52 protein-coding genes and 1 pseudogene are annotated in these 57671 nt (G+C 69.9%); 38 read left to right on the top strand and 15 right to left on the bottom strand.

Annotated elements, in window-relative coordinates:
* The first annotated feature begins 32 nt into the window (after positions 1-32).
* The 20 genes from QSJ59_RS00270 (at position 33) to QSJ59_RS00175 (ending at position 19307) form a co-directional block, all read left to right on the top strand.
* A complete protein-coding gene (locus tag QSJ59_RS00270) occupies positions 33-791 on the top strand; it encodes an IclR family transcriptional regulator (RefSeq protein WP_285756597.1) in 759 nt (252 codons plus the stop codon).
* 227 nt (positions 792-1018) lie between these two features.
* Positions 1019-2104: an LLM class flavin-dependent oxidoreductase gene (locus QSJ59_RS00265; RefSeq protein WP_285756596.1), complete on the top strand. Its 1086-nt coding sequence runs from the start codon at positions 1019-1021 to the stop codon at positions 2102-2104.
* 32 nt (positions 2105-2136) lie between these two features.
* Positions 2137-3153, top strand: coding sequence for an NrtA/SsuA/CpmA family ABC transporter substrate-binding protein (locus QSJ59_RS00260; protein ID WP_285756595.1), 1017 nt, complete (start codon positions 2137-2139; stop codon positions 3151-3153).
* A gap of 26 nt (positions 3154-3179) precedes the next feature.
* Positions 3180-4064, top strand: a complete 885-nt coding sequence (locus tag QSJ59_RS00255) for an ABC transporter permease (RefSeq protein WP_285756594.1) — start codon at positions 3180-3182, stop codon at positions 4062-4064.
* 35 nt (positions 4065-4099) lie between these two features.
* The gene (locus QSJ59_RS00250) at positions 4100-4822 is read left to right on the top strand and encodes an ABC transporter ATP-binding protein (protein WP_285756593.1); all 723 of its coding nucleotides are present in this window, start codon (positions 4100-4102) and stop codon (positions 4820-4822) included.
* 36 nt (positions 4823-4858) lie between these two features.
* Entirely contained in the window at positions 4859-5902 is a 1044-nt protein-coding gene (locus tag QSJ59_RS00245) for an ABC transporter substrate-binding protein (RefSeq protein ID WP_285756592.1), read from the top strand.
* A 34-nt stretch (positions 5903-5936) separates the two neighbouring features.
* Positions 5937-6881 (top strand): ABC transporter substrate-binding protein, encoded by a 945-nt coding sequence (locus tag QSJ59_RS00240; RefSeq protein ID WP_285756591.1) that lies wholly within the window; start codon positions 5937-5939, stop codon positions 6879-6881.
* Positions 6882-6945: 64 nt separating this feature from the next.
* Entirely contained in the window at positions 6946-7908 is a 963-nt protein-coding gene (locus tag QSJ59_RS00235) for an LLM class flavin-dependent oxidoreductase (RefSeq protein ID WP_285756590.1), read from the top strand.
* Positions 7898-9016 (top strand): LLM class flavin-dependent oxidoreductase, encoded by a 1119-nt coding sequence (locus QSJ59_RS00230; RefSeq protein WP_285756589.1) that lies wholly within the window; start codon positions 7898-7900, stop codon positions 9014-9016. The genes QSJ59_RS00235 and QSJ59_RS00230 overlap by 11 nt, the downstream gene beginning before the upstream one ends.
* 275 nt (positions 9017-9291) lie before the next feature.
* Positions 9292-10272 (top strand): LLM class flavin-dependent oxidoreductase, encoded by a 981-nt coding sequence (locus QSJ59_RS00225; RefSeq protein ID WP_432707390.1) that lies wholly within the window; start codon positions 9292-9294, stop codon positions 10270-10272.
* 110 nt (positions 10273-10382) lie between these two features.
* Entirely contained in the window at positions 10383-11222 is an 840-nt protein-coding gene (locus QSJ59_RS00220) for an ABC transporter permease (protein WP_285756588.1), read from the top strand.
* An 82-nt stretch (positions 11223-11304) separates the two neighbouring features.
* Positions 11305-12351 carry a taurine ABC transporter substrate-binding protein gene (locus QSJ59_RS00215; protein WP_285756587.1) on the top strand — a complete coding sequence of 349 codons (1047 nt, stop codon included), beginning with the start codon at positions 11305-11307 and terminating at the stop codon, positions 12349-12351.
* Positions 12335-13123, top strand: a complete 789-nt coding sequence (locus QSJ59_RS00210; RefSeq protein WP_285756586.1) for an ABC transporter ATP-binding protein — start codon at positions 12335-12337, stop codon at positions 13121-13123. Before QSJ59_RS00215 ends, QSJ59_RS00210 begins: the two co-directional genes overlap by 17 nt.
* 171 nt (positions 13124-13294) lie before the next feature.
* Positions 13295-13831: a GNAT family N-acetyltransferase gene (locus QSJ59_RS00205; RefSeq protein WP_285756585.1), complete on the top strand. Its 537-nt coding sequence runs from the start codon at positions 13295-13297 to the stop codon at positions 13829-13831.
* Positions 13828-14802 (top strand): amino acid ABC transporter permease, encoded by a 975-nt coding sequence (locus QSJ59_RS00200; RefSeq protein WP_285756584.1) that lies wholly within the window; start codon positions 13828-13830, stop codon positions 14800-14802. Before QSJ59_RS00205 ends, QSJ59_RS00200 begins: the two co-directional genes overlap by 4 nt.
* 11 nt (positions 14803-14813) lie before the next feature.
* A complete protein-coding gene (locus QSJ59_RS00195) occupies positions 14814-15566 on the top strand; it encodes an amino acid ABC transporter ATP-binding protein (RefSeq protein WP_285757816.1) in 753 nt (250 codons plus the stop codon).
* A 49-nt stretch (positions 15567-15615) separates the two neighbouring features.
* Complete coding sequence (locus QSJ59_RS00190) at positions 15616-16584, top strand: ABC transporter substrate-binding protein (protein ID WP_285756583.1); 969 nt, start codon at positions 15616-15618, stop codon at positions 16582-16584.
* 73 nt (positions 16585-16657) lie between these two features.
* A complete protein-coding gene (locus QSJ59_RS00185; protein WP_285756582.1) occupies positions 16658-17797 on the top strand; it encodes an LLM class flavin-dependent oxidoreductase in 1140 nt (379 codons plus the stop codon).
* Entirely contained in the window at positions 17794-17970 is a 177-nt protein-coding gene (locus QSJ59_RS00180; protein WP_285756581.1) for a hypothetical protein, read from the top strand. The genes QSJ59_RS00185 and QSJ59_RS00180 overlap by 4 nt, the downstream gene beginning before the upstream one ends.
* Positions 17967-19307, top strand: coding sequence for an NtaA/DmoA family FMN-dependent monooxygenase (locus QSJ59_RS00175; protein ID WP_285756580.1), 1341 nt, complete (start codon positions 17967-17969; stop codon positions 19305-19307). The genes QSJ59_RS00180 and QSJ59_RS00175 overlap by 4 nt, the downstream gene beginning before the upstream one ends.
* 49 nt (positions 19308-19356) lie before the next feature.
* Here QSJ59_RS00175 and QSJ59_RS00170 read toward each other — a convergent pair whose 3' ends face one another.
* Complete coding sequence (locus QSJ59_RS00170; protein ID WP_285756579.1) at positions 19357-21285, bottom strand: FAD/NAD(P)-binding protein; 1929 nt, start codon at positions 21283-21285, stop codon at positions 19357-19359.
* A 198-nt stretch (positions 21286-21483) separates the two neighbouring features.
* Here QSJ59_RS00170 and QSJ59_RS00165 point away from each other — a divergent pair, with 198 nt between their 5' ends.
* On the top strand, positions 21484-22779 hold the full coding sequence (locus QSJ59_RS00165) for a hemolysin family protein (RefSeq protein ID WP_285756578.1): 1296 nt from the start codon (positions 21484-21486) through the stop codon (positions 22777-22779).
* Positions 22780-23085: 306 nt separating this feature from the next.
* On the top strand, positions 23086-24375 hold the full coding sequence (locus QSJ59_RS00160) for a YeeE/YedE family protein (RefSeq protein ID WP_285756577.1): 1290 nt from the start codon (positions 23086-23088) through the stop codon (positions 24373-24375).
* Positions 24376-24426: 51 nt separating this feature from the next.
* Here QSJ59_RS00160 and QSJ59_RS00155 read toward each other — a convergent pair whose 3' ends face one another.
* Positions 24427-25263 (bottom strand): hypothetical protein, encoded by an 837-nt coding sequence (locus QSJ59_RS00155; protein ID WP_285756576.1) that lies wholly within the window; start codon positions 25261-25263, stop codon positions 24427-24429.
* Positions 25264-25533: 270 nt separating this feature from the next.
* Between QSJ59_RS00155 and lhgO the strand changes: the two genes are divergently transcribed.
* Positions 25534-26739 carry an L-2-hydroxyglutarate oxidase gene (gene lhgO, locus QSJ59_RS00150; protein ID WP_285756575.1) on the top strand — a complete coding sequence of 402 codons (1206 nt, stop codon included), beginning with the start codon at positions 25534-25536 and terminating at the stop codon, positions 26737-26739.
* 40 nt (positions 26740-26779) lie between these two features.
* Here lhgO and QSJ59_RS00145 read toward each other — a convergent pair whose 3' ends face one another.
* The 4 genes from QSJ59_RS00145 to QSJ59_RS00130 form a co-directional block, all read right to left on the bottom strand.
* Complete coding sequence (locus tag QSJ59_RS00145; RefSeq protein ID WP_285756574.1) at positions 26780-27787, bottom strand: 1-aminocyclopropane-1-carboxylate deaminase; 1008 nt, start codon at positions 27785-27787, stop codon at positions 26780-26782.
* Between the two features lie 73 nt (positions 27788-27860).
* Entirely contained in the window at positions 27861-28538 is a 678-nt protein-coding gene (locus QSJ59_RS00140; RefSeq protein WP_285756573.1) for a GntR family transcriptional regulator, read from the bottom strand.
* Between the two features lie 230 nt (positions 28539-28768).
* A complete protein-coding gene (locus tag QSJ59_RS00135) occupies positions 28769-29632 on the bottom strand; it encodes an LLM class F420-dependent oxidoreductase (protein WP_285756572.1) in 864 nt (287 codons plus the stop codon).
* A gap of 168 nt (positions 29633-29800) precedes the next feature.
* Positions 29801-30286, bottom strand: a complete 486-nt coding sequence (locus tag QSJ59_RS00130) for a hypothetical protein (RefSeq protein ID WP_285756571.1) — start codon at positions 30284-30286, stop codon at positions 29801-29803.
* A 722-nt stretch (positions 30287-31008) separates the two neighbouring features.
* Between QSJ59_RS00130 and QSJ59_RS00125 the strand changes: the two genes are divergently transcribed.
* Positions 31009-31992, top strand: a complete 984-nt coding sequence (locus QSJ59_RS00125) for an NAD-dependent epimerase/dehydratase family protein (RefSeq protein ID WP_285756570.1) — start codon at positions 31009-31011, stop codon at positions 31990-31992.
* Between the two features lie 53 nt (positions 31993-32045).
* On the opposite strand, the gene QSJ59_RS00120 is transcribed toward QSJ59_RS00125, so the two are convergent.
* Positions 32046-32693, bottom strand: a complete 648-nt coding sequence (locus tag QSJ59_RS00120) for a GntR family transcriptional regulator (protein ID WP_285756569.1) — start codon at positions 32691-32693, stop codon at positions 32046-32048.
* Positions 32694-32820: 127 nt separating this feature from the next.
* Here QSJ59_RS00120 and QSJ59_RS00115 point away from each other — a divergent pair, with 127 nt between their 5' ends.
* Genes QSJ59_RS00115 through QSJ59_RS00105 form a run of 3 tightly spaced genes read left to right on the top strand, consistent with a single transcriptional unit; the run spans position 32821 to position 37298 of the window.
* A complete protein-coding gene (locus tag QSJ59_RS00115; RefSeq protein ID WP_285756568.1) occupies positions 32821-34194 on the top strand; it encodes an FAD-dependent oxidoreductase in 1374 nt (457 codons plus the stop codon).
* Positions 34195-34239: 45 nt separating this feature from the next.
* Positions 34240-35958 carry a dihydroxy-acid dehydratase domain-containing protein gene (locus QSJ59_RS00110; RefSeq protein WP_285756567.1) on the top strand — a complete coding sequence of 573 codons (1719 nt, stop codon included), beginning with the start codon at positions 34240-34242 and terminating at the stop codon, positions 35956-35958.
* 14 nt (positions 35959-35972) lie between these two features.
* Positions 35973-37298 carry an MFS transporter gene (locus QSJ59_RS00105; protein WP_285756566.1) on the top strand — a complete coding sequence of 442 codons (1326 nt, stop codon included), beginning with the start codon at positions 35973-35975 and terminating at the stop codon, positions 37296-37298.
* A 102-nt stretch (positions 37299-37400) separates the two neighbouring features.
* Here QSJ59_RS00105 and QSJ59_RS00100 read toward each other — a convergent pair whose 3' ends face one another.
* Positions 37401-38078 carry a TetR/AcrR family transcriptional regulator gene (locus tag QSJ59_RS00100; protein ID WP_285756565.1) on the bottom strand — a complete coding sequence of 226 codons (678 nt, stop codon included), beginning with the start codon at positions 38076-38078 and terminating at the stop codon, positions 37401-37403.
* Between the two features lie 85 nt (positions 38079-38163).
* Here QSJ59_RS00100 and QSJ59_RS00095 point away from each other — a divergent pair, with 85 nt between their 5' ends.
* The 9 genes from QSJ59_RS00095 to QSJ59_RS00055 all read left to right on the top strand — a co-directional run bounded on the left by QSJ59_RS00095 (position 38164) and on the right by QSJ59_RS00055 (position 48664).
* On the top strand, positions 38164-39615 hold the full coding sequence (locus QSJ59_RS00095) for a carotenoid oxygenase family protein (protein WP_285756564.1): 1452 nt from the start codon (positions 38164-38166) through the stop codon (positions 39613-39615).
* Between the two features lie 671 nt (positions 39616-40286).
* Positions 40287-40814, top strand: coding sequence for a lytic polysaccharide monooxygenase auxiliary activity family 9 protein (locus QSJ59_RS00090; protein ID WP_285756563.1), 528 nt, complete (start codon positions 40287-40289; stop codon positions 40812-40814).
* Between the two features lie 534 nt (positions 40815-41348).
* Complete coding sequence (locus QSJ59_RS00085; RefSeq protein ID WP_285756562.1) at positions 41349-41951, top strand: hypothetical protein; 603 nt, start codon at positions 41349-41351, stop codon at positions 41949-41951.
* Between the two features lie 374 nt (positions 41952-42325).
* Entirely contained in the window at positions 42326-42889 is a 564-nt protein-coding gene (locus QSJ59_RS00080; protein WP_285756561.1) for a sigma-70 family RNA polymerase sigma factor, read from the top strand.
* Between the two features lie 363 nt (positions 42890-43252).
* A complete protein-coding gene (locus QSJ59_RS00075) occupies positions 43253-44263 on the top strand; it encodes an MsnO8 family LLM class oxidoreductase (RefSeq protein WP_285756560.1) in 1011 nt (336 codons plus the stop codon).
* Positions 44264-44729: 466 nt separating this feature from the next.
* Positions 44730-45197, top strand: a complete 468-nt coding sequence (locus tag QSJ59_RS00070; RefSeq protein ID WP_285756559.1) for a hypothetical protein — start codon at positions 44730-44732, stop codon at positions 45195-45197.
* Positions 45198-45759: 562 nt separating this feature from the next.
* Positions 45760-46866, top strand: coding sequence for a FecCD family ABC transporter permease (locus tag QSJ59_RS00065; RefSeq protein ID WP_432707426.1), 1107 nt, complete (start codon positions 45760-45762; stop codon positions 46864-46866).
* Positions 46866-47657, top strand: coding sequence for an ABC transporter ATP-binding protein (locus QSJ59_RS00060; RefSeq protein WP_285756558.1), 792 nt, complete (start codon positions 46866-46868; stop codon positions 47655-47657). Before QSJ59_RS00065 ends, QSJ59_RS00060 begins: the two co-directional genes overlap by 1 nt.
* A complete protein-coding gene (locus tag QSJ59_RS00055; RefSeq protein WP_285756557.1) occupies positions 47654-48664 on the top strand; it encodes an ABC transporter substrate-binding protein in 1011 nt (336 codons plus the stop codon). Before QSJ59_RS00060 ends, QSJ59_RS00055 begins: the two co-directional genes overlap by 4 nt.
* Positions 48665-48763: 99 nt before the next feature.
* Here QSJ59_RS00055 and QSJ59_RS00050 read toward each other — a convergent pair whose 3' ends face one another.
* Genes QSJ59_RS00050 through QSJ59_RS00035 form a run of 4 tightly spaced genes read right to left on the bottom strand, consistent with a single transcriptional unit; the run spans position 48764 to position 52219 of the window.
* Positions 48764-49786 carry a pyridoxal-phosphate dependent enzyme gene (locus QSJ59_RS00050; protein WP_285756556.1) on the bottom strand — a complete coding sequence of 341 codons (1023 nt, stop codon included), beginning with the start codon at positions 49784-49786 and terminating at the stop codon, positions 48764-48766.
* Positions 49744-50706 (bottom strand): GHMP family kinase ATP-binding protein, encoded by a 963-nt coding sequence (locus QSJ59_RS00045; RefSeq protein ID WP_285756555.1) that lies wholly within the window; start codon positions 50704-50706, stop codon positions 49744-49746. The genes QSJ59_RS00050 and QSJ59_RS00045 overlap by 43 nt, the downstream gene beginning before the upstream one ends.
* Positions 50703-51500, bottom strand: coding sequence for a Rossmann-like domain-containing protein (locus tag QSJ59_RS00040; RefSeq protein WP_285756554.1), 798 nt, complete (start codon positions 51498-51500; stop codon positions 50703-50705). The genes QSJ59_RS00045 and QSJ59_RS00040 overlap by 4 nt, the downstream gene beginning before the upstream one ends.
* On the bottom strand, positions 51497-52219 hold the full coding sequence (locus QSJ59_RS00035; RefSeq protein ID WP_285756553.1) for a class I SAM-dependent methyltransferase: 723 nt from the start codon (positions 52217-52219) through the stop codon (positions 51497-51499). Before QSJ59_RS00035 ends, QSJ59_RS00040 begins: the two co-directional genes overlap by 4 nt.
* A 384-nt stretch (positions 52220-52603) precedes the next feature.
* Here QSJ59_RS00035 and QSJ59_RS00030 point away from each other — a divergent pair, with 384 nt between their 5' ends.
* Together QSJ59_RS00030 and QSJ59_RS00020 are read left to right on the top strand one after the other, a co-directional pair.
* Entirely contained in the window at positions 52604-53845 is a 1242-nt protein-coding gene (locus QSJ59_RS00030) for an MFS transporter (RefSeq protein WP_432707389.1), read from the top strand.
* Between the two features lie 385 nt (positions 53846-54230).
* Positions 54231-54977 (top strand): annotated as a pseudogene (locus QSJ59_RS00020) (transposase).
* 701 nt (positions 54978-55678) lie between these two features.
* Here the strand turns inward: QSJ59_RS00020 and QSJ59_RS00015 are convergent.
* The 3 genes from QSJ59_RS00015 to QSJ59_RS00005 form a co-directional block, all read right to left on the bottom strand.
* Positions 55679-56440 (bottom strand): polymorphic toxin-type HINT domain-containing protein, encoded by a 762-nt coding sequence (locus tag QSJ59_RS00015; RefSeq protein WP_285756552.1) that lies wholly within the window; start codon positions 56438-56440, stop codon positions 55679-55681.
* A 282-nt stretch (positions 56441-56722) separates the two neighbouring features.
* Positions 56723-57211, bottom strand: a complete 489-nt coding sequence (locus QSJ59_RS00010) for a hypothetical protein (protein WP_285756551.1) — start codon at positions 57209-57211, stop codon at positions 56723-56725.
* Positions 57180-57671 (bottom strand): toxin C-terminal domain-containing protein (locus QSJ59_RS00005; RefSeq protein WP_285756550.1); only part of this gene is annotated, 492 nt, incomplete at its 5' end. The genes QSJ59_RS00010 and QSJ59_RS00005, both read right to left, overlap by 32 nt.

Here is a 57671-nt window from a genome sequence, read left to right as displayed (position 1 = left end):
CTCGGCCGGATCGTTTGGAGCGAAAGGAAACGATGGCAGTGGAGGATGCCCCGCCGTCGGGTGCCCAGGCGGTGGTCCGGGCGCTGCGGGTGCTGCACTGCTTCCGCGACCACGGCCCCGAACTGGGGGCCACCGATATCGCCCGCCTGCTCGACCTGCGCACCAGTACCGCCTACCGGTTGGCGCGCACGCTGGTGGGGGAGGGGTTCCTGGAACGCGACCCGGGTTCCTCGCGGTACCGGCTGGGCGCCTCGGTCGCCGAACTCGGGCAGGTGCTCTATCGCCATCGGGGCCTCTATCGGGCCGAGCCGCTGATCGAGAGTCTGGCGGCGGTCACGGGAACCTCGCCGGGCCTGGCGATCCGCAGCGGCCGCAGCGCCATCGTCGTGGTGGGCGAGGTGGCCGACCCCGAAGCCGGTGTCGGCGTGCATATCCCCTTGCACGCCTCGGCGATGGGCAAGGTCCTCCTGGCCTGGAACCCCGACTTCGAAGCCGCGGAGCTGGGCGAACTGGTCGCGCTGACCCGGCGCACGATCACCGACCCGCATCGGCTGGAGGCGGAACTGGTCCGGGTGCGCGACTGCGGCTATGCCGTCAACGACGAGGAGTTGATGGCGGGCAAGCGCACGGTCGCCGTGCCTCTGGCCGACGAGTTCGGTCAGGTCCAGATGGCCCTGGCGCTGCGCGCCGACGCCACCGCCCTGCCCCGGGAGCGGGTCGCGGAAGTCGCCGAGATCGGCCGCGAGTACGCCCCGGCCTTCCAGCGCGTCCTGCTGCGCCCCACTGTCTGAGGCGCGACCTTCGCGGCTCCGTTGCGCCGGGCGGTCGCCGGGTGTGGGCCGCCCTTCTCCTCGATGACCTGGGGCATCGGTGTCGCCTAATTACCCATAAAACCTACTGACTTGATTGACAATTCCATGATGTGGCAAATACGGTGTGGGCACTTGTCCGATATGGGCCGTATTCGAGTCGTGTGCCTGGTGCGTACGGTGCGGCCCCACGCCTCCGGGAGTCCTCCGTGGCCAAGGAAGTCCTCTGGTACATCGTCCCCCAGGACGGCGCCTACCCCTGGGAGCCCGAGGGGCGCCGCGAGGTCGACCTCGCCTATCTGCAGAACCTGGCCCGCGGAGTGGACCGGCTGGGCTACTCCGGAGCACTGCTGGCGACCGCCTTCCACGACGTGTGGGTACTGGGCACCGCACTCGCCGATGTCACCACCCGGCTGCGGCCACTGGTCGCGGTGCACCCGGGGCTCATCTCCCCGGTCCTGCTGGCCAAGATGGCGCTGACCTTCGACCACCTCTTCGGCGGCCGTCTCACCATCAACGTCATCAACGGCGACACCCGGACCCTGAGCACGTACGGGCTCACCCTCGCCCACGACGAGCGCTATGCCCTCGCCCGCGAGTACTGGTCGGTGTTCACCCGCCTCACCGCCGGCGAGACCGTGGACTTCCACGGCGACCACATCGACGTCACCGGAGCCGGAACCGGGTTCCAACAGCTGCGCCCGGTGCAGAAGCCGCACGTGCCCCTGTGGTTCGGCGGCTCCTCCGAACCCGGCCTGGACCTGGCAGCCGAACTGATCGACGTCTACCTCTCCTGGGGGGAACCGCCCGCCGACCTCAAGGAGAAGATCGACCGCCTGCGCGCCAAAGCCGCGCAACGCGGCCGAACCCTGAGGTTCGGGCTGCGCGTGCACCTCATCGTCAAGGACACCGACGCCGAAGCATGGTCCTACGCCGACCACCTGCTCAAGGTCACCCGGCCCGAGACCTTCGCCCGCCAGCTGGACCTCACCACCAACGCCGACTCCGTCGGCCAGAACCGGCAGCTGGCCGCCCACCGTGGGCGGGTTCCCGACCGCGCCAAGGACATCGAGTCCTCCCCCAACCTCTGGCCGGGGATGGGCCTGCTGCGCCCCGGCCCCGGGACCGCCCTGGTCGGCTCGCACGCCAACGTCATCGAACGCCTCCAGGAATTCGAGTCCTTGGGCGTCGACACCTTCATCCTCTCCGGCAACCCGCTGCTGGAGGAGGCGCACCACGTCGCCGAGACGATCCTGCCGCACCTCGGCATCCCCACCCCCGGCCACCCGGCCTGACCTCCACGGCCCGTCCCAGAAAGCGAACCCCCATGAGCACCCTCCGTCCGCGCGCCGCCGGCGCCGCCGTCCTGCTGGCCGCCTCCCTCGCCTTCACCGCCTGCGGCACCGCCGACGAGGTCGGCCCCGGCGGTGAAGGCGACGGCGGGGTCATCCGCGTCATCGACCCCGGCAACGCCGGCCCCCTCGCCTACGCCAAACGCGAAGGCATCTTCGAGGACCGCCTGGCCGAGGTCGGGGCCACCATCGAATGGGGCGGCTCCTACGCCTCCTTCACCGCAGCCGCCGAAGCGTTGAAATCCGGGGACGTCAACCTTCAACAAGGCGCGATCTCACCGGCCGCGGGTGCATTGGCCAGCACCGACGAACTGCGCATCTTCAGCGTCTCCGACCCCCTCACCGATCCCGCCCCGGTGCGCGACGGACTCGTCGTGCCGGCCGGCAGCGACGTGACGGGCCTGGCCGATCTCGAAGGCCGCCGGGTGGCCGTCAACCAGGCAGGAAAGGGCGAGTACCTCCTGCTGCGGGCATTGGAGGCCGAAGGCGTCGATCCAGAGGAAGTCGACCGCGTCTACCTCAACCCCCAGGAGGGCGCAGCGGCCTTCGGCTCCGGCAAGGTCGACGCATGGTGGGCGATCGTCAACGCCTATCCCGAGGCCGTGGCCAGCGGCGCGGACACCATCGTCACCAGCCGCGACGTCGACGACGCGGACCTCGGCATCTTCGCGGCCCGCACCGACCTGCTGGAGGAGCACCCCGAGGCGGTCAAGGTCTTCTTCGACGTCCTCAACGAACTGATCGAAGAGGGGCAGAGCGAGCCGGAGAAGTTCCAGAACGTCTTCCTCGACCAGGGCCCGACCGCGGTCGACGGCGACCGGTTGGCCGAGGAGATCGAGCTGACCCGCGCCACTACCGTCTACCGCTACCCCACCGAGGACGATCTCGCCAAGGTCGAGACGGTGGGCCGCACCTTCGCCGACCACGGGGTGCTGCCCGACCCCATCACCGCCTCCGACGTCGTCTTCGACCTTCCCGCCGCCCTGAGCTGATCCCGCGCACGACCAGGAGCACTCCCATGACCGTTTCATCCGGGCCGTCGCCTGCGGCACCCCCGTTCGCCGAGGCCGCGCCCACCGGCCCCCGCCCCGCGCCGCCCGGCCTGGAACGCCCCGTCCACCTGGGGAGCCGCCCCCGCAACCCGCTGCTGTCCCTGGCTGTGCGCGTCAGCATCCCTCTCTTGCTGGTGGGGCTGTGGTGGTGGGGGTCGATCGCCGGCTTCGTCGACCCCCGGATCCTGTCCAGCCCTCCGGCCGTCCTGACGGCGCTGCGCGAGTTGATCGCGACCGGTCAGCTCGCCGAGTTCCTGGCGGCCTCGTTCGGCCGCGCGGCCCTGGGCGTGACAGTGGGGGTGGGAGCGGGCCTGCTCCTGGGGATCATGTCCGGACTCACGGCGCTCGGCGAGGAACTCGTGGACCCCTCCATGCAGATCGTGCGCGCCGTTCCCTTCCTGGCCCTCGTACCGCTGTTCATCTCCTGGTTCGGCGTGGACGAGACCTTCAAGGTCGTGCTCATCGCGGTTGCGGCCGTCGCCCCCATGTACGCCTACACCTACGTGGGCGTACGCGGGGTGGACCGCAAGGTCCTGGAGGCCGCCCGCGGGTTCGGCCTGAGAGGGGCCCGGCTGGCGCTGGGCGTCATCATCCCCAGCGCCCTGCCCAGCATCCTGATGGCCCTGCGGATCTGCATGACTATCAGCCTCACCGGTCTCATCGCCGCCGAGCAGATCGGTACCACGGCGGGGATCGGCTACCTGGTGACCCTCGCCCAGCAGTACTTCCGTACCGACTACATGGTGCTGTGCATCGTGCTGTACGCCGTCATCGGCCTCCTCATCGACGCGGCGATCCGCCTGTTGGAACGGGTGCTGATGCCCTGGCGTGCCCACGTGGCGGCCCGATGACCGCCCACCGTCCCGCCACCCGTCAGGAGCAACCCGTGGCTACCCGACCCGGTACCGACCTCGCCGTGCGCGTACGCGGACTGCGCAAGTCCTACGGCGCCGCCACCGTCCTGGACGGCGTCGACCTCGACATCCGGCGCGGTGAGTTCTTCGTCCTGCTCGGCCCCAGCGGCACGGGCAAGACCACCCTCTTGCGCACCCTGGCCGGGCTGGAGGCGCCCGACGGCGGCGAGGTGCTTGTCCCCGCCAGGCGCACCACCGTCTACCAGGAACCGCGCCTGGTCCAGGCCCGCCGGGTGCTGTCCAACGTCACCATCGGCCAGCCCCGGGGAGCCGCTACCCGCGCTGCCGGAGCGCGTGCCCTCGCCGAAGTCGGCCTGGCCGACAAGGTACGTGCCTGGCCGGCCACCCTCTCCGGCGGGGAGGCCCAGCGCGCGGCCCTCGCCCGGGCCCTGGTGCGCGACCCCGAACTGCTGCTGCTGGACGAGCCGTTCGCCGCCCTGGACGCCCTGACCCGGCTGCACATGCAGGATCTGGTCGCCGACCTGTGCGCTCGGCACCGGCCGGCCGTCCTCCTGGTCACCCACGACGTGGACGAGGCCGTCCGGCTCGCCGACCGGGTGGCGGTCCTGCGACGGGGCCGTTTCTCCGTCGACCGCCGGATCGTCCTCGACCACCCCCGCGACCGCAACAACCCGGCTGTACTGGACTACCGCCGCGACTTCCTCGGTGAACTCGGGGTCAGCTCCACCCGTTGACCCCGAGTCCACCGCCGCCCAACGGGAGGAACCCCTGTGACCACCGCCCCTCCGTCGTCCGCCGCCACCGGCGTGGACAAGATCTGGTACACCCGCTGCCCCGTTCCCACCGCCAGCGGCCTGGCCCACAACCTCGGCTGGCTCGCCGTGTCCTTCGCCGAACAGGGGCTGGACGTGGGCATCCTCCAGGACGCGCCCCCCGAGATCGCCCGCCACCACTTCGACCACCGCCTCCTCGGCCTTTTCCGCGAGGGCGGCAACGTACCGGCCCTGGCCGCCCGATCGGAGGGGGCACCCACCCGACTCATCGGTCTGACCTGGATCGACGAGGCGCAGTCGGTGCTCGCTCTCCCCGGCGCGGGGATCGCCTCGCCCGCCGACCTCAAGGGCCGACGCGTCGCGGTCCCCGCCCACGCGGACAGTCCCGCCCGCAGCTTTCCACGCGCCATGGCGCTGCACGGCTTCACCGGCGCACTCGCCCTGGCCGGGCACACCCTGGACGACGTCGAACAGGTCGAGGTCGCCGCGGACCTGGCTCCCACCGTGGGCGCCGATGCCCGTGCCGCCTCCTGGCCGGGCCTCGCCGAACTCGCGGCGGGTGCCGTCGACGCCGTCTACGTCAAGGGCGCCCGGGCCGTGGAGGAGGCAGCCGCCCTCGGCGCGGTCGTCGCCATCGACCTCGACGCAGCCCCCGAACGGCGCTTCCGCGTCAACAACGGCACCCCGCGCCCCATCACCGTGCACGAGCGCATCCTCACCGAACGCCCCGAACTGGTCACCGCCTTCCTGGTGCAGACCCTGCGCGCCGCCGACTGGGCGGCCGACAACCCCGCGCGCGTCCGCCGGATCCTGGCGGCCGAGACCCGATCGGGTGCCCAAGGGGTGGCAGCCGCCTACGCGGAGGGCTTCCACACCGGTCTGCACCCCGACCTCTCCGCCGAACGCCTGGGCCTGCTCGCCGTCCAGCAGGACTTCCTGCACCGCAACGGCTTCCTCGCCGCTCCCGTGGACGTGCACGCCTGGGCCGCCCACGAACCACTGGCCGCCGCACACGCGATCCTCGCCCGCACCACCTCCTGACCCGCGTCCCCACCCCCAACCAGCCGGAGACACCATGAGCACCAAGGTCGGTTACTTCCCGCACAACAACTCGCTGTTCGTCCTACGCCACCGGGGCATCCTGGAGCGCAGGCTGCCCGACGTCGAGTGGGTGGACCTGCGCGACCTCCCGCAGGGACAGCGTCCCGCCCCCACCGAAGGGCTGCCCACCGTGCACGCGGACCGCCTCTTCGACGGCGGTTACGACTTCATCGGCACCGGTTTCACCCCGCCCATCACCGCCCAGGGCCAGGGGCACGACGTGGTCTACGTCGCGATCTCGGGTCCCCGCCACGAGAATGGCAGGTTGCTGGTCAAGGCCGACTCCGACATCAAGGAAATCGCCGATCTGCGGGGTCGCACCGTCGGTATCGCGCACGGCTCCTGGCAGACCACCCTGCTGCTGTTCGCACTGGAGCGCGCAGGGCTGGGCTGGGGCGACATCATCCCCGTGGACACCGGAGTCAACGCAGCCGAGGAGTTCCTGAGCGGTGCCGTCGACGCGTGGGTGGGGGCCTACCCCGGCCTGAGCGCGGTGGAAGCGCAGGTCTCCACCCGTGATCTCGTCGCCACCGACGGCCTGTTCAGCCACCGTTCGCTGTGGTTCACCCGTCGCGACTTCGCCGAGAACCGCTCCGAGGAGCTGGCCGCGATCATCGCCGCCCTGCAGGAGTCCGACGCCTGGATTCGCGACAACCCGCGCGAGGCCGCTGCCCTCTTCGTCGCGGACGCCCGGCAACGCGGAGGGCTCGACACCGACCTGGACGCCTGGGAGCACGCCCTGCGTACCAGGCCCTTCGGCCTTCTTCCCGTGACCGGGGAGTTCGTCGCCGAGCAGCAGCGCGCGGCCGACCTGCTCTTCGCCAGCGGCCTGCTGTCGCGCGAGGCCGACGTCGCCTCGGCCGTGCTGGCGGACGTCAACGCCCTCGTCCCGCCGCTTCCGGACCCCGACGCGCGCTGACCCGCCGGGGACGGGTGCTGACGGCGCCCGTCCCCGACCCCCACTTTCGACCGAGGATCCCCGTATGACCGAACTGCTCCTGAGACTGCCCACCCGTCACGGGCCCCCGACCGGCCTCGGGCCGGTGCCCCGTGACGTGCGTGCCGACCACTACGGTCCGCTGGAACGCCTGTTCCAGACCGGGCGTGCGGCCGAGACGGCCGGCCTGGGCGGCGTGCTCGTCCCGCACGACCCCCTGGGGGAGGAGTCCTGGACGGTGGCCGCGGGGCTCCTGCGCCACAGCCGTCATCTGCGTGTCGTCGCAGAGTTCCACCCCGGCTTCGCCACCCCCGTCTACGCGGCCAAGATGGCGGTCACCCTCCAGCGCTTCTCGGCCCAGCGGCTGGGGTGGCGGCCGGCGTTGGACGGCGACGCGGCCGAACACGCAGCCCAGGGCGACTTTTTGAGCGGTCCCGACCGTTACCGGCGGGCCGACGAGTTCCTCACCGCTGCCAAGGGCGTGTGGACCCGCCGCCCCTTCTCCTTCGAGGGCCGCTTCTACCGGGTGCTGGAGGGCGGTTTCGACGCGCCGCTCACCGGGTGGGCGTTTCCCCGCGTCTACCTCTCGGGCACCGGCGAGGAGGCGCTCGAACTGTCGGCCCGCCACGCCGACGTGCACCTGCTGGGCCCGGCCGACGACATCAAGGCGGTACGCGCCGAGCTCGCCGGCCGCTCCGCGCGGTGGGGACGCGACGTCGAGCTTGGGGTCGAGCTGTCGGTCCTGGCCCGCGACGACACGGCGGAGGCGCGCGCCGATGCCGGGAGCGATGCGGGGCCGCACTGGGAGGGCTTCGCGGGCCTGGGGCACACCCTGCCCAGCGGACTGGTCGGTTCGTACGACGACGTCGCGGCCCTTTTTGACGACTACGCGCGCCGGGGAGTGCGCACCTTCTCGGTCGAGGCGCTCCCCGCGCTCCCCGAGGCCTACCGGTTGGGCGAGCGGCTGCTGCCCGCCCTGGCAGAGCAGGAGCAGGCCCGTGTCCGTTGACTTCTACTGGCGCATCGGTATGCACGGCGACCAGCGGTCGCTGCGCGAGCGCGCCGAGAGCCGCGGCGACTGGGCTCCGCACGTCGCCGGGAGCATCACTCCGGCACTGCGGGGCGGCGCGCCCGACGGCTACGCCTACATCGAGCACATGGCCGATGTCGCGCGTGCAGCGGAATCGGCCGGGTTCTACGGCGGGCTCATGCCCTCCTTCCCCTTCACCGACGATCCCTGGGCCGCGGCCGCGATGCTCGCCCGCGAGACCCGCACCTTCCGGTTCATGGTCGCCTTCCAGCCGGGCTTCCTCAACCCCGTGCACGCCGCCCGGATGGCGGCCACCCTCCAACGCGCCTCGCACGGCCGTGTCGTCTACAACGTGATCACCGGCGGGGGCGGTCCCGCGCAGCTGTGGTGGGGCGACGAGGTCGCCCACGACGACCGCTATGCGCGCACCCAGGAGTTCCTCCGGGTGCACCGGGGAGTGTGGCAGGAGCGGCCCTTCGACTTCGACGGGCGCTTCTACCGGGTCGAGGGCGGTGCGCTGCCCGACGCGCTGGCCGCCCAGGAGTTCCCGGAGGTCTACTTCTCGGGCTCCTCGCCCGCGGCGATCGACGCGGCCGGTCGGCACGCCGACTACTACCTGTCCTGGTTGGAGCCCTTCGGGGCGCTGGCCGAGAAGTTCGCGGCCGTGCGCGCACACAGCGCCGCCACCGGACGCACCCACCGTTTCGCCGTCCGGGCGGAGGTGGTCGCGCGGGCGACCGAGGAAGCGGCCTGGGCGGAGGTCCGGCGCGGTTTCGAGGCCGCCGACACCGCGGCGCTGCGGGCGGGTCGATCGGGGGACTCGGTAGGGGCGGCCCGTAGCCGCGCCTTCCTCGGCGGGCCCGTCAACGGTTACCGCGACCTGGAGGTCGCGCCCAACGTGTGGGGTGGTTTCGGACTGCTGCGCGGGGGCCCGGCCTTCGGGCTGGTCGGCAGTTACCAGCAGGTCGCCGAACGCCTCGACGAACTGATCGCCCTTGGCGTCGACTCCTTCATCCTGGCCGGTGTCCCGCACCTGGAGGAGGCGCACAGGGTGGGGGAGGAGGTCCTGCCGCTCCTCCGCGGCTGAGTATCGGGTCGGGACGACCGGTGAAGCCGCCGGCCCTCGGGGCCGGCGTTCGGGTGGATCCGGTCCGGGCCGAGGCCGGCGGAGGGCCGAGCGCGCGGTCGGCGGGCCGGTTCGGCGAGGCCGCCGGGGGCCGCCGGGCGTACGGAGGGCAGAGGCGCACCCTGGCGCCGGGGATGGTGCCCACCCGGTCGGTGCCGCTTTTTCTTATCTTTTCCTACTTGTATAGTGTACTTTGATCCGTGGCTCCGGAACACCCGCGCGAAAGGTGGGCCCGCATGCGCTTCCACTGGTTCCTGCCCACGACGGGAGACGGCCACGCGGTCCGCAACTCCACCATCCGTCTGGGGACGGGCGGCGTCACCTCGCCCACGCGCCCCGCCACGCTCGGCTACCTCGCCCAGGTGGCCCGCGCAGCCGAGGCCACCGGGTTCACCGGAGTCCTCACCCCGACGGGCTCGGGCTGCCCTGACCCCTGGATCACCTGCGCCGCGCTGACCCAGCACACCGACCGCCTCAAGTTCTTGGTGGCGTTTCGCCCCGGCTTCGTCCTGCCGACCCTGGCCGCCCAGCAGGCGCGCGCCTTCCAGGAGATCTCGGGCGACCGGCTGCTGCTCAACGTGGTCACCGGGGGAGACCCGGTCGAGCAGCGCGCCTACGGCGACTTCCTCGGCCACGACGACCGCTACGCCCGCACCGACGAGTTCCTCGACGTCCTGCGCCGCTCCTTCTCCGGTGAGCGCTTCGACTTCACCGGTAGGCACTACCGGGTGCAGGACGCGGGGCCCACCGATCCGTTGGACCCCGCACCCGAGATCTATTTCGGCGGGGCCTCGGCCCCCGCGGAACGGGTGGCCAGCGCCCGCGCCGACACCTACCTCATGTGGGGCGAGCCGCCCGCGATGATCGCGGAGAGGATCGAACGGGTCCGCTCCCTGGCCGCCGGGCAGGGGCGCAGCGTGCGCTTGGGTATCAGGCTGCACGTCATCGCCCGGGACACCTCGGCCGAGGCATGGCGCGAGGCCGACCGGCTGCTGTCAGGGATGGACCCCGCCCGGATCGAGGCCATGCAGCACTACTACGCGCGGATGGAATCCGTCGGACAGGCGCGGATGGCCGCGCTCCACGGCGGTTCCCCCCGCGCCCTGGAGGTCGCGCCGAACCTGTGGGCCGGTGTGGGTCTGGTCCGCGAGGGGGCCGGGACCGCACTGGTCGGCGACTACGACGAGGTGGCCCGCCGCCTCCAGGAGTACCGGTGACTCGGTATAGAGGAGTTCGTCCTCTCGGGGTGGCCGCACCTGGAAGAGGCGTACCGGGTCGGCGAGTACGTCCTGCCGCGCCTGACGGCCGCCCTTCCGGCGGCCACGGCATGAGCACCACCACGCGGACCCCTCCCCGCGACACCGAGGCCGACGACCGGCCGACGCGGTTTCGCATACCCGAGGCCGCGGGGTCGATCGGTCTGCGCGCCCTGTCCGTCGGCGGCTTCCTGCTGCTCTGGTGGGCGGTGGCGCGCGCGGGGATCTGGCCGCCCGTCAGCCTGCCCTCTCCCGGTGCCGTCTGGGCGCAACTGGTGACCACGGCCACCGTCGGCTACAGCGGTTCCACGGTGCAGGGGCATCTGCTCACCAGTCTGGGGCGCATCCTTCTCGGCAGTGGGTACGGCACGGTGGGCGGTATCGTGCTGGGCCTGCTCGTCGGGCTCGTCCCGGCCGCTCGCGCCGTCCTGGGGCCCTTCATCACCTTCGTGCGCACCCTGCCGCCCTTGGCCTACCTGAGCCTGCTCGTCATCTGGTTCGGCATCGGCGAGGAACCCAAGATCTGGTTGCTCGTCATCGCGTCCCTGCCACCGGTGGCGGTCGCCACCGCCGATGCCGTGCGCGGCGTCGCCCCCGACTACCTCAACGCCGCCCGCTCGCTGGGGGCCCGGTCCTGGCAGCTCCCGGTCCGGGTCGTCCTTCCCTATGCCCTCCCCGAGATCATGACCGGGGTGCGCATCGCCGTGGGCGTGGCCTACACCTCCGTCGTCGCAGCCGAGACGATCAACGGCATCCCCGGCATCGGCGGGATGATCCGCGAGGCCCAGCGCTACAACCAGACCGACGTGGTCATCCTCGGCCTCATCGTCATCGGGCTCTCCGGACTCCTCATCGACTGGCTCCTCCAGTCAGCCGACCGTGTCCTCGCCCCCTGGCGGGGGCGTACCTGACCCAGTGGCCGTGCGCTCCGCGCGCCCGCGCCCGCCCTTTCGTTTCCGCCCGTCCGTGCTCCCCGCCCATCAGGAGTCGCCCGTGTCCCCCCGCCCCACGTCCAGGACAGCACTCGCAGCCGCGCTCGCCGCGACCCTTCTCCTGGGGTCGGCATGCGGTGCCGATCCGGCCGCCGACCCGGCCGACGGCATCCCCGGAGAGCTTCGCATCGGCTACCAGTCCATCCCCAACGGCGACCTGATCGTCAAGAACCAGGGCTGGCTGGAGGAGGCGCTGCCCGACACCACGGTCACCTGGAACAAGTTCGACTCCGGTGGAGACGTCAACACCGCTTTCCTCGCGGGTGAACTCGACATCGCCCTGGCCGGCAGCGCTCCGGTGACCCGCGGGCTGTCGCAGCCGCTGGACATCGGCTACCAGGTGCCGTGGATCCACGACGTCATCGACGACAACGAGGCGCTCGTCGCGGTCGACGGCATCGACGCCGTCGCCGACCTGGAGGGCCGCACTGTCGCTGTGCCCTTCGCCTCCACCACCCATTACCACCTCATCGCAGCTCTCGACGAGGCCGGACTGGAGGTGGGGGACGTGGAACTCCTCGACCTGGAGCCGCCCGACATCCAGGCCGCCTGGCAGCGGGGCGACGTCGATGCCGCGTTCGTGTGGTACCCGGTCCTCGGGCAGCTCTACGACGAGGGCGGCCACGCGCTGGTGACCAGTGGTGAACTGGCCCGACGGGGGAAGGTCACCGCCGACCTCGCGGTCGTTGCCACCGGGTTCGCCGAGGACTACCCTGACGCGCTGGCCGAATGGGTCGCCCAACAGGACCGTGCGGTGACCCTCCTGCGAGATGACAAGCAGACCGCCGTGGCGGCCATCGCAGCCGAACTCAACCTTGAGCCCGCCCAGGCCGAGGAGCAGGTGGACCAGCTCGTCTTTCTCACCGCGGCCGAGCAGGCCTCCGCCGACTACCTCGGGACCAGCGGCGAACCAGGTCGCCTCGCCGAGTACCTCGGCCTGACCGCGGAGTTCCTGGCCGAGCAGGGCGAGATCGAAACGGCGCCGGACCGGTCCCTTTTCGAGGCGGCGCTTCTTCCCACGGGGGCCGAGAGTGTCGCGGGAGGCTGAGACGGCGCCGACCGCCCTGGAGCTTCGTGCGGTGGGCCACGAGTACCGCGGTCGTGGCGGGTGGGTCCCTGCGTTGGAGGGCATCGACGTGCGGCTTCCCCAAGGGGAGCACCTGGTGGTGGTCGGCCCCTCCGGTTCGGGCAAGAGCACCCTGCTCCGCATCGTCGCGGGGTTCCACCCGCCCGCGCGCGGCGCGGTCGCCGTCAACGGGCGGCCGGTTACCGGACCGGGGCCCGATCGCGGTGTCGTCTTCCAGCAGCCCACCCTGTTTCCGTGGCTCAGCGTCCGCGCCAACGTCGAGTTCGGGCTGCGCATGACCGGGGTGGGGCGCAAGGAGCGCCGGGAACGGGCCATGCGCCAGCTCGAACTGGTGGGGTTGGCCGATACGGCCCGTATGCGTACCTACGAGCTGTCCGGAGGCATGCGCCAGCGGGTCGCGATCGCCCGCGCCCTGGCCCCCGACCCCGCGATCGTGCTCATGGACGAGCCCTTCGGTGCGCTGGACGCGCTCACCCGCGAACGCATGCAGGAGGAGCTGCGCGCCCTGTGGCGGCTGAGCGGGAAGACGTTGATGTTCATCACACACGATGTGGACGAGGCCGTCCACCTGGGCACCCGGATCATCGTCCTGAGCGCCCGGCCGGGGCGGATCGTGTTCGACGAGTCCTCCGACCTGCCTCGTCTTGAGCGGCCTCGCGCCGACCAGGGATTCGTCTCCCTGCGCGAGCGCGTCGCTGCGGCCGTGCGTGAGGCGGCCGGGGCGTCCCGCTGAGGACCGCGCCGCCGGCGGGCCCGGGGACGGCGGTCCGTGGGGGCAGGCCCCTGACCTGTAAATATACTTTTCCTACTTGACAAATAGGTTTTTGGTGCCCAAGAATCCCTCCATGCCGCACGTTCCGTTCGGCGCGGCCGCCGAATCCGCGCACCCGCACGCAGTCAGAGAGTGAGCAAACCGATGGGCCCCCAGCCGCCGGCGCCCCCGGCAACCGAGGACCTGGTGATCCGCGCGACCCGGATCGACGACCCCCAGGCCGCACCCCTGCTGGCCGAACTGTCCGAGGAGTACACCGCCCGTTACGCTGACATCAGCGACGAGATGACCCGGTTCCCCGCGTCGGACTTCGCCCCGCCCCACGGCGTGCTGCTGTTGTTGTTGCGCGACGGGGTCCCCGTGGCCGGCGGCGCCTACCGCCGCTACGACCACCGCACCGCAGAGATCAAACGGATGTGGACCGCCGCCGACAGCCGCCGCCGGGGCTACGCCAGCAGGGTGCTCGCGGCGCTGGAGGCCGAGGCGGCCCGTGGAGGATACGCGCGCCTGTACCTCATCACCGGTCCGCGCCAACCCGAGGCACGCGCCCTCTACCTCGCGGCCGGCTACACGCCGCTGTTCGATCTCGCGGCCGATCCCGAGACGATCGGCCCGCTTCCCTTCGACAAGGCCCTTCCCCCGGCCGGACGGGGGGAGGGACGGCAGTGAGCGCGCTCTCCACCCCCGCCACCGAGCAGGCCGACCCCGCCCGCGACACCGACGACCTCGCGGGTCGCCCCGTACGCCCGGCGCGCTACCCGCTGCGCTGGGCCGCCAGTGCCGTCGTCGCAGTGCTCGCGGCGATGTTCGTCAACATGCTGCTCACCAACCCGGCGTGGAAGTGGCACGTCGTCGTCGAGTACCTGTTCGCCGAATCCGTCCTCAACGCACTGTGGCTCACGATCCAGCTCACCCTGTACGGCACGGTGATCGGCTTCGCGCTGGGCGTGATCCTGGCCCTGATGCGGCTGTCCAGCAGCCCGCTGCTGGTCGCGGTCGCCTGGGTCTACATCTGGGCGTTCCGCTCGATCCCCCTCATCGTACAGCTGCTCTTCTGGTACAACCTGGCGATCCTTTACAACCAGATCTCCTTCGGAATCCCCTTCGGCCCGTCCTTCTACTCCGTGGGCACGATGGACCTCATCAGTCCGATGGCGGCCGCCGTGCTCGGCCTGGCCCTGCACCAGGCCGCCTACTCGGCGGAGATCGTGCGCTCGGGCGTGCTCTCCGTCGACCAGGGGCAGCGCGAAGCGGCAGCGGCACTGGGCATCCCATGGGTCCGCCAGGTACGCCGCATCATCTTGCCCCAGGCCATGCGCACCATCATGCCCACCGCCGGCAACGAGGTGATCAGCCTCTTCAAAGGCACCTCGGTGGTCTACATCATGGCCCTGGGCGAGCTGTTCTACCGCATCCAGGTCATCTACAACCGCACCGGCGACGTCGTGCCCATGCTCATGGTCGCCACCCTCTGGTACATCGTGCTGACCACGCTGCTGTCGATCGTGCAGTTCTACGTCGAACGCCACTACGCCAAGGGCGCACTGCGCACCCTGCCGCCCACCCCGGTGCAACGGCTGCGGCGTGCCGCGTCGACCCTGCGCGCCCGTATCGCGCCCACCCGAGGGAGTACCCCGTGACCGCCCGCCCCATGGTCGAGATCCGCGGAGTCCACAAGGGCTTCGGCACCCTGGAGGTTTTGCACGGCATCGACCTGACCGTCGCCGAGGGCGAGGTCACCGCTGTCCTCGGCCCCTCCGGATCGGGCAAGAGCACCCTGCTGCGCTGCGTCAACCACCTGGAGCGCGCGGACCGCGGCTACGTCAGCGTCGACGGCGAACTGATCGGATACCGGCGCGGTCGCGGTGTACTGCACGAGCTCAAGGAGAAGCACATCCTGCGCCAGCGCGGCGCGATCGGCTTCGTGTTCCAGAGCTTCAACCTCTTCCCGCACCTCACCGTCCTGGAGAACATCACCGAGGCGCCCCGCTTCGCGCTGCGCCGCCCGGCCGCCGAGGCCGAGGCCGATGCCCGGGCGCTGTTGGCGCGGGTGGGCCTCGCCGACCGCGCCGACGCCTACCCCCGGCAGTTGTCGGGCGGCCAGCAGCAGCGCGTGGCCATCGCGCGGGCCCTGGCCCTGCGCCCCAAGGTCCTGCTGTTCGACGAGCCCACCAGCGCGCTGGACCCCGAACTGGTCGGGGAGGTCCTCGACGTCATCCGGGACCTCGCCGCCGGCGGCACCACGATGATCATCGTCACCCACGAGATCGGCTTCGCCCGCGAGGTCGCCGACACCGTCGTGTTCATGAGCGACGGGCGGATCGTGGAGACCGGGCCCCCGTCCCAGGTCTTCGACGCCCCCAGCCACGAGCGCACCCGTGCCTTCCTCGCCAAGGTCCTCTGACCGGGCCAGGCCCCGATCCCCAACCCATCCCCTACCTCTGAGGAGACCGATGTCCTTCGTCCCGCACCGCAGAACAGCCCTGCCTGCCCTTGCCGTGGCGTCCGTCCTGGCGCTCTCGGCCTGTGGAGGGGGCGCCGACGCCGACGCCCCCGCAGGAGCCAAAGGCGACAGCGGGTTCAACACCTCTCCCGACCAGGACCGCATCCGCGCCGAGGCCGTTCCCGAGATCGCCGCGCTGGTCCCCGAGGAGATCCGCGAGACCGGCGCACTGACCGTCGGCCACTCCAGCGGAGGCGCGCCCCCGCTGACCTTCTACGCCGACGACGACGAGACCTTCATCGGCGTGGAGACCGACATCGCCCAACTCGTGTCCGACGTCCTCGACCTGGAGATGGACACCCAGGCGACCTCCTGGGAGAACCTCTTCCTGTCCGTGGAGAGCGGCCAGTACGACGTGGCCTTCGCCAACGTCACCGTGACCGAGGAGCGCAAGGACCTCTACGACTTTGCCACCTACCGGGTGGACACGGTGTCCTTCGAGACCGCCGTGGGCAGCGACCTCACCGAGGTCACCGAGCCCGCCGACATCGCCGGCCTGTCGGTCGCGGTGGACTCGGGGACCAACCAGGAGGAGATCCTCCTGCGCTGGGACGAACAGAACCAGGAGGCCGGCCTGGAACCACTGGACCTGCAGTACTACCAGAACGCCACCGACTACTACCTGGCCTTGCAGTCGGGCCGCATCGACGTCTACCTGGGCCCCACACCCAGCGTCTCGTACCACGCGCAGGTCTCCGGCGAGACCGAGCTCGTGGGCACGATCTCCGGCGGTGGCGAGATCAAGGCCGAGATCGCGGCGATGACCCTCAAGGACAACGGCCTCATCGAGTCCCTCAACGCGGCCATCAACAGCCTGATCGAGACCGGTGAGTACCAGGAGGTGCTCGACCGCTGGGCGGTCGACGCCGAGGCGGTCTCCGCCTCCGAGATCAACCCGCCGGGGCTGCCCCGGGAGTAGCCGGGCCGCCGGCGCCACTGCGCCCGCCCCCGTCGACAGGCGGGGGCGGGCCACGACCAGAAAGGCAGCGACCATGTCCGACGCACCCCAACCCCTGCGGATCGGGGCGGCGATCGACGGTGCCGGTGCCCACCCGGCCGCGTGGCGGGTCGCCCGTGCGGAACCGGCCGAACTGTTCACCGCCGGACACTACGCCGAACTGGCGCGCGAAGCCGAGCGAGGCGCACTCGACTTCGTGACCCTCGACGACTCGCTCGCCCTTCAGGACGACACCGGACAGACGGTACGCGGACGCCTGGACGCCCTGCTCACCCTCACCCGGATCGCCCCCGAGACCACCACCGTCGGCCTGGTGCCCACGGTCACCACCACCCATACCGAGCCCTTCCACGTCTCCAAGGCGGTGGCCACCCTCGACCACGTGAGCCTGGGCCGGGCCGGCTGGCGCGTACAGGTGTCGACCACCGAAGCCGAATCCCGCCACTTCGGCCGGCGCCCGGTCGCGGAACGCCCGCGATTGTGGACGGAGGCCGCCGCGGTCGCCGACGTCGTGGGCCGGCTCTGGGACAGCTGGGAGGACGACGCCGAGATCCGCGATACCGCGACCGGCCGCTTCGTCGACACCGACCGGCTCCACTACGTGGACTTCTCCGGCCCCGGCTGGTCGGTGCGCGGCCCCTCCATCACACCCCGCCCGCCGCAGGGCCACCCTCTCGTCGTGGTACGCGCCGATTCGGAGGAGGCCGAGAGCGCGGCGGCCGCGGTCGCCGACGTCGTGCTCGTCGCGCCCACCGAACACGGCGCCGCCACCGCGCTGCGCGCCCGGATCAGGGCCGCCGCCGAGCGTGCCGGACGCGATCCCGCGCACGTGTCGGTCCTGGCCGACCTCCGGGTCCTGCTGGCCGAGGACACGGCCACCGCGTTCAACCGCCGGGACCGCCTGGACTCCTTGGCGGCCCCACCCGTCCGTGAAGCCGGCCTGCGGTTCACCGGAACGCCCCACGACCTTGCCGCCCGCATCCTGGACTGGACAGGCGCGGTCGACGGTTTCACCCTCTACCCGGCCGTACTGCCCGACGACCTCTCGGCCTTCGTCGACGGGGTCGTCCCGTTGCTGCGACAGGCCGGGGCGCTGCGCCCCGGCTCCCCGACAGCCACTCTGCGCGGCCGCTTCGGCCTGCCCCGCGCCGGCAATCGCTACGCCCGCGCATGACCACCCCCGGGCAGCGGCCGGAGGAACGAAACGGCACCACCGAGCACGACACCTACCTCATGGAGCTCGGTCTGGAGCTGGGGGTCAGCCCGCTGCCGCGGGCCGCACCCCCGTCCCGGGGCACAGGCCCCGAACCCGACCGTCCCGGACCCGGAGAGCAGCGCCACCCATGACCACGCCCCGTAAGCAGATCCGGTTGGCCGCCCACTTCCCCGGCGTCAACAACACCACCGTGTGGAGCGACCCGGCCTCCCGGAGCCAGATCGACTTCTCCTCCTTCGTCCACCTGGCCCGTACCGCCGAACGCGGAGGGTTCGACTTCTTCTTCCTCGCCGAGGGGCTGCGCCTGCGCGAACACCAGGGACGCATCCACGACCTCGACGTCGTAGGGCGCCCCGACACCCTCGCCGTCCTCGCCGGACTGGCTGCGGTCACCCGCCACCTGGGCCTGGCCGGCACGCTCAGCGCCACCTACAACGAGCCCTACGAACTGGCCCGGCAGCTTGCCAGCCTGGACCATCTCAGCGACGGACGGGCGGCCTGGAACGTCGTCACCACCTCCGACGCCTTCACCGGTGAGAACTTCCGTCGCGGGGGCTACCTCGACCACGCCGACCGCTACGAGCGCGCAGCCGCTTTCGTACGTGCCGCCCGAGGGTGGTGGGATTCCTGGAGCGCCGACGCGCTGGCCGGGGGGCGCGATCGGCCGACGTTCGTCAACGAGGGCGGAGTGCGCCGTTTCGCACAGACGGACCGCTTCTTCGCCGTCGAAGGGGAATCGACCGTCCCCCGCTCGCCCCAGGGCCATCCGGTCGTCATCCAGGCGGGCGACTCGGTCCAGGGGCGGGACTTCGCCGCGGCCAACGCCGACGTCATCTTCTCCCGGCACGGAGGGCTCGAACAGGGCCGCGACTTCTACGCCGACGTCAAGGGGCGGCTGGGCGGCTACGGGCGCTCGCCGGAGGACCTGCTCATCATGCCGGCAGCCACGTTCGTGGTCGCCGGCACCGCGGCCGAAGCCGAGGAGAGGGCGCGCCACATCCGTTACCAGCAGGTCAGCGGCCAGACTGCGATCCGCTCCCTGGAGCAGGTGTGGGGCCGCGACCTCTCGGCGTACGACCCCGACGGCCCGCTCCCCGACGTCGAGCCCGATCCGGGCAACACCGCGATCAGCCAGGGCCGGGCAGGGCGGGTGAAGGACCCGCTCGCCCAGGTCCGCGCGTGGCGCGAACTCGCCGAGGCCAAGAAGCTGAGCATCCGCGACCTCGTGGTGGAGACCACGGCGCGCCAGACCTTCGTCGGAACGCCCGACGGGGTCGCCGCCCAGCTCGACGAACACGTGCAGACCAAGGCCTGTGACGGTTTCGTGCTCGTTCCGCACCTCACCCCGGGAGGTCTGGACGACTTCGTCGACCTGGTGGTCCCGCTCCTGCGCGAACGAGGGGTGCTGCGCACCGAGTACACCGGTGCCACCCTGCGCGAGAACCTGGGGCTGCCCGCCCCCCGCTGAGCGGGGCCTTTCCCGCCGGCGTCCCTCGGGAGGGCGGACAGCCCGCCGGTCAGCGGGTGAGGGCCAGTGCGCGCAGCACCGCGCGGGCCACGGTGTCGTTCTGCCTGAAGAACCCCGCGTTGGTGCGGGGACGGGAGAAACCGCCCGCGCCCACCACCCCCGCGACCAGTGCGCCCGCACCGAACCGGGCCGGGTGCGGGCTGCCGTCGCCCCGTAGGAGCCGCTGGTCGCCGGGGGCGGCGTCGATGAGCCCGGTGCGATGTGCGGTGCCGGTCCCGGGATCGGTCCGCTCCAGCTCCCGGATCGCCCCCCGGTCCAGGAGAGCACGCAACAGCGGGTCGGTCGAGCGGGTCAGCGTCGTGGCGGGCAGGCGCGCCTCGATCAGCGCGCGGGCCTCCACGACGGAACCGGTACTGGTGGACGACGCCCGGAACACGCCGTCCACGGCGCCGACCTCGGTGCCGGCTCCGATGAACCGCACCACACCGGCGCGGGCCAGCGCCAGCAGCTCCTCCAGGCGCGGTCCCGGCGGCCCACTCGCCACATAGCTGAAGAAGCCCATGAAGGCGGGGAACCCGCGCTCCTGGGACGAAGGGGAGAGCCGGTCGGGAGCCAGCTCGCTCAGCACGCCGAACACCGACAGCAAGGCGTGGAACACCGCCAGATCGGAACTGTGACGGTCGTCGCGACGCCTGTGCAGGTCGGCACGCAGATAGTCGACCATCCACGTCTGCAGGTCCGCGGGGCGGGCGAAGCGGAGCCCGGCCAGAGGACGGTCCAACTCCTGGACGTCGAACCGGTCGGCCTCCTCGGGGACGGCCTGTGCCACCAGGTCCTTGAGCGCCGGATCGCTCCAGTCCAGGGCGTCCAGGCGGGCCAGGAACTCGTCGGCGTCCACGGACAGGCGCTCGGGATGCGAGCCGGCCAGTTCACGGTAGGCGGCGTCGGTGAGTTCGCGCACGATGAGGGGCAGCAGGTCCTCGTCGAAGTCCAGGGGGCTTTCGCCGAGCGCCGCCACCGCTTCGGCACTGAAGTGCCGGGGGAGGGAGGGGCGGGAGCCGGGCAGGTCGTAGTGGATCTTCGAGTGGTAGGGCACGCCCCGGCGCGAACCTGCGTGGATCACGGGTTCGGCGCCCGAGGGCGTGTAGTGCAGCTCGCCGGCGGCGTCGCGGCGGAAGGCACCGCCTCGTCCGGAGGTGAGCAGCACCATCGTGTCGATGAAGGCGAGACCCAGTCCGCGCACGATCACCGGTTCCCGTGCCGGGACGGCGTCCAGGGAGACGTCGGCGGTGGGGGAGGTGGGCAGGTAGGTCAACCCGTGGGCGTCGGAGTAGCGGGCCAGCCGCTCCTCCTCGGGGGTGGGCGCGGTGTCCGGTCCGCCCTGGGCCAGGACCACGGCGTCGACGTCAAGGGCCGGCCGGTCGCCGTCCAGCACCACCCGCTGGCGTCCGTCGGACAGGTCGATGACGTCCACGGCCCGCGCCGCCACGGTGTGCACCCGCACCGCGGGGGCGGCGCGACCGGCCACGTGCCAAAAGACCCAGGACAGGTAGTGGCTCTGCAGCCGGCGCGTGGCGAACCAGCCCCCGGTGACCCGGGCGGCCTCGGAGAGGTCGTCGTAGTCGGGTTCGAAGCCGGCGGGGAGCGGGAGCCGTCCCGTCACCACCTGGCCCGCCCACTCGGTGAGAGTCGGGCCGGCCACGATGGGGCCCGTGCAGGTCACGGATTCGTCGGTGAACATCGTGCAGTCGTCGGCCGTGGTGTTCATCCACAGCCACCGCGACTGTTCGCGGCGCCAGATCCGTCCGCCCCCCGGAGGGTGCGGATCGATCACGTGCACGTCGAAGGAGAGTCCCGGTGTCAGCTCCGAGCGGTTGGCGGTGATGCGTTCCAGCAGAGAGGTTGCGCGCGGGCCTGCGCCGATGATCGCCAGACTCGGGGCACGGCGCTGGTCGGGGGACTGGAATGGGCGGGTCACGCACCGACGTTAATCCAAACTAAACCGGTAGTAAATACCTGAATAAAGGGAGTCGGCCTCTTCTTCACCACCGCGACTGACCACCGCGACCGACCGCCGAGGCCGGGCCGAATACACCGGAGCCGTTGAGGGCATGCGTGAGTCCGTGCGTCACGCGTCTTCGAGTACCCGTCCGGACTCACGTGCCTGAAGGGCCCCATGGACAACTACGCGACCGAGCTCGTCCTCGTCCTCGTCCTGCTCGTGCTGAACGCGATCTTCGCCGGCAGCGAGATCGCGCTGATCACACTGCGCGAGGGGCAACTCAAACGATTGGAACAGCGGGGAACCGGCGGGAGGCTGGTCGCCGGCCTGGCCCGCGACCCCAACCGCTTCCTGGCCACCACCCAGATCGGCATCACCCTGGCCGGGTTCCTCGCCTCGGCCACCGCCGCCGTCTCCCTCGCCCAGCCGCTCGTGCAGCCCTTGGGATTCCTCGGCAACGCGGCCGGCCCGGTATCGATCGTGCTGGTCACCGTAGTGCTCACCTTCGTCACCCTGGTCCTCGGCGAGCTTGCCCCCAAACGCATCGCCATGCAGCGGGCCGAAGCCTGGGCACTACTGGTCGCCAGGCCGCTCACCCTGCTCGCCGCGCTCTCCCGTCCAGCGGTATGGCTGCTCAGCGCCTCCACCAACCTGGTGGTACGCCTTGGCGGCGCCGACCCCGAAGCGGGACGGGACGAGGTGTCGACCGAAGAACTGCGCGACATGATCGTCACCCGGCACGATATGACGACGGAACAGCGCACCATCCTGACCGGCGCATTCGCGATCACCGATCGGCGACTGCGCCAGATCCTCGTGCCGCGCCGCAGCGTCGACGTCCTGCCCACAGCGCTGTCGGCCCCGGACGCGGTGCGCCTGCTCGCCCAACGCGGGCACTCCCGCGCGCCGGTGGTCGAGGGGGAGGGCCTCGACACCCTCATCGGGGTCGTGCACTGGTCGGACCTGCTGCGCGGACAGGGCAGTGCGGGCGACCTCGCCCGCCCCCCGTTGCTGCTCCCCGACTCGCTTCCGGTGTCGAAGGCGCTGCACCACCTGACGGCCCAACGCCAGCAACTGGCGTTCGTCGTCGGCGAGCTCGGTTCGGTCGACGGCATCGTCAGCCTGGAGGACCTGCTGGAGGAGATCGTCGGCGACATCTACGACGAGACCGACGCAGAGGGACAGCCCGTCGCCCACCTGGACGGCGGCTCCGTGCGGATCCCCGGCACGTTCCCGCTCCACGACCTTCCCGACCTGGGTATCCGTCTCGGCAACCGTCCCGAGGGCGACTACGTCACCATCGCCGGGCTGGTCATCGCCCTCCTCCACCGCATCCCCACCGAGCCCGGCGACCGCGTGGACCTGGGGGCCTGGACGGCGGCCGTCACCGGCACCGACGGCCGCGCCGTCACCGAGGTGGTCCTTTCCCCGGTGCCCTCCCCCGAACCGCCCCCGGGACAGCGGGAGTGATCCGAGAGGCATCCGACGGCGACGGGCCACCGCAGGCCGTCCCCGCCTTGTCCACGCATCGCACCCAAGGGGTAGCCTGTGGTCGTTATGTCTGGTCCGACGATCTTCTTGCGCATGGTGCTGATCTCCATGTCGCTCACGAGCACCGATGACGGCCTGTGTCGTCGCCGGTTTTCCCGCCGCGCTCTCTGACGCGGCCCCTCCCCGCTGAGCCGCCGTTTCTTCGGCAGGGGGAGGGCACGATCCGTCCCGACCCACCGCACCCCCTTGTTCCGGGCTGCCCGTCATGCCATGGAGACCGTCGCGATGACACCATCCGCCCCGCCCGACACCGATGACCGCCGATCGTTCACAGCGGGACTGCTCTTCCACAACACCCTGTCCGTGCCGCCCCCCGCAGCACCGGCGCTGGAACCGGTCCGCTGGACGCCGCTGGTCGTCGCTTTCGCCGTACTCGCCGTGCTCGCCTCCTACGTCGGGCTGGAACACGGAGCCAAGCCGGCCGTCCTGCTGCTGCTGGGCACCGGACTGGGGCTCGCGCTCTTCCACTCCCGTTTCGGGTTCACCTCGGCCTGGCGCCAGTTCGTCGCGGTCGGAAACGGGACCGGGCTTCGCGCCCACGCCCTGCTGCTGGGCACCACCGCGACACTCTTCGCCCTGGTGATCGGGACGGGAACCGGCCTGTTCGGCAGCGATCCCCAGCCTTCGGCCGGGCCGATCGGGGTCGCCCTGTTCCTCGGCGCCTTCTTGTTCGGCATCGGTATGCAACTGGGCGGAGCGTGCGCTTCCGGGACGTTGTTCGCCGTCGGCTCCGGGCAGTCCGCCATCCTCGTGACACTGGCGGGCTTCATCGCCGGTTCGGTCATCTACAGCGCCGGATGGCCGATGGTCGCCGACCTGCCCGCGCTGCCGCCCTTCCTGCTCTCCGACCACGTCGGCTGGGCCGGGTCATGGGCCGTCACCGTCGCGCTGCTCGCCGCTCTGGTCGTCGGCACCCGCATCGTGCAGAACCGGCGCACCCCGCCGCCGGTCGGCGCGGTCCCCAGCACCACGGGCGCCGCGCGGATCCTTCGCGGGAGCTGGCCGATGCTCGCAGGCGCGCTGGTGCTGGCCGTACTCGGCGGCGCCGTGCTGGTCGTCTCCGGAGGCGCGTGGGGGATCACCAGCGCCTTCAACCTGTGGGGTGCGAAGTTCCTCCAGTTCATCGGCCTGCACCCGCAGACGTGGGCGTTCTGGCAGCAACCCGACCAGGCCGCACAACTGGCCGGGCCGGTCCTCGCCGACAAGAACAGCCTCACCAACATCGGCATCATGATCGGCGCCGCGATCGCCGCAGCCGCCGCCGGCGCGTGGAAGCTGCACACCGGACTGCGCTGGAACGTCGTGGCCGCTGCCCTGGTCGGAGGCATCCTGATGGGGATAGGGGCACGCCTGGCAGGAGGCTGCAACATCGGTGCCTACCTCGCCGGTATCGCCTCGGGCAGCCTGCACGGCTGGCTCTGGGCCGTCGCAGCCATCGCCGGTACCTGGGTGGGGCTGCGCGCCCGCTCGCTGTTCATGATGGCCAACCCCAAGCCCGGCGACAGCGTCTGCTGACGGCGCGGGACACCACCACGGCCGCGGTCTTCGACGGGGCGGCCCGCACGGTCAGCCGGAGTCGTCGTCCCACCCGACAGGGGAGGGGCGGCCCCGGCGTCCGGACCGTTCGGGGATACGTGCGGGATTGGGCCAGCTCTGCGCCGTAACCGTCTGCCACCAGTGGCCGAACTGCTCGGGGGAGGCGCCCGGCACGGAGCACTCGTCGGCCACCGCCTCACGTGCGGCGCTTTCCCACCTGACGATCATGATCCGGACGGTCCGCAGCCCCAGCAGCGACTCCTCCAGCCCGGCAGCGTCCAGCGGCTCCGCCGACCTGCGGTCGCCCCGGGGCAGAGCACGGGCCGGTGCGATGTCGTGGCGAAACACCACGACGATGGGCGTCTTGCGCTTTGCGAGCAGGATCCACCCCCACACGGCCTTGTCGGCCACCGAACGGAACCGGTCCGCCCGTTCCCGGCGCTCGGTCGCGGCGATGCGCCGTTTCCGTTCCCGCGCCTCGATTTCCGCTCCGCGCGCGGCCAGCCGCTCCTCGATCTCCTCCTGCACCGGCCGGTAGGCGGCGGCAGCGGCATCCGTCCGCTCCCGATAGCACTGTCTCGCCCGGGCCACCCGTTGTCTGCCGCCCGAGAGCAGATCCGTCCACCGCAGGCGCGACAGCCTGTCCAGCCGGGTCTCCTCCTCGACGAGCACCGCCTCGTACGTGCGTGCCGCGGTCACCCATCGCCGGTACAGTTCCCCGCTGCCCCGCAGTACTTTCCGCTCGGGCCGGTGGTGCAGCCCATCCGGCGGTGCGGTCACGCTGTAGACGAAGAACAACCGCTCCGGGGACACCGCCGAGGCGTACTGCTTCTTTTCGCCGATCACGATCAGGACCGTCTCAGCCATCGTCGTCAATCCTCCTCTGACCAGCATCGACCAGGGAAGGGCAGTGGGGAACGCGGCCAGGGGTAAGTCTCGTGTCGCCACCGGGCACGACGACCTTGCCCGGCGGCCATATCCCTTCGGGCGGGTCGGCCCGTTGCCGGCAGACGCGGCAGGGGGTTGTGAAGGTCGCGGCGAGCCGATGGGCGGGACGCGCCGGCCACCCGCCCCGGGGGCGGTTATCCTCGGCGGGGCACGTTACCGGGGCGCTCCCCGTACGATCCGAGGTGGGCTATGGCGCACTACGACTTCTGTGTGATCGGTGCCGGAATCGTCGGCCTGGCCACCGCTGCCGCCATCCTGCGCAGGCGACCCGGCGCGGACCTGCTCCTCCTGGACAAGGAGCACGGAGTCGCCCGCCACCAGAGCGGCCACAACAGCGGAGTCATCCACTCCGGTATCTACTACGCCCCGGGCAGCCGCAAAGCGGTCTTCAGCAAGGAGGGCGCCGCCCGGACCAAGGAGTTCTGCGACCGTCACGGCATCGCCTGGCAGCAGCGGGGCAAGCTGCTCGTGGCCACCACCCCGGTCGAAGAAGAACGGATGAGGGGGTTGGGGGAGCGCGCCGCACTCCACGGCATCGAAGCACGGACACTCAGCGCCGCGCAGCTCCGTGATCGCGAACCCAACATCGAAGGATCGGGTGCCCTGTACGTGCCCGCAACCGCGATCGTGGACTATCGCCAGGTGAGCGAGGTGCTCGCCCGGGTCGTCGCCGACGCAGGTGCCGACCTGAGGTTCGGCGCCGCGGTGCGCGGCATCCGGGAAAGCCGAACACGGGTGGAGATCGTCGCCGAACAGGGCCTGAACAGCTGCGACGCGCTTGTCGTGTGTGCAGGGCTGCAAGCCGACCGACTCGCCCGGATGGCCGGTGTCACCACCGACATCCGCATCGTCCCGTTCCGCGGCGAGTACTTTCGGCTCCCCGCCGGGAAGAGCGATTTCGTGCGCCACCTCGTCTACCCGGTGCCCGACCCCGCCCTTCCCTTCCTCGGGGTCCACCTGAGCCCCACCCTCCGGGGCGAGGTGACAGTGGGGCCCAACGCCGTCCTGGGGCTGGCCCGGGAGGGATACCCGAAGTTCTCCGTCAGCCTCCGCGACACGTGGGAGGTCGCGGCCTTCCCCGGAACGTGGCGCCTGGCCCGATCCGCCATCGGCGCGGGTGCACGCGAGATGCGCAATTCCCTGTCGCGCACCAGCTACCTCCGGGAGTGCCGCGCCTACGCCCCCTCGCTCACCCGGCACGACCTCCTCCCGCACGGGGCAGGGATCCGGGCACAGGCCGTACGCCGCGACGGCACGCTCGTCCACGACTTCGAGATCGCGGAGTCCGCCCGGATGATGCACGTGCTCAACGCGCCGTCCCCCGCGGCGACGGCCGCGCTGCCCATCGGCGCGCACTTGGCCGAACGCGCTGTCGCCAAGCGGGAACAGCCGTGACCGGAGCCGTTCGCCGCCGTCGCCCCGGTCACGATCGGCATCAGCTGAAGAGGCCGCTGTAGGCGTTGAGGGCGGGTTGGCCACCGAGGTGGGCGTAGAGGACGTTGGAGTCCTTGGGGATCTCGCCGGAGCCGACGAGGTCGATGAGCCCTGCCATGGACTTGCCCTCGTAGACAGGGTCGATGATCATGCCTTCCAGGCTCCCGGTGAGCCGGATGGCGTCGATCGTGGACTGCACCGGGATGCCGTAGAGGTCGCCGGCCCACCCCTCCAGCAGGGTGATCTCCTCCTCTCGCAGGTCGCGGCCCAGGCCGATGAGTTCTGCGGTGGCGCGTGCGATCGAGGCGACCTGGGCACGGGTCGCGGCAGGCTTGGCCGAGGCGTCGATGCCCAGGACCCGGCGGGGCCGGTCCTGGCCGGCGAATCCGGCGATCATCCCGGCGTGCGTGCTGCCCGTGACACTGCACACCACCACGGTGTCGAAGAAGACCCCCAGCTCCTTTTCCTGGGTCTGCACTTCATAGGCCCAGTTGGCGAAGCCCAGACCGCCCAACGGGTGGTCCGAGGCCCCGGCCGGGATGGCGTAGGGGGTCCCGCCCGCCGCGCGCACGTCCTCCAGCGCCCGGGTCCAACTGTCCCTGACCCCGATGTCGAACCCGGCGTCGACGAGCTGGACCCGGGCACCCGCGATACGGGAGAGCAGGATGTTGCCGACCTTGTCGTTGACCGGGTCGGGCCAGTCCACCCAGCTCTCCTGCATCAGCACGGCCTTCAACCCGAGTTTGGCGGCCACCGCCGCCACCTGGCGGGTGTGGTTGGACTGCACGCCGCCGATGCTCACCAGGGTGTCGGCTCCCTGGCGCAGTGCGTCTGGAACGAGGTACTCCAGTTTGCGGGTCTTGTTGCCGCCGTAGGCCAGTCCACTGTTGCAGTCCTCGCGCTTGGCCCAGATGCGGGCTCCGCCGAGGTGGTTGCTGAGGCGGTCCAGGGGGTGTACGGGGCTGGGGCCGAACAGCAGCGGATAGCGCTCGAAATCGTCGAGGGACATCGTTCCTCCTTGGCGGGACACGTCCGGTGCGGTGCGACCGGTCGATAGTGGGAAAGGTCGTGGGGGCACAGCCCTAGCCGTGCTCCGTATCGGGGGCGGCGGCGTCCAAGAGCGGGACGAGCGTCTGCCAGTTGGCGCGGGCTGCGGCGGCCGCACCCTCGACGTCCCCCTCTGCGCACAGCGCGATGATCCGTTCGTGTTGGGCGACCGACCCACGGCCGCTCAACGAGGAGAAACGCAGCCGCTCGACGCGTCGCAGCACCGGGGTGAACTGCTCGAGGACACGGAGTACCGCCTGGTTGGCGCAGGCCGTGACCGTGACGCCGTGGAAATCGTCGTCGGCGGCGAGTGCGGCCTCGACGTCGCCGCGCCGCAGCGCGTCGGCGAACCGGGAGTTGGCGTCGCGCATGGCGTCCAGTTCGGCTGCGGACAAATGGGGGAGCGCCTCGCGCACGGCGAGTTCGTGCATGGCGCCCGTCACCGACTGGGCGTTGCGTGCGGCACGCACGTCCAGCGGGCTGACGATGGTGGAGCGTCCCGGTTTGGTCTGCACCAGCCCGGCCTGCTCAAGGCGTGCCAGCGCCTCTCGGATGGGGGTGCGGCTGACACCCAGCCATGCCACCAGGTCGCCGTCGACGAGGCGTTCGCCCGGAGCGAGCGTGCCGTCGACGATCGCGTCCCGGATCATTCGATAGGCGTTCTCCCGAAGGAGTGACTTGGCGGCGAGCCCTCGGCCCTGGGGAACTGGCATGCAATATATTGCATGCTGCATGTCGCATGATTGTCAAGGGCCGGGTAGCCGACCGGGCGGTCTCCCCGGGCCGGTGCCCGGTGCTCGGTGCCCAGTGGGCGAGCGGTGAGGTGACGCAGATGAACCGGTGCGTCCTCGTCCGCGACGACGGCCCTTCCCAGCAAACCGGACCGGGCCCCTGTCTCGTCCGACCGCTCTCAAGGCACCGCGGGAGCGTGAACAGCCCGAGGTCAGGCCAGTGCGGCGGCGAGTCGACGCCACTGCTCACGGGGAAGGGAACCGGTGGCGCCGGGCACGACCACCTGCAGGGCGACGTGGTCCGCACCCGCCGCCCGGAAATCGGCGACCCGGTTGCGGATCCTCTCGTCGTCGCCCCAGGCGTAGACGGCGTCGACGAGCCGGTCGCTGCCGCCACCCGCGAAGTCGTCCTCGGTGAACCCCAGGCGCAGGAACGAGTTCGTGTAGTTGGGCAGGGACAAGTAGCGCGAGAGGTAGTCGCGGGCGGCAGAGCGGGCGGTTGCCGGGTCGGTCTCCAGGACGATCTTCAGATCGGGGGCCAGGAGCGGCCCCGGACCGAGGAGCTCGCGCGCTTTCGCGGTGTGCTCGACGGTGACCAGGTACGGGTGGGCGCCTCCCGCGCTGTCGCGGGAGAGTTCGAGCATCTTCGGGCCGAGGGCGGCCAGCACGATTCGTCCGGCCGGGACGCCGGCGGCCTTCAGCGCGTCGAGGTAGGTCGCCATCGACGAGTAGGGACGCTTGTACTGAGCGGCGAGTCTGGCGTGACTGGCCCCGATGCCCAGGAGAAACCTCCCTGGGTGTGCTCGGTCGAGCTCCAGGAAGCGCGCGGCGGTGTCGGTGGCCGCGTACTGCCAGATGCTGAGGATGCCGGTGGCGACGGTCAGCGTCGAGGTGGCCTCGATGAGGGGAACCGCGTGTTCGACACCGCTGCTCCCGCCCAGCCAGACGGCTCCGAAGCCGAGTTCCTCCAGCTCGGCAGCCGCCTCGGGGATCTCCCCGCGCAAGGCGGCGTCCTCGGAGCGTAGCTCTGCGCTCCAGATCCCATGCGGTCCCAGTTCGTCGCGCAGCGCGGTCATCGTTGTTCCCCTCGCGTGTCCTCGGCATCCGGAATCGTCCTCGACTACCCGCAGGCGGCGCCGACCACTCTGCCTGCTCGGCAAATCCTCGTGCCCGGAGGCCCCGTCCACGACGCGAAGGAAACAGGACGGGCGGTTCGGCGGACGCGTTGGTCCGGGGGAGCGGGGTTACCCCGGCCCTACGGCGGCAGCCGTGACGCGTAGTTCGGTGATGGCGCTGATGTGGCGCGCCCCGCAGGCGTCGGCGGGCACCACCAGCTGCGGCCCCAGGGCGTCCAGGGGGTGGTGGTCGACCGCTGTGGCCAGTAGTGCGGGGGCGCCGGTGAAGTCGGGATCGATTTCCGCCCAGCTCAGTACGGCGAGGTGTCCATCGCGGCCCACGACGGTGACGAGGTGGTGGGCGCGGGCCTTGCGGGTGGCGTGCGCGGCGAAGACGTGCGAGCCGAGGACGTCGTAGAGCAGCGGTCCGACGCAGTGCATGCGACGAGGACCGTTCGTGGCACACGAGTAGGTGGTGACGACCGCGCGCTGCTCCCACGCGCGAAGGTGGTCGACGCCCAGGAGGACCGGGACCGCGCCTCCGATGACCCGAAGAGGCGGAGCAGCGGGAACGGGGTGGTGGACTGCGGTGCCGATTCCTGGGGCAGGGTCCATTGCCGTCGTCCTCCGCTGGTGGGGTGGCCGCTGCCGGTGTCCCGGCTGTGCGGTGATGCCCGGCCCAGGAACCAGCAAATCGTATTTGCAATGGATTCTCTCTTTTCAGCTAGCAAATGCAGGCGCTTGGAGAAGTTTTTCCTTGCTTCTGCTTATATGAGCAGCGGGCGATGCCGCGTGGGGCGGTCGGCGGACGCCGCGTCCGGTCGGGCTGCGATCCGGCACCGGACGGGTACGACGGTTGCCGCGGCACAGCCACGATTTCGCACGGTCGGTGCATGACTACCGCCCGTACGGGTAAGCGGCCAATCAGGGCGCCGGACGACGATCCGCAAGGGCGCCGTCCGGCGGGCACGCGGTTAGGAAGCAGCCCGGCCTGGGGCTCCCCAGCCGCTACGGGGAGCCCCTCCCCGCTCGGCCTCGGCCGTGGCGACGGGGCGCGGGATCGAGCCGCCCACCGGGGTGGAGCCGGCGGGCGGCTTCTGGCCGTCGACGACCACGTGCTCGCCGTCGCCGTCGGTCAGGGTGGTGGGCGGGACGGCCGTTCCGCTGTCGCTGTTGGTGATGTCGTCCCGGGGCGGTGCGGAGACGCCGCCGCGGACCGCGACGGCACCGCCCGGACCGGAAACGGTGGTCGCCGGGACGGGCGCTTCTGCTCTCGGCGGATCTGCTGAGAGCAGGTATCGATCCCAGGAAGAGCGATCAGGGGCAGAGTGGCCCTCATGCGACTTCTGATATTGGGTGGAACGGAGTTCGTCGGTCGTGCGATCGCCGACGAGGCGCTGGCGCGTGGTTGGCAGGTGACCGTGTTCAACCGCGGGCGGCACGCTCCGCCGCCGGGTGTCCGGGCACTCCGTGGCGAGCGCGGCTCCGAGGGCGACCTCGGGGCCCTCGAGCGGGGCGAGTGGGATGCCGTCGTCGACACCTGGACGGGCGCCCCCTCGGCCGTGCGCGATACGACCCGGCTGCTGGCCGACCGGGCCGAGCGCTACGTCTACGTCTCCAGCCGCTCGGTTTATGCCGAGCCCGTCCGTGCGGGGCTCGCCGAGGACGGCCCTGTCGTCGACGCCGATCCCGACGACGGAGAGGTCGCCTACGCCCGGGCCAAGCGGGGTGGTGAGCTGGCCGCGCTGGCCGTTTTCGGTGATCGGGCGCTGCTGGGGCGGGCCGGACTGATCCTCGGTCCGCGGGAGAACGTCGGCCGCCTGCCCTGGTGGTTGGGGCGCATCGCCCGCGGCGGCCACGTTCTGGCCCCCGGTCCCGCCGACCTGGGCCTGCAATACATCGACGCCCGCGACCTCGCGATATGGGTCGTCGATGCAGTCGAGCGCGGGCTCGGCGGCCCCTACAACCTGGTCAGCGAGCCGGGACACGCGACGATGGGCGAACTGCTGGAGGCGTGCGTCCGGGCGACCGGCGCCGACGCCCGGTTGCACTGGGTCGCCCCCGAGACGATCCTGGCAGCCGGTGTCCAGCCCTGGACCGACCTGCCGATCTGGCTGCCCGAGGGAGATCTCTACGACGCCTTGCACCGGGGGGACGTCACCAAGGCGGTCGCGGCGGGCCTGCGTTGCCGCCCCGTGGCGGAGACGGTCACCGACACCTGGGCATGGCTCAAGGGACTGGGAGGGCACGCACCCCGGCGTCCCGATCGGCCCGCCGTCGGGCTGGCCCCGGAGACGGAGGCGGCGTTGCTGCGCGACTGAACGGTCCGGCCGTGGTGATGGCTCGGGGCCCGGAGCGCGCGGGCCCCGAGCAGCTACGGCGCGCCCAGCGCCTGGTAGGTCAGGTCGACCAGGTAGTCGTTCAGCCGGTGGGAGGAGGCGACCGCGTCGGCCTCGTCCCCGTGGGCGACCGCGCGCAGGATCGCGCTGTGGAAGCCGGCCGCGATGTGCAGGTGCTCGGCCACGTCGGGGAGATGGGCGAACCAGAACCGCCGCGACAGTGCCTGCAACGGGGCCATCGCGAGCTGCAGGTAGTCGTTGTGCCCGGCCACGGCCATGAGCGTGTGCGCCCGTTTGAGGAGTTCACCGAAATCGCGGACGCCGTCGCCGGTGAAGGCGTCCAGGCGTCCGGCGAGTTCGAGCATCGACTCCTTCTGTCGGGTCTGGGCGCGGAAGGTCGCCAGTCGGACGGCCAGTTCCTCCAGGGTGCGGCGCAGCTCCAGGAGGCGGAAGTGCTCCTCGATCGAGGTGGTGGCGACGAAGACGCCCCGACGGGGAAGGATCTCGACCATGCGCTCACGCGCCAGTCGCTGGAGTGCTTCTCGTACCGGCGTGCGTCCGAAGCCGGTCAGCTCCATCAGCATCGACTCGGAGAGCAGTTGCCCAGGGGCCAGTTCCTGGAAGGTGATCATGTCCTCCAGGCGTTCGTACGCCTGATCCGCCTTGTTCGCCTGCCCCGGCACGCGCCCTCCTCCTGGTGATCGCCGGCCCCGTCGTGGGGCGCGGCGCGCCCGGCCATCTTCGCAGAGGTCCGACCGAACCGCCCCGAGGATATGGACAGGAAATATCCTGTTGATGTACTAGTAATATATGAACCATACATCAGACGGGGAATTCCCTGGTTGGCGTATTGACGCCCGCGACGTGGACGCCTCCCGCCTGCCCGTGCTCGCCGAGGTGGACGCTGTCGTGGTCGGCGGTGGCGCGGCCGGCGTCGCCGCGGCAACCGTGATCGCCGAGGCAGGCCGTTCCGTGGTCCTCATCGAGAAATACGGTTTCTGCGGTGGGGCCGCGGTTGCCGGCCTCTCCGGCACCATCTGCGGCCTCTACTACACGACACAGGACCCCCGCACCCCCGAGCGTCTGGTGTTCGGATTCGCCGAGCGCTTCCGCGCGGCCCTGCTCGATCGCGGCGGCCTCACCGATGCCCAGCTCTACGGAAAGACCTGGACCGAGGCGCACGACCCCCTCATGTGGCGCGAGGCCGCCGACGGTTTCCTCGAGCAGGCGGGTGTCCGCATCCTGCTGCACACCGCGGTCGTCGCCCCTGTCCTGGAGGACGGCACCCATCGCGGAGTGGTGGTGGAGTCCAACGCCGGCCGCTCGGTCGTGCGGGCCGGGCGGGTCATCGACGCCTCGGGTGACGCGGCCGTGGTGGCACGTTCGGGCGGTGCCACCGCCTTCGGCGACAACGGGGCCATCCAGAATCCCACCATGTTCTTCCGGCTCGGCAACGTCGCCATGGACGCCTACGCCGCGTCCTATGGTGTGGACACCATCTGCTCGTCCGAGGTCAGCAAGGCCATCGAGGAGGCCCGTGCCTCAGGACTGGACCTGCCCCGGTCCAAGATCTGGATCTTTCGCACCCCCCGGCCCGCCGAACTGCTCGTAAACGCCACTCGGCTGGCCGGGCGCGACGGGCGAATGCTCAACGTCATCGACCCCGCCGACTTCACCGAGGCCGAGATCCAGGGCCGCCGGCAGGTGCGCGCCTACGCGCGCTTCCTGGCCGACACCGTCGCCGGGTGCGAGAACAGCCACGTCATCGACACCGGCGTGGAAGCGGGCATCCGCCAGACCCGCAGCATTCGGGGACTGGCGACCCTGACCAACGACGACGTCACCGCCTGCCGGAAGCGGCCCGACGGGATCGTCCGTTCGGCGTGGCCGATCGAACTGCACAGTGGGGACCGCCCGAAACTGCACTGGCTGTTCGACGACTACTACGAGGTGCCCTACCGCGCGCTGGTCCCCGAAACCGGCGAGGGCGTCATCGTGGCCGGTCGCTGCCTGAGCGCCGAGCACGAGGCCCTGGCCTCGGCCCGCGTCACCGCCCAGTGCTTCGAGTACGGCCACGCGGCGGCCACGGCGACTCTCATGTCGCTGGAGGAGGGCCTCGCCTACCGCGACATCGACGGCGCCGACGTCCGCGAGCGCATGCGCGCCGCCGGCAGCGCGCTCTGAACCCGTTCGATCCACCCCGCACGCTTGTTACAAGGAGCATCCGCAATGACCCGTGACCACAGCGACCCCCGCCCCCTCGTCGACGGCGACCGCGGCGAGCCCGGCCGGTTGCGCAGCCAGTTCGTCCCGGGTTCCACCCGGTGGGCTGTGCGCCGCGCCCAATGGACCGCAATGGGCCACGCCCTGGAGGACCAGGACCGGCCCAAGATCGCCATCGTCAACACCTCCTCGAAACTCTCGGTCTGCTTCTCCCACCTCGACGGCGTCGTCGACGTCGTCGCCGAGGCGATCTGGGAGGCCGGCGGCCTGCCCCTGGAGGTCCGCACGGTCGCGCCCAGCGACTTCGTCACGAGCGCGGGGCGCAAGGCCCGCTACCTGATGCCTACGCGTGACCTGATCGTCAACGACATCGAGGCGTCGGTGGAGGGCGCAGTCCTCGACGCGATGGTCTGCCTCTCCTCGTGCGACAAGACCACCCCCGCGCACCTCATGGCCTCTGCGCGCCTGGACATCCCCTCCATCCTGGTGATCGGGGGCTACCAGCAGGGCGGTACCTACGCCGGCTGCTCGGTGGACATCGACACGGTCTACGAGTCGGTGGGGGCCGTGAAGTCCGGCGAGATGACGGTCCGCCAGCTCGGTGAGCTCGCCGACTCCGCCATCACCGGCCCCGGGGTGTGCGCGGGTCTGGCCACGGCCAACACCATGCATGTGCTCGCCGAGGCCCTGGGCATGACCGTGCCCGGCTCCGCGCCCACCCGAGCCGATTCCATGCCGATGCGGGCCCGCGCCGCAGATGCCGGCCGACGCATCGTCGCGATGGTCGACGAGGGCCTGACCGCCCGGAAGGTCCTCACCCCCGCAGCCATCGAGAACGCCGTGGAGGTCGCACTTGCCCTGGGGGGCTCGGTCAACTGCATTCGCCATCTCGCGGCGGTGGCCAACGAGGCCGACCTCGACATGGACGTGGTGGCCACCTTCGAGGAGCGCGGGCGCGAGGCGGTCCAACTGGCGGCGATCCGCCCCAACGGGCCCCACCAGGTCTGGGACCTCGACCGGATCGGCGGGGTCCAGACAGTGCTACGGACCCTGTTGCCCCGGTTGAACGGCGACGCCCTGACCGTCTCCGGACGCACGGTCGCCGCCCTCGCGGCCGACGCCGACGACGCCGACGGAACGATCCTGCGCCGTCTCGACGACCCGGTCCGCGACGAGCCCGGTCTGCTGATCCTGCGCGGTTCCCTCGCCCCCGACGGCGCGATCGTCAAGGTCGCCGGTGCGGGCACGGCGCGCCGCCAGTTCTCCGGCCCGGCCCGGGTCTTCGCCGGCGAGGACGACGCCATCGCCGCGCTGGGCGAGAACGGCATCACCCCCGGCGACGTCATCGTGCTTCGAGGCATGGGGCCGCGGGGCGGCCCCGGTACCGTCTTCGCCGCAAGTTTCGTCGCCGCCCTCAACGGTGCCGGGCTCGGGGGAAAGGTCGCCGTGGTGACCGACGGCGAGCTCTCCGGCCTCAACCACGGACTCGTCGTCGGCCAGGTCATGCCCGAGGCCGCCGACGGCGGCCCGCTGGCCGGAATCCGCGAGAAGGACGTCATCTCCATCGATCTGGACGCCCGGCTGCTCGACGCCGACCCGGTCCGCGACGGCGCCCCCGTGCGATCCGGGCGTCCTGCCGACGAGCGCGGCTGGCTCGGCCAGTACGCCGCGCTCGTCGGCCCCGTCCAGCAGGGCGCGGTGCTGCGCCGCCCCTTCCACTCCTGAAAGAGAGAAAACCGATGGCTCAAGCCCCCGCTCGACCACAGAACCGTCGAGCAGCTGTCGCCGCACTCGTGGGTACCGTCCTGGAGTGGTACGACTTCATCATCTACGGCACCGCCGCCGCGATCATCCTCAACACCCTGTTCTTCCCCTCCGAGGATCCGCTGATCGGCACCCTCGCGGCATTCGCCACCTATGCCGTGGGTTTCCTGGCCCGGCCACTGGGCGGACTGGTCCTCGGACGGCTGGGCGACCGCATCGGCCGCAAGGCCGTTCTGGTCCTCACCCTGTTCCTCATGGGTGGCGCGACCACCTGCATCGGACTGCTGCCCACCTACGCCACCATCGGAGTCGCGGCCCCGATCCTGCTCGTCGTGCTGCGCCTGGTGCAAGGCTTCGGTGCGGGAGGGGAGTACGCCGGCGCGGTCGTGCTGTCGGTCGAGCACGCCAACCCCAAGAGCAGGGGACTGGCCGGCTCCGCGGCGCCGCTCGGCTTCTCCCTGGGCACGCTGCTCGCCAACGGTGTGTTCGCCCTGTTCCTGCTGATGCCCACCGAGCAGTTCGAGGCATGGGGATGGCGGATTCCCTTCCTGCTCGGAGCAGGATGCGTCCTGGTCGGCTACCTGATCCGACGCAAGATCGAGGAGCCCGCGGCGTTCGAGAACGCAAAGGAGCAAGCCCGCACGAAGCAGACGGGGCTCTTCTCCGCGATCAGGCGCCACCCCCGCAGCTTCTTCATCGTGGTCGGCACCCGTATGGGGGAGAACGGCTTCGCCTACCTGCTGCCCGTCTTCGGCGTCGCCTACGTCGCCACGACGCTGGGCCTGGGGCAGCCGCTGGCGCTGTGGTCGGTCATGGCCGCCTCCGCGGTACAGGTGATCACCGTGCCGTTCTACGGCATGCTCTCGGACCGGATCGGTCGCAAGCCCGTCTATGCTCTCGGCACCGTCGTATCGATGCTCTGGCTGACTCCCTTCTTCCTGCTGGTGGGCACGGGGAGCACCACCGCTGTGGTGCTGGCCTTCATCGTCGGACTCGGCCTGGCCTACCCGGCAATGCTGTCCCCGCAGGCCGCCTGGTACGCCGAACTGTTCGACACCGAGTTCCGTCTCACCGGATTCGCGTTCTCCCGTGAGGTCGGATCGGTCCTGGCCGGCGGGCTGGCGCCCTTCATCGCTACCGCCCTCTTCGCGTGGTCGGGGCACTGGTGGCCGATCGTGGCCTACATGGCGTTGCTCTCGGCGATCACGCTGGTCGCACTCGCGCTGGGCCCGGAGACCGTCCATCGCGACATCGACGTCAGCAGCATCGACGAAGACCCGCAGGACGCGCTCCGTTCCTGACGGCTCTGCGTCAAGCGACGGCCGGTCGTCGCGCACGCCCCACCGGGCGGCCCCGGCGTCAACGCGCCGGGGCCGCCGCTGTCAGGGGGCGGCCGGTCGCGGTCACGACATGCCGAGGCCGTCGCCGGTGATACGGCGCCACGTTTCCACGGCCGTCTTCCCCGAGTGTCCGGCCGCGTCGGGGGAGTCGCCCAACCCCACCACGAGCGTCGCCACGAAAGGGCCGAGGACGGTGGCGACTCCCTGCCCGCCGGGGCCGAAGTGGCCCGACAGCTCCAGTGTCACGTACCCGTGGAGTCCGCTCCACAGCTGTGCGGCCACCAACTCCGGTTCACTCGGGGCGAACCTCCCCGCCTCGACCGCGCGTGCGGCACTGTGCACGAGGCGCCCGAACGCTTCGTTCGGGGCGTCGGAGGCGTCGGTCACGGCGTACTCCGGTGCCTGCTGCCCGCCCGGTGTGAACAGGCCGAAGGTCACCCAGTACAGGTTGGGGTGCTCAACGGCGGTGTGCCGGTAGGCGTACCCCTGAGCGATGATGTCGGCCACCGGGTCGTCGGTGCGGGGGACCCGGTCCAGGTTGGCGGTGAGCCGGCGAAAGCCCTCGTGCGCGACCGCCTCGACGAGGGCGCCCATTCCCCCGAAATAGGTGTAGACGGCCATGGTCGACGCGCCGCTCTCGGCGGCGACCTTGCGGGCCTGCAGTGCTCCGGGGCCGCCGTCGGCGAGCAGCCGTATGGCGGCGGCGACGAGTCGGGCCCGGGTGTCGGTTTCGATGCTCACACTTGCCAGTATCGCATAACGCTGTTATTAATTAAGGGGATAACAGTGTTATAGATGCTGGGTCGGTCGAGTGAGGAGTCAGGGCATGGACAACGCGTTCCTACGGGACAATTTCGCGCCGGTGGACACGGAGCACACGATCACCGATCTGGCGGTCACCGGGGAGATCCCGGAGTTCCTGGACGGCCGGTACCTACGCAACGGGCCCAACCCGCTGTCGGAGGTCGACCCCGCCGCCTACCACTGGTTCATGGGCAATGGCATGGTCCACGGTGTCCGGCTGCGGGACGGTCGGGCCGAGTGGTACCGCAACAGGTGGATCCGCACACCCGATGTCGCCCGGGCTTTGGGCGAGCGGCCGCACGGGCGCACCCATCGGGCGGGCCTCGACCAGATCGGTGCCAACACCAACGTGATCGCGCACGCCGGTACCACGCTGGCGCTGGTCGAGGGGGGAGCGGCCAGCTATGAACTCACCGACGAACTCGACACCGTCGGCCCCTGCGACTTCGACGGCACTCTGCCCGGCGGATACACCGCCCACCCCAAGCGCGACCCCGCGACCGGTGAGCTCCACGCCGTCTCCTACTTCTTCGGAAGGGGCAACCGGGTGCGGTACTCGGTGATCGGGGCGGACGGGCGGGCCCGGCGTTCGGTCGACATCAAGGTGAACGGGTCGCCGATGATGCACGACTTCTCGCTGACCGAGAAACACGTGGTCTTCTACGACCTGCCCGTCACCTTCGACGTCGACCAGGCACTGCCCGCCACCGTCCCGCGCAATCTGCGCGCGCCGGTGAAGCTGGTGCTGTCCGCGCTGATCGGCCGGGTGCGCGTGCCCGACCCGGTGACCGCGCGGATGACGAGAGGCGGGGGCTCAGACCTCCGGCTCCCCTACGCGTGGGACCCGAAATACCCGGCCAGGATCGGGGTCATGCCCCGCTCCGGGACCTCGGCGGACGTGCGCTGGTTCGAGATCGAGCCTTGCTACGTCTTTCACCCGCTCAACGCCTACGACGAGGGCGACGGCGTCGTACTCGACGTCGTGCGACACCCCAAGATGTTCGCCACCGACTTCACCGGCCCCAACGAGGGGGGTCCGTCACTGCACCGCTGGACCGTCGACCTCGGTGTCGGAAGGGTTCGCGAGGAGCGACTCGACGACCGAGGCCAGGAGTTCCCCCGGGTCGACGAGCGCCTCGTCGGCAAGCGGCACCGCTACGGGTACGCGGTCGCCCTCGTCGACGGGAGCGGTGCCGAGTCCGCGGACGCGATCATCAAGCACGACTTCGTCCGGGGCACCGCACAGACCCGCTCGTTCGGCGCGGGCCGGCAGCCCGGCGAGTTCGTCTTCGCACCGTCGCACCCCGACGCCGCCGAGGACGAGGGGGTGCTGATGGGGTTCGTCTACGACGCGGCCACCCAGCGCAGCGACCTCACCCTGCTCGACGCCGCCACCCTGGAGACCGTCGGCGCGGTTCATCTGCCCGACCGCGTTCCCTCGGGTTTCCACGGAAACTGGGCGCCGACCCGCTGAGCGGCACGGTCCTCGCGTGTCGGGGCCTTCGACGGGCCCGTGTGGGAGAGAGTGCGGTTCGGGGCGTCTGCGCTGCGTAGCGACCGGGCCCCACGACAAGTGTGGCCAAGAGGTAAGAGGGGTCTTGCTTTTTGTGCAATGCACAATTTGCGGCTGATTTTATTGCGCACCGACCAGTTGGACCAGGTGGCCGCCGGTGCGGCTGGAATTGCAGGTCCGGAGTCATCCCGGATTTCCTGTGCGGCAATACCAGGCGGGTTGGCGGCCGTTGTGCTGGGTCGGAGGCATGATTCCCGCCCCGGGGCCAGCGGTGAGTACGAAACGTAATCGACCCTTGACGGGGAGTTTGTGTCGAATTACGGTCGTGGCCAATCGGTGGAAGTCGATACCGGGCGGTCCGGCCTACCAATCACCGGCGCCGAACGGTCGACGGTACCCACCGTTGCGGGAAACGAGCCGACCGCCTGTTCGCGCAGCGCACGACCCCCAAGAAAATGGACTCCATTCGACCCGCGAACATCGCCGCCCCGACGCGGCGCGCCGGTCCGGTCCGGTTCCCGTAGGGGACCCAGCACGGTTCCCGTCACCCCGCTAACGCGTTCTCTCCTGATAGTCGAAGGGCTTCACCGCCCAGCGGGAGAAAGCGTGATCCTTTCCGAGAAAGGCGTGACATGGACCTGAAGAAGAAATTCCTCTCCGCTGCCGCCGTCGCCGCGGTCACCCCGTTCGTCTTCGCGATCCTGCCCGCCGGGACGGCCAACGCCCACGGTTACGTGTCGGCACCGGCCAGCCGCCAGGCCCAGTGCGCGGCCGGCACGGTCTCCTGCGGTGCCATCCAGTGGGAGCCGCAGAGCGTCGAGGGCCCCAAGGGACTGACCGGTTGCCACGGCGGCAACAGCCAGTTCGCCGAGCTCAACGACGACTCCAAGGGGTGGCAGGTCACCCCGGTGGGCACCTCGGTCGACTTCACCTGGACGATCACCGCCCGGCACTCCACCAGCACCTGGGAGTACTACGCCAACGGGCAGCGGCTCGCGGTCTTCAACGACAACGGCGCCCAGCCGCCGGCATCGCTGACGCACAACGTCGACCTCAGCGGTCTCAGCGGGCAACAGAAGCTCCTGGCGGTCTGGAACGTCGCCGACACCGACAACGCGTTCTACGCCTGCATCGACGTCAACGTCGGCGCCGCCCAGTAGCGCGACGCCCTCCCCGTGCCGCGTGCCCTCCCGGCACACGGCACGGGGACGGCCTCGGTCGATGGGAGCCGGCACGAGGCGGCCTCCGTTGCAGCAGTCCCCGGCGAGCGGTACCGTTCTCGGCCCCGCCACGCGGCCCATGAAAACGATGGGGGCACCGGTCCCCGGGAGTTCGGCGTCCGGGACGACACCAGAGACGAACCGACCCCGAAATCCCTTCGCCCCTCGGTACCGGGGCACGATCGGCCACCGTGAACCCGCCGGTGGCACCTACGGTGCCGTGCACCGACCGGTACTCGGCGACGGCAGTGGCGCACTCCCCGGACTTATGTCGCTGCCCTGTTCGCCCCGGGGCTTCTGCCGCAGAAGGAACCGTCCGATCCCCTGACCGACCCATGCGTCCCACGGGCATCGTAGGCCGCCCTCGCGCCGTCGGCCGTGTCCCTGGTCGGGCCCGTTGTCCTGGTTCCCGCGCCTCCACTGCGCGGGCCCCGGATTTCGCCGTCGGGGCGGTGGTGCGACCATGGGGCTGCCATGTCCGTCGAGCCGCAGCTGAGATCCGTGCGCGCCGGGGTGTTCACCTCGGTGTGCGTCGGCGTGTCCGCCGGCGGGCACGCGATGACATCGGCGCACGAGCTGCCCGTCGCCGGGCCGCTCGTGGGCGGCCTCCTGGTGTTCGCGTTCGCCTGGGCGGCCGCAGGGCGGGAACGGGGATTCGCCACGATCCTGGGCTGGATGCTCTGGGGGCAGCTCGCCCTGCACCTCGTCTTCAGCTTCGTCCAGGGCGCAGGCTCCTCCTACGGCGCCCCTATGCACGGGATGGCCGCAGGCCTGCCGGCCGCCGTGGCGGACGACCCGGCCGACCACGGTTCCGGCCTGGCCATGATCGCGGCCCACATCGTCGCGGCACTGGTGAGCGCGTGGTGGCTGCGCCGAGGCGAGGCCGCGCTTTTCGCGCTGCTGCGGCTGGTCGCGGCGCTCCTGCTGCCTGTTCTGCTGCTCCTGGTCCCGGCCCCCGGCCCGATCCCCGGTCCGATCCTTTGGCGCAGGGCGAAGCGGTGCGGCCGCGATCGCACCGTGCTGTTCCTGCGCCACGTCGTTGTGCTGCGCGGTCCTCCCGTGCCCCTCGCCGCCTGACCTCTCCCCGTCCCCGCCCTCAAGAGGCGCGGCCGGGACGTCTTCTCGCGTCCCGTACGGCAGGGGGGCGGCGGCTCCCGGTCCCCATCTTCCCGGTGCGCCCGACGCCTTCCGGCCCTCCGCGCGCCCCGGGACCCACCTGCCCGTCCGCGACTCGGCCCGCCCGAGACGAGGGCGGGGCGCCGCCGCCTGCCCCCGACCGTCCGAGCCGTGGGGCCGCTCCGGCGCGACCAGCACAGAGAGCCCAACGATGGTTCCGTTCGACTGCCGCCTGCCCGCAGGCCCGGCCGTGCGCGTGGGTGCAGCCCCCGTATCGCCGAAACCCTCTCCCGGACCGTGTTCGCCCGGCCGCACCGCACCCGGTCGGGTCCGCCATGGATGACGCCGAACTGACCGACCTGGCCATGGCCGCCCGAGACGGCGCCGAGGACGCGCTGGAGCGACTGGTCGCGGAGACGCGCGCCGACGTCACCAGGTTCATCGCCCGCATGGCCGACCCACTATGGGTGGAGGAGCTCACCCAGGAGACCTTCATCCGGGTCCTGCGCGGACTCCCGCGCTTCGCCGGGCGCTCCTCGGCGCGTTCGTGGTTGTTGGCCATCGCCCGCTACACAGTGGTGGACCGCTACCGTTCGGCTGCCGCACGCCCCCGGACCTGGGGCGTCGAGGAATGGGACGGGCTCCAGCACCGTCTGCCCGGATACGCGGCCCGCTTCGACGAACAGTTCGCGCTGGCGGACCTGTTGAGCGGTCTCGGCGAGCAGCGACGCCGGGCGTTCGTCCTCACCCAGTTGGAGGGGTTCTCCTACGCGGAGGCGGCGCGCATGGCCGGGGTACCAGTGGGGACCGTGCGTTCTCGGGTCGCCAGGGCCAGGGAAGACCTGATCCGGGCGCTGCGAGCCGCCGACGCCCAAGGATCCGTCGCCGCGGTCCGCTGACCGTTCCCGTCCCTCGGCCCTCAGCGGGCAGAGGGGCGGGGCACTGGTACCCGCGGATCTCCCGGAACACCCGATCGAGGGAGGTCGCGCGGGCATCGAAGGTCCGGCCGCCGCTCAGCTCGGCGAGGTCCGCCGGCGCGGTCGGGTCCGCCTCCCCGAACAGGACGGTGGACGCCGGTACGCCGCGAAGCCTCTCGGGAAGTTCGGCGTGCACGCGATCGCGGAACTCCGTGCAGCTCAGACCGTGGTTCACCTCCCCGTCGGTGAGGAGCACGATGGAGGTCAGGGTGGTCCCGCCGTCGTCGAGGCGACAAAAGCTTTCGGGGCAGGAACCGCACGGCCTCGGGCGGTGTTGACGCATGTGTGACTTCCGTACCGAACACGCCTCGCCTCTCGATCCTGGACCGCTCGCGGATCAGCGAGGGCCGCGACTCGACGGACGCGCTGCGCGCGACCGTCGAGTCTGCCCGACAGGCCGAAGCGCTCGGCTACCACCGCTTCTGGGTCGCCGAGCACCACAGCGTCCCCGGTATCGCCGGCTCGGCTCCCACGGTCCTGGCCGCAGCGCTGGCCTCGGCCACCACGCGGATTCGTATCGGCACCGGCGGTGTGATGCTCCCCAACCACCGGCCCCTCGTGGTCGCCGAGCAGTTCGGGGTCCTGGAGTCGTTGTTTCCGGGGCGGATCGACATGGGGGTGGGGCGCTCGGTCGCCTTCACCGGAGGGATTCGCAGGGCGCTCGGCACGGCCGACGACGCGGCCGACGGTTTCCCCGGCCAGTTGGCCGAACTGCTCGGCTACTTCACGGGAACGCAGCACACCTATCCCGGGGTCCGCGCCCACCCCGGCCAGGGGCTCGACATACCGGCCTTCGTCCTGGCCACCGGGGCGGGGGCCGAGACGGCCGCTTCTCTCGGCCTGCCCCTGGTGATCGCGGCCGTCAACGGGGAGCCGCAGATGCGACGGTGGATCGAGCGCTACCGGGACCGTTTCCGTCCCTCGGCCCGGGCACCGCACCCCTATGTCGTCGTCTCCACCGACGTCGCGGTCGCCGACACCGCCGAGGAGGCCCGGCGACTGCTCATGCCGGAGGCGTGGTCGATCACGCACGCCCGCACCAGGGGCGTCTTCCCGCCCTCACCGACGGTCGAGGACGTGCTCGCGTCGACGATGACGGCCAAACAACGGGAGCTGTTCGAGGCCGCACTGGACAATGGGATCGCCGGGGACGAGGAGGAGGCCGCGGCGGCTCTCAGCGGTTTGGTCGCCCGTACAGGCGCCGACGAAGTGCTGGTCACCACGAGCACGCACGATCCCGGCCGGCTCCGCGAGGTCTACGCCAGGCTCGCGCGGGCCGCCGGGATCGCCGAATGATCTGCGCCTTTTCCAGGCATGTCCGTCCCCTTTCCTTCCTGCCCGCCGAATGAATTCAACTGTTTCCAGGAATTATTTCGGTGGTTACGTGGGACGATGTTCCCGGTTGAAGCAGCCCGGTCCTGTCGATGGCCGTTCACGGTGGATCAATTATCGACGCGAGTGGTATCGGTGACTGCAGAGGCGGGTGTGGCATCGGTTTTATAGTCACTTATCCGGCCGTGGGGTCGAGTCTTCTGCTCGTGAAAATCTTCATATAAGCAGCTCGCTGGCTTGTTCTAGGCAAGGGAATCGGTTGTGGAAAAACCGTGACCACAATCGGTCCGCATGGAATTCTTCTTCCGGATGATTTTTCTGTTAGTCAGTAGGGTGACCCCGGAGCGGTTTACTCCGTGCATTGTGCGAATTCGACGAGAGAAGGCGTGGTTTTGTGAGACGTGTTGTATTTCGCTCGACTGTTCTTGCCGTGGCGATCGCCCTGCCCCTGTCCGCCCTGCCCGCTGTCGCAGGGCACGCGACTGGCCATCCCGACGGTCCCTTCGCCTTCGGCGACAGCGCCGTGATCGCCTTCCCCTTCGGGGCCTATCCCGCCGAGTACGACTGGGACGACATGCGCGACGTCGCCTTCACCGTCGACGGTGTCCAGCGCACCGCGACCGGAGAGGTCCGCTACGAGCTCCTCATCACGACCCCCGAACTCGGGCGGGTCTTCGGCGTGAGTGCACTTGCCCCCCAGTGTTTCGCCGACGGCGCCGCTTCCGACCAGCCGACGCCGCTGCCCGGCACTACCGAACTGGAGGAGGGGGCCCACCTCTACGAACTCCAGTGCGCCGTCCCTGAGGGCGCCGACGTGCTGGAGGTTCGTTTCACCCAGCGTGACGCCGAGGGCGACGACCTCTCCATCGTGTTCGCCGGCGTCCCGGCCGGAGCGTAACCACCCGAGCCCAGGTTCGGTGATCCGGCAGCGCCCGCCCGCCTCGACCGGGGCGGGCGTAGCCGTGTCGGCGCCCGGGTGAGGGGGGTGCAGGGGCGTGTGGGGTGCGCGTGATCCGCGGGGCCGGGGTTCGGAGCGGCCTTCTCGGTTCACGTGTCCAAGGCGTGATGGTGCTTTGCGGTCGGCGTGAAAGCCCTCGAACGGCAGGTCGACAGCCTTCCGGGGCGCGGGTATGCGCGGTGTGTTCCCTGGGTTTTCCCGGTGCGGTGCCCCGCTCCGCAGGTCGCAGTGGCGCAGTGGCGCAGGCCGCTTCTCTCCCTTTCTGCCGTCGGACACTTTCCCTACGTTCGGTGATCCCGCGCGCACGGAAACGGGTATTTCCCTTCGGGGTGCCGTGGTCGTGGCGGGGGTCTGAGAGGTCTGAGAGGCCTGAGGGGTCTGTCGGTGTCTGCCGGGTGGCGGCACGGTCATTCCAGGGTTCGGCGATCTGGAAGAAGGGGGATATATTGATAACGATAGTCGTTTTCATAAAGAATCGGAGGGCCGACCCGTGCGGCAGGTGATCCCCCCACCCGGCGAGTTCCGAGCCGACCCCGCGGAGCCCCCGTTACAGTCGAGACCCCGGTGGCCCACCACACCCCTGGGTACCGCGACGACAGCCGTCGTCCTCGCCGCAGTCCTGGTCGTGTCGGCCGTGCTGGCCATCGGACTGGGCACGGCGGTCATCGGCCCCCACGAGACGGTGCGCTACCTCTGGGCGGCGATCGGCGGCGGCACGATCGGGGCCGACGAAGTCACCCGCTACCAGATCATCTGGCAGATCCGCACGCCCCGCGTGCTGCTGGCGGCCGTGGTCGGCGCAGGCCTGGGCGTCGTGGGCGTGGCCATCCAGGCGATGGTGCGCAACGCACTGGCCGACCCCTTCATCCTGGGCGTCTCCTCGGGTGCCTCGGTCGGAGCGGTCGCCGTGGGTGTTCTCGGCGCGCTCACGGTGTTCGGGGTCTACGCCGTATCCGCCGGTGCTTTCCTGGGCGCACTGGGGGCCACCCTGCTGGTGTACCTGATCGCCTACTCCCGGGTCGGGGTGACCCCACTGCGGCTGGTGCTCACCGGCGTGGCGCTGTCGTTCGGATTCCAGGCGATCATGAGCGTCGTCGTCTACCTCGTTCCGGGAAACGAGGCCACCAGCACCGTGCTCTTCTGGACGATGGGCAGCTTCGGCGCGGCCACCTGGGGCTCCCTGCCGGTGGTCGCGCTCGTGGTCCTCGCCGGCATCGTGGCCCTGCGGTGCTTCGCCAGGTCGCTGGACGTCATGGCGCTGGGCGACGAGACCGCCGCGAGCCTCGGTGTGGACAGCGACCGCCTGCGCAGGGGCCTCTTCGTCCTGACCGCCGTCATGACCGGCGCCATGGTGGCCGTCAGCGGAGCGATCGGCTTCGTGGGCCTCGTCATCCCCCACATCGTGCGCATCGTCGTTGGCGCGGACCACCGGCGGGTACTCACGATCGCCCCCCTGGTGGGAGCGGTCTTCATGGTGTGGGTCGACCTCGCCTCCCGGGTGCTCATGGCCCCCCGCGAACTTCCCCTCGGCGTCATCACCGCCCTCATCGGAGTGCCGGTGTTCATCACGCTGATGCGCCGCAGGGGCTACCTTTTCGGAGGCCGGTAGTGGACCTGCGCATCGACGGACTCTGCGTCACCCTCAACGGCCAGGAGATCGTCCGGAGGCTCTCCCTGGACGTGGCAAACGGACACGTCGTCGGCCTGGTGGGCCCCAACGGATCGGGAAAGTCCACCGCCCTGCGCTGCGTGTACCGCGCGCTGCGGCCCAGCTCCGGCACCGTGTGGCTGGGCGGAGGAGACCTCTTCGCCCTGAGCCTGCGCGAGAGCGCCCGAACGGTTGCGGCGCTCACCCAGGAGAGCGGCAGCGATCTCGACTTCACCGTCGAAGAGGTCGTCGCCCTCGGCAGGACACCGCACCTGCGCGGCAACCAGCCCCTCAGCGCCCGGGAACGCGACCTGTGCCGGCACGCCATGGAGCGGCTGGACGTGGCCCACCTGGCGCGTCGCGGTGTCCTGGAACTCTCCGGCGGCGAGCGCCAGCGCGTCCTCGTGGCCCGCGCACTCGTCCAGGAACCCCGGGTGCTGGTGCTCGACGAGCCCACCAACCACCTCGACGTCCGCCACCAGATCGAACTGCTGTCGCTGCTGCGCGGCGCCGGGACCACCGTCCTGGTCGTCCTGCACGACCTCAACCTGGCCTCCGCGGCCTGCGACCGCATCGGTGTGCTGTCCGAGGGGGCCCTGGTCGCCGCGGGCACCCCCGCCGAGGTCCTGACGCCCCCGTTGATCAAGGAGGTCTTCGGCGTCGACGCCGCGGTCGTCCCCCACCCCATGACCGGCGACCCCCAACTGCTGTACACCCTGCTTTCCCCCGCCCCCGAGAGAGGACGCCGATGACCATCCGAGCCCAACGAGGACCCCGAGCCGCCGGAAGGCTGCTCGCCTGCGCCACCACCGCGACCCTGCTCGCCACCGGCTGCGGAGCGACCGTCGAGGACGGGGGAGAAGCAGACACCGTCACCGTGCGACGCTGCGGTGAGGAGGTCGAGTACACGACGCCCGAGCGCGCGGTCGTCTACGAGGGCGGGAGCGCCGACAAGCTCTTCTCCCTCGGCCTGGCGGACCACGTACACGGCTATGTGCTGCCCCCGGCCAACCCGCCGGTGTCGGAGTCCCCCTGGGCCGCCGACTACGAGAAGGTGGAGTTCCTCAGCGACGACCTGCTCAACCGCGAACTCGTCGTGGACGCCGAAGCCGACCTCGTCGTCGCCGGGTGGAACTCGGGCTTCAGCGACCAGCGCGGCATCACGCCCGAGATCCTGGACGGCCTGGGCATCCAGAGCTTCATGCACACCGAGTCCTGCTACAACTACCCCGGCCATCCCGAACGGGTCGCACCGTTGGACGCCCTCTACGCCGACCTCGAACGGCTGGGACTGATCTTCGGCGTCCAGGACCGGGCCGAGCAGGTCGTCGCCGATCTCCAGGAGCGCGTCGACACGGTCCTCGCGGGAGTCCCCGAAGGGGAGCCGGTCCGGGTCTTCCTCTACGACTCCGGGACCGACCAGCCGTTCACGGCGGGCAGCCAGGTCCCGCCCAACGACATCATCCGCCTCGCGGGCGGCGAGAACATCTTCGGTGACCTCGAACAGCGGTGGGCCCAGGTCGGCTGGGAGTCAGTGGTCGAGGCGGAACCCGAGGTCGTCATCATCCTCGACTACGGTGACCAGCCCGCCGAGGACAAGATCGACTTCCTCAAGTCCTCGCCGGTCACCGCGGAACTGCCCGCCGTGGTCGACGACAACTTCTTCGTCCTCGACTACAACGAGGGCATCTCCAGCCCCCGCAACGTCGACGGCCTGGAGAAGTTCGCCGACTACCTCGCCGCGTTGCGGAACGGCTGAGCCGAACGCGCCGGGGGCGGTGGCGGCGGAGGGCATCCGCGGCCACCGCCCCCGCCCGTCACGGTGCGGCGGTTCTTCCACCGGCGCCTCGGCGCGGACTCACCCGGCCCCCTCGTGCACGGCGCGCGGGGGAGCCCCGCCCCGTCGCCATTCCATCCGCGACCACGGCATGGCCAACTCCGACAGCGCGCCGACCTCCAACGGCGCCAGGTCCTCCACCGCGGGCGCCTCCGCGTGCCGGGCGAAGACGGAGTCGACGTAGCGGTGCCCGGAGTCCGCCGCCACGAACACCACCTGCCGCTCCGGTGCCCTGGCGTGCTCCCACCGGGCGGCGAGGTAGGCGGCGCCGGTTGAGAGGCCGGCGAAGACCGCGTGCCGGCGCAGTAGGTCCACGCTCCCGGCCAGCGCCGCCTCGAACCCCGTCCAGTGCACCGTGTCGTAGAGCGAGTGGTCGACATTGCCGAAGGGGATCGAACTGCCGATGCCGGCGATGATGATCTCCGGGTCGACGACCCCCTCGCTGCCGAAGGTGACGCTGCCGAAAGGCTGCACCCCGACGAGCGCGGTCGTGGGGGAGTACTCCCGCAGGAACGTGGCCAGCGCTCCCGTCGAGGCGCCCGACCCGACCCCGCCCACCAGGGTGAGGTCGCCCGGGCCCACTTCCTTGGCGATCAGGTCGGCGACCGCGCGGTAGCCCAGGTAGTGGATGGAGTCGTGGTACTGGCGCATCCAGTGGTACCCGGGATTGGCGTGCAGGACCTCCTTGACGCGCCGGACCCGGCGGCTCTGGTCGAGCTTGAGGTCCGCGCACGGTTCCATCTGCTCCAGGGTCGCACCCAGCACGGCGAGCTGTACGCGCAGCGTGCGGTCGATGGTCGTGGAACCGACGATGTGGCAGCGCAGGCCGAACCGGTGGCAGGCCAGCGCGAGGCCGTAGGCGTAGATACCGCTGGAGCTGTCCAGCAGGGTGTCGCCCGGGCGGACGGCGCCGGTTCGGAGCAGGTGGCGTACCGCCGCCAGCGCGGACACCACCTTCATCGTTTCGAAGCGCAGGCACACGAGCCCGTCGTCGAGGGTGACTAGATCCGGTCTGCCGATCGTCTCGGAAATGTGGTCGTCCATGATCGTGCTCCGTTGTTCCAGGGGGGAGTACGGAAGATACGGGTAGCGGTGAGTCCATGGTCGCGAAGGCGGGTGCCGCAGGAACGCAGCCGGGCGTCGAGGTCGGGGACGCCCGCGTCGAAAAGGAGGCCGGCGACGTTGCCGCTGTGGGCGACCTGCACACCCACGGCACCGCAGCGCCGGGCGACGTCCTGCAGGGTCGCGAACTCGGCCTTGGGCAGGACGCGCTGGTTGAGCCGGGCGCTCTCGGTGCTCACCCTGCCCACCCCCGCGGCGTCGCCGTCGGTGATGGCCGCGCGCAGCGCCGCACGCAGCAACTCGTAGTCGGCCACGTCGCCCTCGACGGCGCCGCCGGGCAGGTCGAGGGTGCTGACCGGTTGCCCGCCGCCGGTCAGGCAGCCCACTACCGCCATTGCCGGCAGCACCGGGCCGAAGTCCTCCAGGACGCGTCCCTCCCGTTGGGCGAACAGCACCGGCCGGTCCCCGAGCATGATCGGGTCGCTGGCCCGTTCGGCGCGCACCGCCAGACGGGCGACGACCCCGGGCGAGGGCCGCGCACCGAAGCTCGCCGCGACCGCGCGGATCGAGGCGATGACGTCACTGGTGGAGGACCCCATCCCCAGGCCGGGGGCGGCCCCGCCACCGACCCGGAGCCGCCCGCCGCACGCCGGGCGCCCGGCCAGGCGCGCGCACTCGGCGACCGCCAGGGCCGCCGCGCGCGCGGCCTTGGTGCGTCCGGGGGTGTCCAGCACGATGTGCTCGCCCGGGGTCCCGGGCAGCGGGGTGAACACCGCCCGGGCGACCGGGGAGGACATCGGCAGGGTGACGAGGCCCCGGCAGGGGCGTCCCCCCTCGCCGGAGAAGACGCCCTGCAGGATCTCGCCGTGATGGCACCCGGCCAGGCCCGTCCCGGTGATCACGCCTCACTCGTGACGCGGTACCGGTAGAGCACGGTCGGGTCGGCACTGAACTGGGAGAACGGGAACGGTTCGGCCGACACTGCGGTCACCCCGGACCCGAGGAGGGCCCGGGCCACGGCACTGCCGCTCTGGGCGTAGACCACCAAGGGGATCCCTCGCTCCCGGCAGCGGCGCAGGATCTCGCCGAACGTCCCGTTGCCGATGGTCATCCCGGTCGCGACGACGGCGTCGGCCGTGTCGAGCACTTCGGTCATCGCGTCGGTCACCGGGTCGCCCCACTGGGTGGCGCGCAGGTTGAAGTCGCAGGGCAGGCACTCCCCGCCGCGCTCGCGGATGGCCGCGACCAGTGGGTTGACCACTCCGATGAGCCCCACCTTCCTGCCCTCCGGGGCGGGAAGGAGGCCGGCGATGGCCGCGTCGCGGGCCCGGGCCCGCTCCTCCGGTGTCCCGTGCGGCAGGGGCACCGCTTCCGCCGAGGGGTCGTCGCGGTGTGGACGGGCGTGGGCCAGGTAGGCGTCGAGGGCTGCCGTGCGCAGGGGAAGCGGGCGGTCCTCGCCCAGCAGGGCGGACAGGGGCAGGCCGGACGCCTCCCGGCAGACCGCGGGGGTGAGCTCGCCCGGCTCGAAGGCGCACGCGCCGAACACCCGCCCGACCCGGACCACGACGTACTGGTTGAGGTAGGTGGTGTCCCCGCCGGCGAGCCGGGTGCCGTGGTGCAGCCAGAACACGCTGGTGGCCACGAGCGGGGCGGGGTCGTCGAGCGCTCCGCGGAACAGGTCGTCGAGGGTGGTCACGCGTGGCCTCCCCGCTGCAGGCGGAACAGGTAGGTCAGGACCCCGTCGCCCCAGTCGTGCCGGTGGTGGATGTCGGCGGTGAAGCCGGTGTCGAGGGCGTGGCCGATGATGCGCCGCAGTTCGGCGGTGTTGGATGCGATGAGGAAGACCTCGCCGCCGGGCGCCAGCAGGTCGCGCGCGGCGATCTGGGTGAAGAACGCCTCGGTGACCGGTGCGCCCGCGCACACGTTGCGCACGATGTCGGGGTCGTCGCTGACGGGCTGGCTGACGGCCGGCGGGTTGAAGGTGATGACGTCGAGTTGGACACCTGCGGGAAAGCCGTCGAAGACGTCGGCCACGACCGGGACGAACGCGGTTTTGGCCGGCTCGCCCACGAGGCGCGCGTAGTTGTCGGCGGCGGCCGCGACGCTGTCGGGGTGGACGTCGATCGCGTAGACCTCCCGGGCGCCCCGGAGCCCGGCCACGACCGTCTCCACCCCCAGACCCACACCCATGGCGGCGTAGCGCCGGCCGCGCACGTCGATGTCGTCGTCGAGGATCCGCTGGTGGATCATCCGGCTGGTGGCGCCGGGCAGGAAGACACCCGGAGGGACGTCGAAATCCCAGCCGTTCCAGGCGTAGGAGCGGTGCGTGCCGAGGTCGGCCTTGGGTTTGTTCAGCGCGACGACCTGTGCGGCGGGAAGCGGGAGCGGGAGCTGGGCGACCAGGGAGTGGTCCACGCGGGTCCTTTCGAATGGGGGGCTGTCTGCGTATCCGGCTCGGCCCTTGCGGAGGGCCCCGGCAGCGGGCCGTCCCCCGGCCGGTTCCTGCGGGCATGTGCGTCCCCTCACCCCTGGCACCCGCCGGTGACCGGCGAGTGGTGCTGTCAATGTCGGTTTTACCAGCGGCCACTATAGTGTGAATGAAAATCATTGTCACTCATTGTTGACAGTGCGCCGCAGTTGGTGCATGTCCGAAAACGCTCCCTGGGGGAATATGGGCGCGTCGTGGGCGGTTCGCCTTCGATCGGGAATGTCGGGGGGTGCGGTAAAATTGAGAATGATAACTGTTTCCATCTAAGGTGGAGGGGATGATCACCGCCCGTCCCCAAGGAGAGACGACTCGTGCCTTCCCCGCCGGCGACCGACACGGTCCACCCACCAGCACCGCGGACGACCGTTCTGCGCGACCCCGCCTTCGCGCGCCTGTGGTCGGGGACCACCGCCTCGGGGCTGGCCACCTGGGCGCTTCCGTTCATCCTGGGGCTGGCCGTGCTCGACGGCTCCCTCACCGCTGCGGGGCTCGGCCTGGTCCTCGCCACCCGGACGGTCGGCTTCCTCGCCGCCGTACCCGTCGGCGGCATCCTGGCCGACCGTTGCTCGCGCCGGGCGGTCGTGCGCTGGTCGGGCATCGCGGCAGCCCTGGCCACCCCTTTCCTCGCCGTCGGGCTGGGCGGTTCCACCCTCCTCATGGCCGCCGCCGCAGCCGTGGTCGGTGCGGGACAGGGCGCGTGCCGCCCCGCCTTCCAGGCGCTCACCGCCGAGGTCGTCGATCCGCCGCTGCGCCAGCAGGCCAACGCCGCGATGACGTTCTCGGTGCGGGTCAGCACCCTGGTGGGGCCGGGGCTCACCGCCCTGCTGTCCACCGTCGCCGGCACCGGGGTCCTGCTGCTGGGCACCGGCCTGCTCTGGCTGGTCGCAGCCCTGCTCCCCCCGCCCGGTGCCCCCCGGGCCGTCGGAGTGTCGGTCCGCGCCCCCTTCCACGTCGAGTTCGCCGACGGCCTGCGGGAGGCACGCCGCCACCCCTGGTTCATGGCCGGCCTGGGTGCGCTGACCGCCGTGATCGCCACCGGGTACTCCGCGACGGGAGTGCTGCTCCCGCTGGTCAGCCGGGACCACTACGGCACCGAGGTGGTTCTGGCCGCCGCCCTCACCGCCTACACCGCCGGCGCCCTGGCCGGCGCGGTACTCGTCGCCCGTTGGCGGCCCCGCTCCCAAGGGTGGGCGGCCCTGGCCGGGCTGGCCTGCTACGGATTCGCGCCACTGAGCCTGCTGTTCGCCACGGACCCCGTGGTCGTCATCGCCGCCTACGTCCTGGCCGGGGTCGGGATCGAACTGTTCAACGTGCCGTGGTTCACCGCGGCCCAGCGCGAGGTGGAACCAGGAAAGCTCGCCCGGGTGTCGTCCCTGGACTTCCTGTTCTCCTACGGGCTCGCCCCGGTGGGGCTGGCGCTCATCGCACCGGCCGCCCAGGCGTTCGGCATCGAGGCGGTGCTCGCCACCTGCGCGCTGCTGTGCTTCCTCGCACCCGCACTCGCCGCGCTCGCACCCGGGGCACGCGACTTCCGGACCCGGGAAATGGCCTGAACCGGACACGGCGTGGGCGGGGCGGAGGATACCGAGTCTTTCGCGTCCTGCTTCTCGGAGGTGAGGGGCAGCGCGGCCCGCACCCACAGCCTTACAACCACGATCACGCCAAGATCCACAGCCTCGGCGAACGCGCCAGGGCCACCCCCAAATACTGGCGGCTCCTACGGAAGCCTCGGTACAGCACCACCCGGATCACCACCGTCGCCCATGCCGCCGTCGCACTCGGATTCACCACCTGATCAAAATAAAAAGGCTCAGTCTCTCGACCTCTGAAACGGCATCCTCTCCCAGGAGGATCCTGACAAAGTCGCTTTCGATTTCTTTTCCAAGGGGCTGTCCCGTAGCTGCTGATCACGGATGCGATGATCTTGATGTTGCTGGTGTGATCACGACGTCGGAGCTCATCCTGAACAATCCCGTTCACCGGGCTGAGCCCGCGACAGTTCCCGAAGCTGGTGACGGTTCTGCGGCACGGGGTGCGGACGCGGTTCGCAAGGGTCGGCCATGAAGCCTTGTCCTGGAGGCCTGGGCCCTGCTGGCGCACTAACCCGACCATGCGCCAGCTCGCCCCGCTGTTGGGGGTGTCCAAGTCGGCGGCGGATCCGGTCATCGATCACATCGGGCCGAGGCTCACACTCCAGACCCGCAAGCGGTTCGCCAAGGACACCGTGCCGATCGTCGACGACACTTTGATTCCGCCTTGGGATCACACGACCGTCGAGTGGTCGAAAAACTACCGGTGCTCCACCAATCGCCAGATTGTCATTGGCACAGAGGCCCGCTTGGTCGTCGTGGTTGGCTGGCCGCTCGCCGGAAACCGCAACGACTGCAAAGCGCGGGAGGAGTCCGGCACCCAAGCCTCCCTCTGCAAGACCCCCATGATCACCGACGGTGCCTCCCCGGAAACCGGAGTCGTCATCACTTACCACCGCGAGCGCGGACAAGCCGAACTCCCGAACTGGAAAGGAGGAACAGAACAAGTCGAACAAGCAGGTCCGCGCCCCCGTCGAGCACGTCTTCGACCGTATGAAGACCTGGAAGATCCTCCGCGGCTGCCCCCTAAGGAGAAGGAGTCCACCACGTCATGCTCGGCATCGCCCGGATTTACAAACTCGCGCTCACCGGATAGGTCGGCAAGCAGTACGGTGGCCGACCACACCTGAGCCGACTCGAAGATCATTTACGGGACAGTTGTTCACTGACGCTGTTGCCAAAAGCTTTAATAGCCCCACCGATCAAAGTTCAACATGACTGCCTTCTTTTATTTTCTCGCAGATGGCAAAGAATGTCATTAATTCGACCGAATAAGATTAGCAAGATCAATTAGATATAAATTTGATTTTAATTCATCATGAGTAGAATAAAGGAGTTCCAGGGCCGACTGGAGAGCAGATTTCGGAACTTCTTTGAATTCACAAATAGAAACCACCGAGACCAAACTAGAAAAACTGTAGGAAATATTAACCACTCCCTCCCTCCGTACGGCCGAGATTGAATCTTGAGTTTGCGAAGATTCCACGCAGGACTCGCCGGACGACATGACTTCTCTGTAAAGCTGAACAAGCATCCAGACGAAGTCTACGACAGGAAGGGCGGGCGTCCTCAAATAAATTTTTTTCGAACCATCGACGATCATCACATCCGAATTGAAGTAGTGAAACGTGAAATCGTCAGCAGAAAGCGATCGGATTGACCCTTCCGAAATTCCGTCGACTTTCCAGGACGAGTCTTCAATTCGAGGCAGAAATGCAAACGAAATCATTTTAGTCACCTAGTACATGAATTTTGGCATTGCCGTAACGAAATTACCTGCTTCACTAACCGCGATCCTCATGCCATTTTGCCCCATTGCGCCAACTTCAACGTCCCCGAAATCGTAATCAATGTAGTGGCCATCGCGAGGATCAGACTTAGATCTGGGACTTTCACCCCACTCGCAATTGCCTCATTCACCATCTCCCGAAAACGGGGCTTATCAATTCCATTGGCGAGTACATTCTCCATTTTCCCATCTTTTTGATAGGCCCCTCTAGGTGAATGCTGATCCCAGGAATGATCAAATTGCTTAGATCCTACTATGCAGTTGTTGTTGTGTACGAGTACTGCGGTTTCGCCTGTGCGTACATGGTAGGTGTGGACATCTTGGATGGTGAGGTTGTGGACCCTCTGCTCACGAACAGTCCACTGTTTGACCTGTTCGATTTGGACCCAGGTGTCTGTCGGGGTGCGTAGCCACATTCCCTCGGCCAGCTCACCGGCCGCCACCCACTCGCCGAGGTCGGCCACCCAGAACTCGTGGTTGGCGGTGGCCACCACCGGCTCCCCGACCACGCCCTGCGCGCCATCGGAGCCCTCCGATTCCTCCGCGCCCCTTTGGAGGGGCGCGCCCAACGGGTTGGGGGCCTTCTCGCTGGCCGGGTTGATCCAGACCTCGACCATCCGCTTGGCACCGGTGCCCACGTGCGTGGCCACCACCTCGCGCGCACCCTCCACACCCGCTTGTGGGTCGGTGGCCATTACGTTGGCGCCCACGCTGAGAGACGCGATGGGTGCCGAGGACCCATCAGCCAACAACACCGGCGTGGCAGGCACGAAACTGCATGCTCAACCGGTACTTCCCCAAGAGAACTGACCTGTCCGGTTGCACCTAAGCCGAACCTGACGATGTTGCCCGCGAATCAAATAACCGGCCACGCAAGACTTTCGGCTTCAAGAACCCAACCGAGAAACTATGACGGACTCCTGTTCAACTCCGCTGTCGTACCGACTAATTGAGGCCAATAACTAATTAGCGCCAGCGCTACACGCTCTCGGAAATGAGCCTGAACATTCGCGCAAGCTTGACTCGAGAGTGACCTTTTGTAAACTAAAAAACTAAAGCTCTCGATATTGCTCCACGAAATCACGAACTGCCGATAAGCGGACTCGCCATTCGGAAATAGAATTTCCATCCTCGTCGACAGTGAGTCGCGACCTGACAGAAGACCATGGCTCGAAAGGGTTAAAATCTTTTTCTAGTTCATCCAGAAAAATGATTGAATTTTGGACAATTACATCCTGTCCTCTCCTGTAGAGGGGCCAGCAGAAAATAAAATTACTTACCTTCGGGTCAGTAATCGACGCAACTAGACAAGAGTCTTTTTCTTTTTCATCTATAATTACCTGGATCGAATCGCGCCAGCTGCGCTTATAATCATCGACACTCCAATAGGAGAGATCCATGTAGAAAATCTCGATAAAGTCGCCAACAACTATCCTGCCGGTCGCCCCTGCCTCTTGATGAAGCAAGGCGACTGGAGGGCGATTAGATGCAATTTCGATAGAGAAAGGATCAGTGCTTGAGGTAATTGAGATCTGCGTCATAGGTACCTACCCTGTCGCCTCGACGGCTGAATATTTTCCAGCCCCCTGATACGTTGTGTCCATCAACATCTGGCGTAATATAATTTTTACCGTTGAAAAATACATCTTGCCCGTGCGAGTTGAACGGCGCCTTTTGGGGAGCAATTCTTCTGTTATACCCCAGGGATACCGCCCGATCCTTCAGCGTACCGGCGTAAAGCTCTCTGTTCTGCGCACTGCGCGTGGCCACCGAATCAGGATGATACGGGTCCCCCTTCAACGCAGGAGAAGAGGTGTATCCCTCAGGTAGACCACAGTTGTTGTTGTGTACGAGTACTGCGGTTTCGCCTGTGCGTACATGGTAGGTGTGGACATCTTGGATGGTGAGGTTGTGGACCCTCTGCTCACGAACAGTCCACTGTTTGACCTGTTCGATTTGGACCCAGGTGTCTGTCGGGGTGCGTAGCCACATTCCCTCGGC

Origin of the sequence: Nocardiopsis ansamitocini, from assembly GCF_030268225.1 — a bacterium.
In the GTDB taxonomy this organism is placed as follows: domain Bacteria; phylum Actinomycetota; class Actinomycetes; order Streptosporangiales; family Streptosporangiaceae; genus Nocardiopsis_D; species Nocardiopsis_D ansamitocini.
The sequence above is the reverse complement of the archived record's forward strand: the minus strand, read 5'-3'. Positions and strand labels throughout refer to the sequence as shown.

Bases quoted from the DNA above. Each gene is read 5' to 3' on its own strand.
- QSJ59_RS00270 (WP_285756597.1), top strand. From the start codon at position 33: ATGGCAGTGGAGGATGCCCCGCCGTCGGGTGCCCAGGCGGTGGTCCGG.
- QSJ59_RS00260 (WP_285756595.1), top strand. From the start codon at position 2,137: ATGAGCACCCTCCGTCCGCGCGCCGCCGGCGCCGCCGTCCTGCTGGCC.
- QSJ59_RS00255 (WP_285756594.1), top strand. From the start codon at position 3,180: ATGACCGTTTCATCCGGGCCGTCGCCTGCGGCACCCCCGTTCGCCGAG.
- QSJ59_RS00240 (WP_285756591.1), top strand. From the start codon at position 5,937: ATGAGCACCAAGGTCGGTTACTTCCCGCACAACAACTCGCTGTTCGTC.
- QSJ59_RS00235 (WP_285756590.1), top strand. From the start codon at position 6,946: ATGACCGAACTGCTCCTGAGACTGCCCACCCGTCACGGGCCCCCGACC.
- QSJ59_RS00225 (WP_432707390.1), top strand. From the start codon at position 9,292: ATGCGCTTCCACTGGTTCCTGCCCACGACGGGAGACGGCCACGCGGTC.
- QSJ59_RS00220 (WP_285756588.1), top strand. From the start codon at position 10,383: ATGAGCACCACCACGCGGACCCCTCCCCGCGACACCGAGGCCGACGAC.
- QSJ59_RS00195 (WP_285757816.1), top strand. From the start codon at position 14,814: ATGGTCGAGATCCGCGGAGTCCACAAGGGCTTCGGCACCCTGGAGGTT.
- QSJ59_RS00190 (WP_285756583.1), top strand. From the start codon at position 15,616: ATGTCCTTCGTCCCGCACCGCAGAACAGCCCTGCCTGCCCTTGCCGTG.
- QSJ59_RS00185 (WP_285756582.1), top strand. From the start codon at position 16,658: ATGTCCGACGCACCCCAACCCCTGCGGATCGGGGCGGCGATCGACGGT.
- QSJ59_RS00180 (WP_285756581.1), top strand. From the start codon at position 17,794: ATGACCACCCCCGGGCAGCGGCCGGAGGAACGAAACGGCACCACCGAG.
- QSJ59_RS00175 (WP_285756580.1), top strand. From the start codon at position 17,967: ATGACCACGCCCCGTAAGCAGATCCGGTTGGCCGCCCACTTCCCCGGC.
- QSJ59_RS00165 (WP_285756578.1), top strand. From the start codon at position 21,484: ATGGACAACTACGCGACCGAGCTCGTCCTCGTCCTCGTCCTGCTCGTG.
- QSJ59_RS00160 (WP_285756577.1), top strand. From the start codon at position 23,086: ATGACACCATCCGCCCCGCCCGACACCGATGACCGCCGATCGTTCACA.
- QSJ59_RS00155 (WP_285756576.1), bottom strand. From the start codon at position 25,263: ATGGCTGAGACGGTCCTGATCGTGATCGGCGAAAAGAAGCAGTACGCC.
- lhgO (WP_285756575.1), top strand. From the start codon at position 25,534: ATGGCGCACTACGACTTCTGTGTGATCGGTGCCGGAATCGTCGGCCTG.
- QSJ59_RS00145 (WP_285756574.1), bottom strand. From the start codon at position 27,787: ATGTCCCTCGACGATTTCGAGCGCTATCCGCTGCTGTTCGGCCCCAGC.
- QSJ59_RS00140 (WP_285756573.1), bottom strand. From the start codon at position 28,538: ATGCCAGTTCCCCAGGGCCGAGGGCTCGCCGCCAAGTCACTCCTTCGG.
- QSJ59_RS00135 (WP_285756572.1), bottom strand. From the start codon at position 29,632: ATGACCGCGCTGCGCGACGAACTGGGACCGCATGGGATCTGGAGCGCA.
- QSJ59_RS00130 (WP_285756571.1), bottom strand. From the start codon at position 30,286: ATGGACCCTGCCCCAGGAATCGGCACCGCAGTCCACCACCCCGTTCCC.
- QSJ59_RS00125 (WP_285756570.1), top strand. From the start codon at position 31,009: ATGCGACTTCTGATATTGGGTGGAACGGAGTTCGTCGGTCGTGCGATC.
- QSJ59_RS00115 (WP_285756568.1), top strand. From the start codon at position 32,821: ATGAACCATACATCAGACGGGGAATTCCCTGGTTGGCGTATTGACGCC.
- QSJ59_RS00110 (WP_285756567.1), top strand. From the start codon at position 34,240: ATGACCCGTGACCACAGCGACCCCCGCCCCCTCGTCGACGGCGACCGC.
- QSJ59_RS00105 (WP_285756566.1), top strand. From the start codon at position 35,973: ATGGCTCAAGCCCCCGCTCGACCACAGAACCGTCGAGCAGCTGTCGCC.
- QSJ59_RS00095 (WP_285756564.1), top strand. From the start codon at position 38,164: ATGGACAACGCGTTCCTACGGGACAATTTCGCGCCGGTGGACACGGAG.
- QSJ59_RS00090 (WP_285756563.1), top strand. From the start codon at position 40,287: ATGGACCTGAAGAAGAAATTCCTCTCCGCTGCCGCCGTCGCCGCGGTC.
- QSJ59_RS00085 (WP_285756562.1), top strand. From the start codon at position 41,349: ATGTCCGTCGAGCCGCAGCTGAGATCCGTGCGCGCCGGGGTGTTCACC.
- QSJ59_RS00080 (WP_285756561.1), top strand. From the start codon at position 42,326: ATGGATGACGCCGAACTGACCGACCTGGCCATGGCCGCCCGAGACGGC.
- QSJ59_RS00055 (WP_285756557.1), top strand. From the start codon at position 47,654: ATGACCATCCGAGCCCAACGAGGACCCCGAGCCGCCGGAAGGCTGCTC.
- QSJ59_RS00050 (WP_285756556.1), bottom strand. From the start codon at position 49,786: ATGGACGACCACATTTCCGAGACGATCGGCAGACCGGATCTAGTCACC.
- QSJ59_RS00010 (WP_285756551.1), bottom strand. From the start codon at position 57,211: ATGACGCAGATCTCAATTACCTCAAGCACTGATCCTTTCTCTATCGAA.